53 protein-coding genes, 1 tRNA gene and 1 CRISPR repeat array (1 of these 55 only partly in view) are annotated in these 57501 nt (G+C 54.9%); of the genes, 14 read left to right on the plus strand and 40 right to left on the minus strand.

Annotated elements, in window-relative coordinates:
- From ACYQ3S_RS04010 to ACYQ3S_RS04060, 11 genes are all read right to left on the minus strand, one after another.
- On the minus strand, positions 1–516 hold a 516-nt coding region (locus ACYQ3S_RS04010; protein ID WP_459687440.1), incomplete at its 3' end, for a hypothetical protein.
- Positions 497–1882, minus strand: a complete 1386-nt coding sequence (locus ACYQ3S_RS04015; RefSeq protein WP_459687441.1) for an SIR2 family protein — start codon at positions 1880–1882, stop codon at positions 497–499. The genes ACYQ3S_RS04015 and ACYQ3S_RS04010, both read right to left, overlap by 20 nt.
- A 261-nt stretch (positions 1883–2143) precedes the next feature.
- Positions 2144–2219 (minus strand) — tRNA-Pro (locus ACYQ3S_RS04020).
- 893 nt (positions 2220–3112) lie between these two features.
- Positions 3113–5227: direct repeats of the CRISPR family, unit length 33 nt; unit sequence ATTTCAATCCACGCTCCCCACGGGGGGAGCGAC.
- A gap of 175 nt (positions 5228–5402) precedes the next feature.
- Positions 5403–5693: a CRISPR-associated endonuclease Cas2 gene (gene cas2, locus ACYQ3S_RS04025; protein WP_459687442.1), complete on the minus strand. Its 291-nt coding sequence runs from the start codon at positions 5691–5693 to the stop codon at positions 5403–5405.
- Between the two features lie 9 nt (positions 5694–5702).
- The gene (cas1c, locus tag ACYQ3S_RS04030) at positions 5703–6734 is read right to left on the minus strand and encodes a type I-C CRISPR-associated endonuclease Cas1c (protein ID WP_459687443.1); all 1032 of its coding nucleotides are present in this window, start codon (positions 6732–6734) and stop codon (positions 5703–5705) included.
- A complete protein-coding gene (gene cas4 / locus ACYQ3S_RS04035; RefSeq protein ID WP_459687444.1) occupies positions 6731–7393 on the minus strand; it encodes a CRISPR-associated protein Cas4 in 663 nt (220 codons plus the stop codon). Before cas4 ends, cas1c begins: the two co-directional genes overlap by 4 nt.
- Positions 7390–8286, minus strand: a complete 897-nt coding sequence (gene cas7c / locus ACYQ3S_RS04040) for a type I-C CRISPR-associated protein Cas7/Csd2 (RefSeq protein ID WP_459687445.1) — start codon at positions 8284–8286, stop codon at positions 7390–7392. The genes cas4 and cas7c overlap by 4 nt, the downstream gene beginning before the upstream one ends.
- Before the next feature lies 1 nt (position 8287).
- Positions 8288–10021: a type I-C CRISPR-associated protein Cas8c/Csd1 gene (gene cas8c, locus ACYQ3S_RS04045; RefSeq protein ID WP_459687446.1), complete on the minus strand. Its 1734-nt coding sequence runs from the start codon at positions 10019–10021 to the stop codon at positions 8288–8290.
- Entirely contained in the window at positions 10018–10680 is a 663-nt protein-coding gene (gene cas5c, locus ACYQ3S_RS04050; RefSeq protein WP_459687447.1) for a type I-C CRISPR-associated protein Cas5c, read from the minus strand. Before cas5c ends, cas8c begins: the two co-directional genes overlap by 4 nt.
- Positions 10681–10702: 22 nt before the next feature.
- Positions 10703–12844 (minus strand): CRISPR-associated helicase Cas3', encoded by a 2142-nt coding sequence (gene cas3 / locus ACYQ3S_RS04055; RefSeq protein ID WP_459687448.1) that lies wholly within the window; start codon positions 12842–12844, stop codon positions 10703–10705.
- A gap of 622 nt (positions 12845–13466) precedes the next feature.
- A complete protein-coding gene (locus tag ACYQ3S_RS04060; protein ID WP_107631850.1) occupies positions 13467–13691 on the minus strand; it encodes a helix-turn-helix domain-containing protein in 225 nt (74 codons plus the stop codon).
- Positions 13692–13782: 91 nt separating this feature from the next.
- On the opposite strand from ACYQ3S_RS04060, the gene ACYQ3S_RS04065 reads away from it, so the two are divergent.
- The 3 genes from ACYQ3S_RS04065 to ACYQ3S_RS04075 all read left to right on the plus strand — a co-directional run bounded on the left by ACYQ3S_RS04065 (position 13783) and on the right by ACYQ3S_RS04075 (position 16976).
- Positions 13783–14040 carry a hypothetical protein gene (locus ACYQ3S_RS04065; protein ID WP_054328521.1) on the plus strand — a complete coding sequence of 86 codons (258 nt, stop codon included), beginning with the start codon at positions 13783–13785 and terminating at the stop codon, positions 14038–14040.
- A gap of 80 nt (positions 14041–14120) precedes the next feature.
- Positions 14121–15203, plus strand: a complete 1083-nt coding sequence (locus ACYQ3S_RS04070; RefSeq protein WP_459687449.1) for a glycosyltransferase family 2 protein — start codon at positions 14121–14123, stop codon at positions 15201–15203.
- A gap of 75 nt (positions 15204–15278) precedes the next feature.
- Positions 15279–16976: a hypothetical protein gene (locus ACYQ3S_RS04075; protein ID WP_459687450.1), complete on the plus strand. Its 1698-nt coding sequence runs from the start codon at positions 15279–15281 to the stop codon at positions 16974–16976.
- A gap of 74 nt (positions 16977–17050) precedes the next feature.
- Here ACYQ3S_RS04075 and trxA read toward each other — a convergent pair whose 3' ends face one another.
- The 3 genes from trxA to ACYQ3S_RS04090 are packed head-to-tail and all read right to left on the minus strand — an operon-like array spanning position 17051 to position 18559.
- Positions 17051–17356, minus strand: coding sequence for a thioredoxin (trxA, locus tag ACYQ3S_RS04080; protein ID WP_459687451.1), 306 nt, complete (start codon positions 17354–17356; stop codon positions 17051–17053).
- A gap of 19 nt (positions 17357–17375) precedes the next feature.
- Positions 17376–18185 carry a DNA-3-methyladenine glycosylase family protein gene (locus ACYQ3S_RS04085; protein WP_459687452.1) on the minus strand — a complete coding sequence of 270 codons (810 nt, stop codon included), beginning with the start codon at positions 18183–18185 and terminating at the stop codon, positions 17376–17378.
- Positions 18182–18559 carry a DUF3783 domain-containing protein gene (locus tag ACYQ3S_RS04090; RefSeq protein ID WP_459687453.1) on the minus strand — a complete coding sequence of 126 codons (378 nt, stop codon included), beginning with the start codon at positions 18557–18559 and terminating at the stop codon, positions 18182–18184. Before ACYQ3S_RS04090 ends, ACYQ3S_RS04085 begins: the two co-directional genes overlap by 4 nt.
- 334 nt (positions 18560–18893) lie before the next feature.
- Here ACYQ3S_RS04090 and ACYQ3S_RS04095 point away from each other — a divergent pair, with 334 nt between their 5' ends.
- Together ACYQ3S_RS04095 and ACYQ3S_RS04100 are read left to right on the plus strand one after the other, a co-directional pair.
- A complete protein-coding gene (locus ACYQ3S_RS04095; protein WP_459687454.1) occupies positions 18894–19688 on the plus strand; it encodes a ZIP family metal transporter in 795 nt (264 codons plus the stop codon).
- Complete coding sequence (locus ACYQ3S_RS04100; protein ID WP_459687455.1) at positions 19669–20013, plus strand: hypothetical protein; 345 nt, start codon at positions 19669–19671, stop codon at positions 20011–20013. The genes ACYQ3S_RS04095 and ACYQ3S_RS04100 overlap by 20 nt, the downstream gene beginning before the upstream one ends.
- Before the next feature lie 45 nt (positions 20014–20058).
- Here ACYQ3S_RS04100 and ACYQ3S_RS04105 read toward each other — a convergent pair whose 3' ends face one another.
- Positions 20059–20262 (minus strand): hypothetical protein, encoded by a 204-nt coding sequence (locus tag ACYQ3S_RS04105; RefSeq protein ID WP_459687456.1) that lies wholly within the window; start codon positions 20260–20262, stop codon positions 20059–20061.
- A 73-nt stretch (positions 20263–20335) separates the two neighbouring features.
- On the opposite strand from ACYQ3S_RS04105, the gene ACYQ3S_RS04110 reads away from it, so the two are divergent.
- Complete coding sequence (locus tag ACYQ3S_RS04110; protein WP_459687457.1) at positions 20336–20755, plus strand: RNHCP domain-containing protein; 420 nt, start codon at positions 20336–20338, stop codon at positions 20753–20755.
- Positions 20756–20870: 115 nt separating this feature from the next.
- Here the strand turns inward: ACYQ3S_RS04110 and ACYQ3S_RS04115 are convergent, their stop codons facing one another.
- The 7 genes from ACYQ3S_RS04115 to ACYQ3S_RS04145 form a co-directional block, all read right to left on the minus strand.
- Positions 20871–22544 (minus strand): recombinase family protein, encoded by a 1674-nt coding sequence (locus ACYQ3S_RS04115; protein ID WP_459687458.1) that lies wholly within the window; start codon positions 22542–22544, stop codon positions 20871–20873.
- A gap of 47 nt (positions 22545–22591) precedes the next feature.
- Entirely contained in the window at positions 22592–23644 is a 1053-nt protein-coding gene (locus tag ACYQ3S_RS04120) for a virulence RhuM family protein (protein ID WP_243413579.1), read from the minus strand.
- A gap of 95 nt (positions 23645–23739) precedes the next feature.
- Complete coding sequence (locus ACYQ3S_RS04125) at positions 23740–23922, minus strand: hypothetical protein (protein WP_204873998.1); 183 nt, start codon at positions 23920–23922, stop codon at positions 23740–23742.
- Positions 23912–24892 (minus strand): MobV family relaxase, encoded by a 981-nt coding sequence (gene mobV / locus ACYQ3S_RS04130; RefSeq protein WP_459687459.1) that lies wholly within the window; start codon positions 24890–24892, stop codon positions 23912–23914. Before mobV ends, ACYQ3S_RS04125 begins: the two co-directional genes overlap by 11 nt.
- 2 nt (positions 24893–24894) lie before the next feature.
- A complete protein-coding gene (locus ACYQ3S_RS04135) occupies positions 24895–25113 on the minus strand; it encodes an LLM class flavin-dependent oxidoreductase (protein WP_459687461.1) in 219 nt (72 codons plus the stop codon).
- Positions 25114–25706: 593 nt separating this feature from the next.
- Positions 25707–27080: a DNA primase family protein gene (locus ACYQ3S_RS04140; RefSeq protein WP_279058991.1), complete on the minus strand. Its 1374-nt coding sequence runs from the start codon at positions 27078–27080 to the stop codon at positions 25707–25709.
- Positions 27055–27675, minus strand: a complete 621-nt coding sequence (locus ACYQ3S_RS04145; RefSeq protein WP_279058990.1) for a CHC2 zinc finger domain-containing protein — start codon at positions 27673–27675, stop codon at positions 27055–27057. Before ACYQ3S_RS04145 ends, ACYQ3S_RS04140 begins: the two co-directional genes overlap by 26 nt.
- Positions 27676–27910: 235 nt before the next feature.
- On the opposite strand from ACYQ3S_RS04145, the gene ACYQ3S_RS04150 reads away from it, so the two are divergent.
- The 7 genes from ACYQ3S_RS04150 (at position 27911) to ACYQ3S_RS04180 (ending at position 36448) form a co-directional block, all read left to right on the plus strand.
- Positions 27911–28750 carry a helix-turn-helix domain-containing protein gene (locus ACYQ3S_RS04150; protein WP_459687462.1) on the plus strand — a complete coding sequence of 280 codons (840 nt, stop codon included), beginning with the start codon at positions 27911–27913 and terminating at the stop codon, positions 28748–28750.
- Positions 28731–29393 (plus strand): sigma-70 family RNA polymerase sigma factor, encoded by a 663-nt coding sequence (locus tag ACYQ3S_RS04155; RefSeq protein ID WP_281844194.1) that lies wholly within the window; start codon positions 28731–28733, stop codon positions 29391–29393. Before ACYQ3S_RS04150 ends, ACYQ3S_RS04155 begins: the two co-directional genes overlap by 20 nt.
- Before the next feature lie 590 nt (positions 29394–29983).
- Positions 29984–30220: a helix-turn-helix domain-containing protein gene (locus ACYQ3S_RS04160; RefSeq protein ID WP_148317959.1), complete on the plus strand. Its 237-nt coding sequence runs from the start codon at positions 29984–29986 to the stop codon at positions 30218–30220.
- Complete coding sequence (locus ACYQ3S_RS04165; protein ID WP_148317961.1) at positions 30217–30765, plus strand: DUF6680 family protein; 549 nt, start codon at positions 30217–30219, stop codon at positions 30763–30765. Before ACYQ3S_RS04160 ends, ACYQ3S_RS04165 begins: the two co-directional genes overlap by 4 nt.
- Positions 30752–32509: a site-specific DNA-methyltransferase gene (locus ACYQ3S_RS04170; protein ID WP_459687463.1), complete on the plus strand. Its 1758-nt coding sequence runs from the start codon at positions 30752–30754 to the stop codon at positions 32507–32509. The genes ACYQ3S_RS04165 and ACYQ3S_RS04170 overlap by 14 nt, the downstream gene beginning before the upstream one ends.
- 14 nt (positions 32510–32523) lie before the next feature.
- Entirely contained in the window at positions 32524–35148 is a 2625-nt protein-coding gene (locus ACYQ3S_RS04175) for a DEAD/DEAH box helicase (protein WP_459687464.1), read from the plus strand.
- 85 nt (positions 35149–35233) lie between these two features.
- The gene (locus tag ACYQ3S_RS04180; protein WP_459687465.1) at positions 35234–36448 is read left to right on the plus strand and encodes an AlbA family DNA-binding domain-containing protein; all 1215 of its coding nucleotides are present in this window, start codon (positions 35234–35236) and stop codon (positions 36446–36448) included.
- Between the two features lie 164 nt (positions 36449–36612).
- On the opposite strand, the gene rlmD is transcribed toward ACYQ3S_RS04180, so the two are convergent.
- On the minus strand, positions 36613–38244 hold the full coding sequence (rlmD, locus tag ACYQ3S_RS04185; RefSeq protein WP_459687466.1) for a 23S rRNA (uracil(1939)-C(5))-methyltransferase RlmD: 1632 nt from the start codon (positions 38242–38244) through the stop codon (positions 36613–36615).
- An 82-nt stretch (positions 38245–38326) separates the two neighbouring features.
- On the opposite strand from rlmD, the gene ACYQ3S_RS04190 reads away from it, so the two are divergent.
- Positions 38327–38554, plus strand: a complete 228-nt coding sequence (locus ACYQ3S_RS04190) for a hypothetical protein (RefSeq protein WP_459687467.1) — start codon at positions 38327–38329, stop codon at positions 38552–38554.
- A 55-nt stretch (positions 38555–38609) separates the two neighbouring features.
- On the opposite strand, the gene ACYQ3S_RS04195 is transcribed toward ACYQ3S_RS04190, so the two are convergent.
- From ACYQ3S_RS04195 to ACYQ3S_RS04275, 17 genes are all read right to left on the minus strand, one after another.
- Entirely contained in the window at positions 38610–41939 is a 3330-nt protein-coding gene (locus ACYQ3S_RS04195) for an S-layer homology domain-containing protein (RefSeq protein WP_459687468.1), read from the minus strand.
- A gap of 101 nt (positions 41940–42040) precedes the next feature.
- On the minus strand, positions 42041–42823 hold the full coding sequence (locus ACYQ3S_RS04200) for a hypothetical protein (protein ID WP_459687469.1): 783 nt from the start codon (positions 42821–42823) through the stop codon (positions 42041–42043).
- Entirely contained in the window at positions 42816–43373 is a 558-nt protein-coding gene (locus ACYQ3S_RS04205) for an RNA polymerase sigma factor (RefSeq protein WP_459687470.1), read from the minus strand. Before ACYQ3S_RS04205 ends, ACYQ3S_RS04200 begins: the two co-directional genes overlap by 8 nt.
- Before the next feature lie 484 nt (positions 43374–43857).
- Positions 43858–44382 (minus strand): hypothetical protein, encoded by a 525-nt coding sequence (locus ACYQ3S_RS04210; protein WP_459687471.1) that lies wholly within the window; start codon positions 44380–44382, stop codon positions 43858–43860.
- Between the two features lie 58 nt (positions 44383–44440).
- Positions 44441–45691, minus strand: a complete 1251-nt coding sequence (gene purD, locus ACYQ3S_RS04215) for a phosphoribosylamine--glycine ligase (protein ID WP_459687472.1) — start codon at positions 45689–45691, stop codon at positions 44441–44443.
- The gene (locus tag ACYQ3S_RS04220) at positions 45688–46242 is read right to left on the minus strand and encodes a hypothetical protein (protein ID WP_459687473.1); all 555 of its coding nucleotides are present in this window, start codon (positions 46240–46242) and stop codon (positions 45688–45690) included. The genes purD and ACYQ3S_RS04220 overlap by 4 nt, the downstream gene beginning before the upstream one ends.
- Positions 46239–46823, minus strand: a complete 585-nt coding sequence (locus ACYQ3S_RS04225; protein WP_459687474.1) for a hypothetical protein — start codon at positions 46821–46823, stop codon at positions 46239–46241. Before ACYQ3S_RS04225 ends, ACYQ3S_RS04220 begins: the two co-directional genes overlap by 4 nt.
- Positions 46820–47995 (minus strand): phosphoribosylaminoimidazolecarboxamide formyltransferase, encoded by a 1176-nt coding sequence (locus tag ACYQ3S_RS04230; protein WP_054328058.1) that lies wholly within the window; start codon positions 47993–47995, stop codon positions 46820–46822. Before ACYQ3S_RS04230 ends, ACYQ3S_RS04225 begins: the two co-directional genes overlap by 4 nt.
- Before the next feature lie 10 nt (positions 47996–48005).
- Positions 48006–48719 carry an IMP cyclohydrolase gene (locus ACYQ3S_RS04235; RefSeq protein WP_459687475.1) on the minus strand — a complete coding sequence of 238 codons (714 nt, stop codon included), beginning with the start codon at positions 48717–48719 and terminating at the stop codon, positions 48006–48008.
- A 19-nt stretch (positions 48720–48738) separates the two neighbouring features.
- Positions 48739–49362, minus strand: coding sequence for a phosphoribosylglycinamide formyltransferase (gene purN / locus ACYQ3S_RS04240; RefSeq protein ID WP_459687476.1), 624 nt, complete (start codon positions 49360–49362; stop codon positions 48739–48741).
- Positions 49363–49426: 64 nt separating this feature from the next.
- Positions 49427–50464 (minus strand): phosphoribosylformylglycinamidine cyclo-ligase, encoded by a 1038-nt coding sequence (purM, locus tag ACYQ3S_RS04245; protein ID WP_459687477.1) that lies wholly within the window; start codon positions 50462–50464, stop codon positions 49427–49429.
- 36 nt (positions 50465–50500) lie between these two features.
- Positions 50501–51922, minus strand: coding sequence for an amidophosphoribosyltransferase (locus ACYQ3S_RS04250; protein WP_459687478.1), 1422 nt, complete (start codon positions 51920–51922; stop codon positions 50501–50503).
- Positions 51923–51983: 61 nt separating this feature from the next.
- Positions 51984–52694, minus strand: a complete 711-nt coding sequence (gene purC, locus ACYQ3S_RS04255; RefSeq protein ID WP_459687479.1) for a phosphoribosylaminoimidazolesuccinocarboxamide synthase — start codon at positions 52692–52694, stop codon at positions 51984–51986.
- A gap of 80 nt (positions 52695–52774) precedes the next feature.
- Complete coding sequence (purE, locus tag ACYQ3S_RS04260; protein ID WP_107631833.1) at positions 52775–53266, minus strand: 5-(carboxyamino)imidazole ribonucleotide mutase; 492 nt, start codon at positions 53264–53266, stop codon at positions 52775–52777.
- A gap of 309 nt (positions 53267–53575) precedes the next feature.
- Positions 53576–54754, minus strand: coding sequence for a glycosyltransferase family protein (locus tag ACYQ3S_RS04265; protein ID WP_459687480.1), 1179 nt, complete (start codon positions 54752–54754; stop codon positions 53576–53578).
- Positions 54751–56994: a polysaccharide pyruvyl transferase CsaB gene (gene csaB, locus ACYQ3S_RS04270; RefSeq protein WP_459687553.1), complete on the minus strand. Its 2244-nt coding sequence runs from the start codon at positions 56992–56994 to the stop codon at positions 54751–54753. Before csaB ends, ACYQ3S_RS04265 begins: the two co-directional genes overlap by 4 nt.
- Positions 56995–57114: 120 nt before the next feature.
- Positions 57115–57501 carry the 3' portion of a hypothetical protein gene (locus ACYQ3S_RS04275; protein WP_459687481.1) on the minus strand. 105 nt of this gene lie beyond the right edge of the window, so only the last 387 of its 492 coding nucleotides appear in the window; the start codon falls outside the window, past its right edge; its stop codon occupies positions 57115–57117.

Genomic DNA, 57501 nt, shown 5'->3' on the forward strand with positions numbered 1-57501 from the left:
GTCTGGATCTACTGATACCTGAGCATTCCCCGCTAATGGACTGACACCAATATTTATTCTTCTATTTTCGCCAGACTCAACTATTGATTTTAGTTGGAGTGGTGTCGGCAACAGAACCGGATCACCAACTGTAGGGAAATATTCGATTCCTCTGGAAAACTCATATTGATTATCCGAACTACCGCAATTCGATTTTTCTTTAAGAATTCCTAATGGGTTAAGACTCATCTTCCTAAGTGGATACGGAAGATCAACAATACCAAAATCCTGTATTCCACGTCTTTTGGGGTACTGAGATCTTTCTATAGTAATCCATTCAACCTGAGAAACAAGGAATCCACTCTCATTTGGTATAAGAGTGTAACTGTTGATGCGAGGAAAAGGCCTTGGTACCCCAGTATTTAAGGCTACATTGTTAGGCGCTTCAATATCAAGCAAAACTTTAATTTCATCAGGAGAAACAAAATCAACACTGCCAATTCGCAATGAGTCCAGATTAGACAAAGGTGTTGTCATCTACTGAAACCTCGCCCTCTTCTTTCTTCAATATTTTAGGTTGTTCATATCTTTGCCGAAGCAATTCTGCCATACGGATAGTAGCTCGATCAATTGCTGGTTTGGGAAGATAATAATTAACCAGCGAGTCGATATTAGCGACATCTGATCCTATAATTAATGAAATCTGATTTGACCTTCCCCATTCATAGTAGCTTTTCATAATCCTTCCCATGGAATCACCATAAGCAATCACTATTAAATGTGTTGAGGGAATTGTAAGCATATCTTTAATTACCCTGTTTATATGTTCATCTCCAAAGCTATATCCATATGTAACGAGTGTGCTATTGGGACGGCACAATGCTGCAGCAAAATCACGAAATAATTCTACGTATGGATATTCAGTCGTTTCTCTATCCTTTGAGGAATTTGGATAGATCATAATCTTGGAGGAATCTGCATTGAGTCCAGGTGCATCGAGATACGGACGGATATCCTGGGCACCAAATGGTAGCCCAATCTTTTTGATACTACTATCTGTATTGATCCAATCTATTGAGCCGTGTAATTTAGTAAAATGTACAACACCTTCAAGATATCTCGGTTCTCCTCTAATTCCGGGAGGGTTATAATGCATATCAACATCTAATCTTGAAGATCTAAAAACAGGAGACAACGCTCCGACAAACCTATCAAGCAAGTGGATACCTGCAATATCCGCACCTGCTTCAATTAATCTATCATAATTAGTCGTGAATATGTTTAACCTATCACGTGTACCTGTGCGGCTTGCAAAACTCATTAAGAATAGTACAAGTTTATTGAAAGCATCGGTTCTTTTCGGTTCTGGTGCTGTAGCAATTTGGTTTTCTATAACGGAGATATTCTTTGTAAAATCATTAATTGCGTTAACAATTTCACCCTTTAATTCAGTTGCATCATCATCTTCTCCGAGAATTTCTAATCCGCGCAACAATTCACACATTACTCGAATATAGTCCTCGAAATTCGGATTTTCTCCTCGATTAGCAGCGGAAGCACTTGCAGCAGCGTTCATATTGATTTTGTTGGCATATTTTGATTTCGGTTCAAATTTTCCCATGCCGTTATCACTGGTTCCACAAGATACTAACTGAATTGCTGTTGTTAATCCACTACCAACCAGGAGAGATAAATGCTCAGATTGGAAAAGGGATGTAAGCCATGGTTCAATCCTATTTCTCAAATCAATAACGGAGAAAGTACCATCGGGACACCATTGAGCGCTCTCGTTTTCTTTTACTCTAAATAACTGATTACCATCAATAGTTTCTCGTGCAAACTCTATCGGCTGGTTATCATCTCTTACTTTGATAATATTGTAGTTATATTCTCCTGCACTCATTTTATCATCTCTTCTGTTCTTACTCTTGGAGCTTTTTCACATATCTACTTAAATGGAAAGAAATATAAATTTGCTTTTAGTGTACCACAAATTGTTCCGTTTCACAAGAAAAGTGCAAGCGCTGAAAATATTGATAATGTTTAAATTTCTTATATTCCCAAGTGATTCGAAATATAAGAACAGATCGATGTCAAACACAATTTTTCAAAATTTGCGCCGCAGTAAACAAAACCCTCTGGAGATTTCACTCCAGAGGGTTTTTGGTCCGAGTGGAGCGATTCGAACGCTCGGCCCCGTGAACCCAAATCACGTGCGCTACCAACTGCGCTACACCCGGATATTCGTTTTTTCTGCATGATACCATGCGGAGAAGGAAAAAGCAAGTTTTACGTGTCTGTGGGCAGTGCTGTGGTCACGCCCGATTTTGCGGGAGTTTTTCAACCGGGGAATTTCCGCCGCAAGCTACTGTCCCAAAGACTCCCGGGATCTCACTTTTGGGGGGAATGGATGAGTCGTCTATCCACCCAAATCACGTGCGCTACCAACTGGGCTACACCCTGTTATGAAATTTTCCAACTGTGGTCAAATATGGGTCAACGCCGGTTTTGACCAGTTCCCAGCGAGTGATAAAACTCCGTTAGCTCTGGCGTTTCAAATCTCTCCGGAATTTTGGAGAATCTCGGCTCAACGCCGATCTCACACCTCCAAAACAATCATGCTACCAACCACGCCCGTCTATCATCTATTAAGCAATATCCTCCTGCATCTTTATTGCTATGACAGACATTGTTCCCTCCAATGCAGCCTCACACCTCGATGCCTCTCCATTATCGAAAACATTAATTTTGTGCACTTTTCCTCCTCGCCCCAGGTAGATTTTCCGGTAGATTTCACCCGTCAAAACCTGTCACGGGTAGATACCAACCGGTAAGAAAAAGTTCTGAAAAAGTACGGAAAAGCAGGTAATAATGCACAATAAAACCACATGATTTGTTCAAACAGCGAGTTCAACTCCCCTCGGCTCCACCACAACGCGCAGATACGAACCATACACATTGTTAGGAACGTATTTGCGGTAACAATTAACAACGGCAGCAAGCAGTGATGCTTGCTGCCGTTGTTATTATGCGCGGATAAAATTTCAACTACTGGAAACAACGAGATTTTGCTTGCGCTCCCCACGGGGGGAGCCACATGGCAGGTATTGGCGAACAGGTGACGTTCAAGCTCATTTCAATCCACGCTCCCCGCGGGGGGAGCGACCATGCTTGATTTTAACCCTAACCGTGTGATGCACGATTTCAATCCACGCTCCCCGCGGAGGGAGCGATACGAGGACGGCAAACTCACCGTTCCCGCCATCACGATTTCAATCCACGCTCCCCACGGGGGGAGCGACCAGCGTTCCGTTTCTAAATCCGCTTGTGCAACGATTTCAATCCACGCTCCCCACGGGGGGAGCGACCGCGAACCCCGTGATGGCTGGCAGATACCCAGCATTTCAATCCACGCTCCCCACGGGGGGGAGCGACGTTGACCGCGCTGGGCATCCGCAGCCGGTTCGGATTTCAATCCACGCTCCCCACGGGGGGAGCGACGCTCAGCGCTTCATACACGTTCAGGCCGCGCTCAATTTCAATCCACGCTCCCCACGGGGGGAGCGACCGCGCCCGCGGACGACCGCAAGCTGCGCGTCCTATTTCAATCCACGCTCCCCACGGGGGGAGCGACATAATGTTCTTGTATGTCGGGATTTGTTGAAAGATTTCAATCCACGCTCCCCACGGGGGGAGCGACAACAGTCTGTAGCAATAAAGCCAAAATATGCAGATTTCAATCCACGCTCCCCACGGGGGGGAGCGACTTACCAAGGAGCGGCGTGAGGCCAGCCTTAACGGATTTCAATCCACGCTCCCCACGGGGGGAGCGACTCAGTGTGGCGGTTGTATGTGATTTCGAGCTTGCATTTCAATCCACGCTCCCCACGGGGGGAGCGACCGCTGTCCGGTCGGTTCGAGCGCGGTCAGATTCTCATTTCAATCCACGCTCCCCACGGGGGGAGCGACGCAGCCGCCCGCGCAAAACCCTGTGCTGGACGCCGATTTCAATCCACGCTCCCCACGGGGGGAGCGACGGAGCGCGTGAGCGGCAAACATCGGAGAAAGGGATTTCAATCCACGCTCCCCACGGGGGGAGCGACCGCCACGATCAACCCCGCGCTGATCTCGCGCAGAATTTCAATCCACGCTCCCCACGGGGGGAGCGACTTTGTAGTGTCCGAGGTGGTAATGCACACCGCGATTTCAATCCACGCTCCCCACGGGGGGAGCGACGTTTTGTCATATTTTAGCCTGTTTTCTCCAAAAATATTTCAATCCACGCTCCCCACGGGGGGAGCGACGGCAGCGAGTAATTGGCTTGCTGAAATTTTTCCATTAATTTCAATCCACGCTCCCCACGGGGGGAGCGACCTCGGGCGGAGGGAGGTGAGGCGAATGTGGAGAATTTCAATCCACGCTCCCCACGGGGGGAGCGACGCGTAATTTTAAGCCGGACGAATATTTATTGCTATTTCAATCCACGCTCCCCACGGGGGGAGCGACGAAGATGCATGCGAAGAATGGAGGAAAAAAGATTATTTCAATCCACGCTCCCCACGGGGGGAGCGACTTTCTGGCAACAGTTCTCCGCATTCGTCACAAAAATTTCAATCCACGCTCCCCACGGGGGGAGCGACAGCTAAATTCGAGGAGGCGTTGAAAGATGGCATGTATTTCAATCCACGCTCCCCACGGGGGGAGCGACGAGGGGAGAAGAGCTTGACAGAGTATGTACGGAAATTTCAATCCACGCTCCCCACGGGGGGAGCGACATCCAGCGTCATAGTGGGTAATTCTTGGAAGAGAACATTTCAATCCACGCTCCCCACGGGGGGAGCGACTGCCGACTTCACGGAGCCGGAAGATGCATGCGAAATTTCAATCCACGCTCCCCACGGGGGGAGCGACGGAAATGGTTGACCGGATGGCGATGCGCCGCAATATTTCAATCCACGCTCCCCACGGGGGGAGCGACTGACACATCGGGTGTGTTCTCTATCGAGATCGGTATTTCAATCCACGCTCCCCACGGGGGGAGCGACTCAATGCGGTGTTCAGGTTGGACTTTTTCATATTATTTCAATCCACGCTCCCCACGGGGGGAGCGACCCCCGCCCGGCTCATGCACCCACAGCGGGACATAACATTTCAATCCACGCTCCCCACGGGGGGAGCGACCGTTCCCTTTGGCATTCCATCAGAGGGAGCCGAGATTTCAATCCACGCTCCCCACGGGGGGAGCGACGGCAAATATAAATAAAATTATATTTGCAAAAATAGAACCTTTGCATAAAAGCTTGTTATTGAGAGGTATTTGTTGGGCTTGGGAAATGGATGAACGATTCAATTGATAAAAAATGCGTAGCTTTTTGAGTGCGAAGCTGCTTGCCGTTTCATGTGTGCTTATACTTCGCATGGTATTAGATCATCAACACACCTTCTGGGGCATAGGAGGTGCTACAGCCAAAATGTTCGATTTTGCTTTCATAGCGATTCCCTAAGTAGTAGAAACGCAAACTGTCTTTTTCCATATCCATGATGGAAAGCAATTTGGCCTGCAATTTTTTGCATTGTGCAGGGTCCAGTAAACACTCGAACACAGAACACTGAACTCTTTGTCCGAAATTAACACATTGCTTTGCAATTTGGCGAAGACGTTTTTTACCGGATGCATCTTCCGTATTTACGTCATATGTAATTAATACAAGCATTCTGCACCTTCATTTCCACAAAAAAGGCGGATATTCATCCAAGTCGTCTCGAAGGAATCGGGATAATAGCAGCGCCTGCAAATATGGAACCAATCCCCATGGTATTTTTTCACCTAAGAACGGATGGGTTATATTTTCTTTTTTGCGCTCTTGCCATCGTTGCAGAAAGGTTCGTCGTGCATCTTCTTGGAAATATACGCCGCCGCTTTCCCGATAAATAAAATCGGCAGCTTTGAATATGCGGTTGTTGATGCAGGTTAAAACAAACCGATCAGCAATACAGGGACGCAGTTCTTCCATGCAATCGAATGCTAAGGAACTGCGACCAGGCCGGTCTCGATGCAGAAATCCTACATAGGAATCCAAACCCACACTTTCCAAAGCAGAAGCGCAATCATGTGCCAATAAGCTATAAGCAAAAGAAAGCATGGCATTGACGGGATCACGGGGAGGTCTTTTGCTTCGAGATTGAAACGAAAATGTATCTTTGTCACCTAAGATCATCTGGTCAAATACGCTGAAATATGCAGACGCCCCAACGCCTTCTAAGCCGCGCAGGCTTTCAAGGGAAGTTTCAGATAAGATTTGAGGCAATAGCGTTTTCAGCTGTACGGAAACTTGATTCAGCCGCTTCGTATCTATACGCATACTGTGATCACGTTTGGTTCGCTCAATGGACCAGCGGGCATTATACAGTTTACCGAAAACCATGGAACGCGCAATGCGGCAGCTTTGCACAGGGTCATCGGCAATCCGGTATTGCATCCGCCGAAGCAGCACGTTGCCGTTGGACTCTCCGGTGACGCGGGCAAGGAATTTGCCGCGGGGTGTGCAAAAAGAAAGGGCTATCCCTCGTGTGGCACAAGCACCCATCAGCGCTGGAGAAGCGCCTGCATACGAAAAGGTTAGAATTGCACAAAGCGTATGGAGAGGATAGCGTGCGATAGCCTCTTTTCCCCGATTTGCGATAACATTTTCACCGTCAAGCGACAGATAAATATCCTCGGAGGTGACGAACAAGGTGTTGAGCAAATGTCTCATGGGCGGTCCTCCATAGCCTGATGCAAATATGCTTTGACAGTTTGTTTTCTCATCAGAACAGGCAGGCATATTCCTTTCAGGGAGCAGGCGTTGCAGCTTGTGGTCGGTTTTACCCTTGGCGTATGTCCGCGGCTATGTAACTGGTGCATTTCGTCCAGCATTGTGCGCACCGTTTGCCGAAGGTCCTCTGTAAAAGAAACGGCGCAGCGGCGACGGGTTTCCCCGTAGAAGAGCGCGCCTTCCGCAATAGGGCAGCAAAGCATTTCTTCCAGACATAGGGCTTGCGCACATAACTGCAGTTCGTCTGCCTGATGCGCTTTGGGCGCGCCTTTTTTATATTCTATGGGAAACGGTCGCCAACGTCCCTCCTCTCCGGACAATGCGATGCCGGTGGGAGCGGCGTGAAACTCCACCACATCACATTTCCCTGAAATTCCGAGCGATGCAGAACAGATCGGGAGCTCACGCAGAATCAGAATATTCCCGCGGCGTTCCCGCTGCTTACTGTCATGCGCACGGTGATGGAACAAATTGCCCTCAACCGTGCGCAGGTTGTCCTTCCATTGGTTTTCCAGATGAATGAGCGCCCATTGTCGCCGGCAGAATGCAAAATGCTGTAATCCAGAAAGCTGGAGGTAGTCCTCCTCCTGATAGATCACCCCATGCGCGTACATGTAACGCCGTCGGGCAAGGCTGTCTCATCCACAACGATTTCATAGTCCTGATAGCTGCGGGCTGGGGCGCCGGCAATCTGGTCTTTTCGGTTTACTTGAACCGCTTCAAAGAGTTTCCAGGCCGGCGCACAGCCTAGTTCGCTGTTGTGCTTGAATACGATCAGGTCACGAACTGCCATTTTGCCGCGTGCGGCGGAATGGTCGTGTTCGAACATATTGAGGATCGCTTGCCAAAGCAGGGCGAGATCCTCCTCGGAAAAGCCGGTCGTTTTGCGGGCTAAGTTTGCGGAAATATAGCCCTCGCAGCGATAAAGCCCATAGGGAACAATATATTTGCGGCCCATTTCTGTGCCTTTTTTCTCGGCATCGGCTTCGGTGGTGATGGCCACACGGGTGATTGTGACCTCTTGCGGAACAATTGGCTCCACACTGCGGGCAAAACCAAGCTGCACGGGGCCGCGCACCTGTCCGCAGTTGAGCGCGGACTTGACAAATGTGGTCATGACCGCACCAAAAGTTCGGATGTCATAGAAGTTTGCGCACATCCAATCACGGATTTTGCGATCCAGATCGGGATCGTTTTTCTTTTTGTCTTTAATCGTCTTATCCGTCACATCGAGCGCCGCATAGGCCTCTGCGTCGCTGCGGTTGAGCGGCACGCCATCCTTGACATAAATGCGATAGCCGGCAGCGTCCTCTTTGACCGTTTCGATATAATTTCGGATTTTGCGCTTGAGGCACACGTCGGTAACAAGACCCAAACCGGTTTCTGCGTCAACGCGCGGCATATTGCCCGCGTCTGGGTCGCCGTTGGGATTGCCGTTTTCTACGTCAAACAGGATGACAAATTCGTAACGGTTTTTAATGGGATCACTCATTTTATTTTTCCTCCTTCTTTGCGTAGCGCATTTGTGTCTGATGATAATAACCCAGCTGGAACGAACCCTGCTGGTGCAGGTTCAGGCGAACAGGATACGATTCTCCCAACTTGGAAAGCAGCTCGGTGATCTGCTTATCGTAGTAGGTGCGCAGGCCTCTGTCCAGCTTTTTCAGATGGCTCTGTACAAGTTTGAGCAAGACCGGAAATACATGACCGGGCGTTGCGGATGCCGAACTAAAATATTTATCTTTAATTGTTGCATTGATTCCGGGATTCGCAGCCTCTTGTGCGGCTTCCAGTACAGAAAACAATCTGCCCAGATTATAGGCTGTATTGGTGCTGTCAGGATTAAGAGACACAGTTAAAACCTCCTTTGGTACATCGGGATGCGTATTTTTCAGGTAATACGCCTTGAGAATTGCCGCGCGGCCTCGGGTAACTTCCCGTTCGGCACGGATGCGCAGCGCGACGCCGTTTCGCAGGGTGGCGGGATACGGTGTGTCGTTCATCACAGCGCGCAGCACCTCGCCTGCGAGATTTGGCGCCGGAGTCTTGTCGCGGGCATTCTGATTGACCGTTTCGTCGAGCAGTTTCCACAGTGGAAGCGTATCGAATTTATCGTAAGCAGGTTTGACAATTTCCAGCCTTGCCTGATGTGCCTGCGCATTGCGTAGAAGCGTGCTGAAGGTATTCCGCAGGAAAAAGCGAACCGACAAACGGGCGGCGTTGGGCGACAGGCCAAGGATATAAAATTCCATATCGGGGTTCAGCCGTTCTTCGTCCAGCAGAACAGTTTTTCCGGCGCACAGGTTTTGCAGCGCACTTTGCAAATCGGTGAGAGAGTAGGATGGCGGTTGCCCCATACATGCCCAGCCAAAGATATTTTGATAAATGTTGCCGCCACCTTTAGCCCAGCAGACCACAGTGGTATCGCCCATGCGGTAAACGTGCTCTCGGTCGGCAAGCAAATGGTTCAAAGCGGTGGTATAAGCAAAAGCGGCATATTTGCTTGTCGGGGCATTGAAGTTTTGCTCTTTGCCGTAAGAGCAGAACGCAGGCGCGTTGAACGAAACCAGCGCTGCGCCGCTGGACTGCGCGCCGGATACGTTCTTGATTGCCGGATGGATGTTTTCCACCGGCCCCTTTTCTCCCGTAACCAGACAGATCATTTCAGGACCGTCTCCGGCGGTTTGGTAATACGCATCCCAAGCGCGGCGGATCAATGGATCTTCGTGGATAAAGCGGCCGTCGTATTGAAATATCAAATTGGCGCCTGCGAGGATTTCTTCCATCTTTTCGGCGAGTACAGGATATGCGGCGGCCTGCTCGGGCTGCCATGTATGAAAAAAAGCGAGAACTGCTTTTGCTGCCGGACTGCCTATACCGTCCAGCAGCGTTTCGTGAAGGTCTTTACAGGCTGCAAAGCATGCTACACTACGTTGCGGCTTTCCTTTGTTGTCGATTCCCAACATATAGCTGGAATTGTCGCAAAGAAAGTTCGCGGCAACGCCGCTGGCGCGCTTGACAGGAGCAGGGAGCGTGAACAACCGCGGGGCGAGTACGGTCTTTTTTCCTTTGGGCTGCTCGGTAAGCAGGGGGATGACCTGTTCCAGCACACCGTCATCCGTAATGCACAACGCGTAAGAAACTTTGACCTTACTCCAGCCGGGCAGCACAATTTCACCACGGTCAGCAAGCGTCTGATAATAGCCGGTCAGTGCTTGCAGGATCATCGGAACACCCCCTCGCCGTCCGTTCGGGGAACCTCCAGCACACCGTCGTGCAGCACCGCGCGGAAGAACATGGGCTGGATATTGTTCGGGTCTGAGTAGTCCATATCCAGCAGCATTAGTCCGAGATCACGCTCCCCCTGCAGCTCGTTGGAGGCGGATAGCTGGGATTCGCAGAGTCGGAAGTGTGCTGGGAACTCGCGGCACCCAAAATAGGGCTGATGATAAAACTGCCCTTTTCGGATTCGGCGCTTGACAATGTCCTGAAACTTGCCGGGGTTATCGCCAGAGGCTGCGTTTGCAGTCATGTCAAAATGTGCTTCGATCACATAATGGACGTCCCGCAGCACCAGTGCCGCCCGCTGCTGGATATTCTCCGAAGCAGATAGAAACAGTTTGCCGGTGCCGTGTTCCATTACTGTGCGGGCAGCACGGGCGGATACGGTTGCTTTGACTTCGTTGCGCCGTATGTTGGTGAACCGGATGGGACTACACACAACAATGCGGTCGATATTCCATTTGATGCCCGGATGCCAATAGATTGCTTCGATCAGTCCGCGCGCGGCCGCCGGGGTTATTACATCATAACTGACGCGCTCAGTTTTCAGCTCCGGTCTGGAGAAACAGGCATATTCCCCCCAGACCTCCAAGCGGATGGACATGTACGTCACTCCTTTCTATAAATTAAATAAACAGCGCTTTACCGCTGTCCGCGTCAAGGGACAATCCGGTTTGCTCCGAATAGCTTGACGGATTGCATAAGATCGCTGTGCCGTCGTCCAGAATTTCTATATCTCCGGCCTGCTGCAGTGCCGCAAAGTGCTGCTCATAAACCGAAACGCCATACCGTCCAAGCTGTCGGTACAGACTTTTGCTGCGTTCGCCGGAGCGAAGCAGTTCGAGCAGCGGCTTGCCATCTTGATAGGGAACGTAGATTGTACATGTGGGGCTGTCGATCAGATGAAACCGGTCCGCGATCGTGCGGAAAGGGAAAAATTCGGTTCGTATGGTGGGCAGAATGCGTTGCATATCCTGTGCTTCTGAACCCTTCAGGTCAAACAGTTGCCGGAAGTATGCTTCGATGGCATCTGGTGCCATAAAGTCCGGATAATGCCGCAGGACGGATTGGCCTGCTCCGGCGGCCGCCGCGAGGAGCGGCGGCGTCCGTTCCTCGCTCTGAAAGATGGTGACAATGCTCTCGGAAACAGGACGTTTGCCTTCCCGATTGCATCGCCCAGCAGCCTGCAATATGGAATCCAGTCCGGTGAGTTCCCGATAGACAATGGGAAAATCAATGTCTACACCTGCTTCAATCAGAGAGGTGGAAACCACGCGGCAGGGCAGGCCATCGGCAAGCCGACGGCGGATTTCCGCAATCTGTTTTTGACGGTGGGCCGGACACATCAGGGTAGAAAGGTGGAAAACACCGTCGCCATTCAGCTGCCGGAACAACGCCTGCGCGCCTTTGCGGGTGTTTACGATACAGAGAACTTGCTTTTGCGCGTTGAGCTGTTCGGCTAACATGCTCCATGTTAGCCGCCCTTGCTGTCGGAAAGTGACGCGGCGGAAGATATTTGCCCCAAAGGTGCCGGATGGGCAAAGCTCAGTGATGGGATACTGGGGCAAAAATTCCCGAAAGACCGAAGCAAGGGCAGGCTGCGTTGCCGTACACAGGACAGCGGAAACATGATAACGTGCAACCAGTTGGGAAATGGCATAGATACAAGGCTGTAAGTAAGGGAGCGGCAGCATTTGCGCTTCATCGAAAATGATGACGCTGTTGGCAAGGTTGTGCAGCTTGCGGCATTGGGAAGGGCGGCAGGCAAACAGGGATTCAAAGAACTGTACAGCCGTCGTCACGATGACCGGCATATCCCAATTTTCGGTAGCCTGCGCCAACTGGATAGTATGCGCGTCCGTTTCGTTTGCAGAATCATACAGGACGTTGGAATGATGCTCCAACACATTCGTATCGCCCAGTATGGTTCGGAATATGTCTGCGGTCTGTTCAATGATGGATGTATATGGGATCACATAGATGATTCGTTTCATACCGTTCGCCTTGGCATGAGCGAAAGCAAACGCGAGCGATGCCACCGTTTTCCCGCCGCCGGTGGGAACGGTCAAGGAAAACAATCCAGGCGGCTGCATGGCCTGTGCGATGCAGCGTTCCAGAATGGCACAGCGCTGCCGGTTCAGCTCGCCTTGCGGCGGAAACCAGCCGGAGATATACTGCTGTAATTTCTCCCACAGGCAATCGATGGAGTCCTGATGCTGCGCGCGCGGATGGCCGGCCATAAATGCTTCGGTATCCAGATAGTCAGCGTCCACCAGGCAGGAATACAGCATACGGGTGAAAAACATGACTTCTTCCGGCAAGCTGTTTGTCAGGTCTGCGCGGGGAAGCAAAGGCGGGGCAACTTCTTCTTTCCAATGGTCGTACGGTTCGAGTTTGCCTTGCTCGGCCCGCCGTATTCGTCCGAGGAACGTGGCGGCATCGGCGCTGTCGGTCATGCTGCCGCCGTCCGGCAGTCCTCCATGATGCCCGGCGACGGCAAACGCTGACAAGGGTTGTCCCATGCGCCAGCATTCGTATGCACCAGCGGTGGAATGGTCGACCTGAGCCGTATCGCCGCGCACTCTTTGCTGGAATGCGGCGGAGAATTTGCCGATATCATGGAGCAATCCGGCAGCTTCGGCCTGTGCCTGTGCGTCAAAAGACTGCGCAAAGGCTTTAGCCAGTGTTGCCGTGCCAGCGAGATGAGAAAGGAGGGTTTGCGTTCGGCCATCGCGGGAAATATGCGCAAGAAAAGTGTCAGGGTTCAAGGGGAATCTTCCTTTCCTTTTTTATGATATCAATATGGCACAAAAGCTTTCTGCGCAGGCATTATCATACGGAAACTCAATTGTAGACACAGAAAGAGTAATCCTATATCAGAAGCGATAAGACTTGTTTGACTCCATTAAACAAATATGCAGACATTTCAAAAGACCTTAATGCTGTGGTGACTGCTGCCATAACGCCGGTATACAGCAGGCCCATTGGGATGCGTTTGACACCTTTTCTGTTTTTGTAAGTGTATTATAACATGATGTATGGCAATATGACAGAATTCTGTAAAAATTCTCCATAAATTATCAAGCCAAAAAATAGAGCGCCCCGCAAGGACGCTCTATAATATGTTTATAAAATAAGTCTTGAGTATGCTTGCTGAGAAACTTTTCTTCTATCAAACTACGAACGGACGGGAGCGGATAAAGTCATAACACCGACAATCCATTTTCAGCAGACAGGCAGAACGGCAAGGAACGCACCGCCGGACAGTCCTTACAACTGGGCGGGCGATACCATAGCGGATATTTTAGAGCGACCAGAATATCAAGGGCATACGGTAAACTTCAAAACCTACAAGCAACCTTATGAGTGCCGCCCTAATGCCGTTTCCTTTTATTCTTTCCTGCGCGGATAGGGTTTCCGCTCATCTGTAAAATCCAGCAGGTAGTCAATACTGGTATCATAAAATTCAGCAAGACGTTTTAATTGTTGTGCTGGAATGCTGATATTGCCTAACTCATAGTCTGAATATGTTGTTTGATGCACCTGTAGCAAATCAGCTACCTGTTTCTGACTCATATCCTTGTCGTTTCGCATCCCTCTCATATGCTCATACATGCTGTTCACCTCAAAGCAAGTATGGCTCAAGGATATATTCCTTATTGATTTTCAAGGGTATTTCCCTTATAATGGTCTTGAGGTGATTGCTTTGGAGAAAAACGAATTATTTCTGGAGGTATTCCGCGAGGTCCTTTCCAAGCAGGATATCCGCGTGGAATTCCCGTCCCTTATCGGAGTGGACGTCAATAAGCTGATGGATTCCATCTATTACCGCGCGCTCAACCGGATCAAGGGCTATATCCGCGACGACAGCCTTTCCGATCCGGAATGCTTTCAACAGATCGAGCTTGTCATTTCCACTTTGGAGCATCTGGGCAGCAGCGGCGGCTTCCGCCACGATTTCTGACCGCCGCGCTTCCCCTTTTCCGCTCCGTGCGCTGTCCCCCGCCTCCCGCGCAGCATAGACTGCGCGGGAGGGTTTTTTTTATGGTTTCCATTAGTCTTTGCATGATCGTAAAGGATGAAGAGACGGTGCTGGCGCGCTGTCTGGACAGCGTGCAGGGGATCGCGGACGAGATCATTATTGTCGATACCGGTTCTTCTGACCAGACCAGGGCCATCGCGTCGCAATATGGCCGAGTGCTGGACTTTGCCTGGTGCGATGATTTTTCCGCGGCGCGCAACTATTCGTTCGCGCAAGCGGGCTGCGATTATATCCTGTGGCTGGACGCGGACGACGTGATACCGCCGGAGAGCCGCGCGGGCTTTGCCGCGCTCAAGCAGCAGCTTGCGGAAGCAGCCGCCGACGTCGTCATGCTTCCCTATCATGTGGCGTTCGACCCGCAGGGCAAGCCGACGTTCGTTTATTTTCGGGAGCGCCTGCTCCGGCGGACGGCCGGATTTACCTGGCAGGGCGCGGTGCATGAATGCATCACCCCGCAGGGGCGCATTTTGTACGCGGACGCGGCTGTCGAACACCGTAAGGAGCGGCAGACGGACAGCCGCCGCAATCTTGATATTTATGAAAAGCAGCGCGCCGAAAAAGGAACGCTGACCGCGCGCGAGCAGTTTTATTATGCGCGCGAGCTGATGGCGCATCAGCAATGGGACGCGGCCGCGGCTGCGTTCCGTGATTTCCTGTCCCGTCCGGACGGTTGGGTCGAAAACCGGATAGAGGCCTGCCGCAACCTGTCCGACTGTCTCTGCGCGCTCGGGCAGCGGGACGAGGCGAAAGCCGCCCTGCTTCTGTCCTTTTCCATGGATGAACCGCGTGGGGAAACCTGCTGTGCGCTCGCCGCGCTTGAATTGCAGGAGGAGCACTACGCCCTGGCCAGGTTCTGGTACGAAACCGCCCTGCGCGCGCCGCGCAGGACCGAACGGGGCGGTTTTGTGCAAGTTTCCTGCTATGGGTATATCCCCTGTCTGGGGCTGTGCGTGTGCTGCGACCACTTGGGGCAGCATGACGAAGCCGCCGCGTGGAACGAGCATGCCGCGGCTTTCTGGCCGGATTCCCCCGCAGTCGCCTACAACCGCCGGTATTTTGCGCAGCGCGCCTCCGGTGCGGAGTGACCGGAGACCGCCCCCGCGCATAGAATGCAGTGCCGGATGATATCATCCGGCAAATTTCCCGAAAGGAAGAAAGACATGTACGATCGCTCACAATTTGTTGGACGGGACGGTTCCGGCTGCTCCTCCGACAAGTGGATGGATAAGATCTGCGGCGGCACATGCGGCGGCCAGCAATGCCCGCCCGGCCCCACAGGCCCGACAGGGCCTGAAGGCCCGCGCGGGTATCGCGGCGAGCGCGGTCCGATGGGGCCGCGCGGCTTTACGGGTGCGACCGGTCCCCAGGGACCGAGAGGCTTCCCGGGCGCTACGGGTGCGACAGGCGCCACCGGCGCGACGGGCGCGACAGGACCAGCCGGCGGCCCGACCGGTCCCACCGGCGCGACAGGACCGACCGGTCCCACGGGGGCAACCGGACCGACGGGTCCCACGGGTGCTACCGGCTTCGGCGCAATCGGACCTACGGGGCCGACCGGCGCGACCGGACCTACGGGCGTAACGGGTCCCACGGGGCCGACTGGCGCAACGGGTACCGGCGCGACTGGCCCCACGGGCGCAACGGGTCCTACCGGCGCAACTGGCCCCACCGGCCCGACCGGCGCTACGGGTACCGGTGCAACTGGCCCCACCGGCGCAACAGGTCCTACTGGCCCCACGGGGCCGACTGGCGCAACCGGTCCTACTGGTCCCACTGGCCCAACTGGCGCTACGGGTACCGGCGCAACAGGTCCTACTGGTCCCACTGGTCCGACCGGTGCTACGGGTACCGGCGCGACTGGTCCCACGGGCGCTACTGGTCCTACCGGCGCAACAGGTCCCACCGGCCCGACTGGTGCGACTGGTACCGGTGCGACTGGCCCCACCGGCGCAACCGGTCCTACTGGCCCCACGGGGCCGACTGGCGCAACCGGTCCTACTGGTCCCACTGGCCCAACTGGCGCTACGGGTACCGGCGCAACAGGTCCTACTGGTCCCACTGGTCCGACCGGTGCTACGGGTGCCGGTGCGACTGGGCCTACCGGTCCGACAGGTCCCACAGGCGCAACTGGACCTACCGGCGCAACAGGTCCCACCGGCCCGACCGGCGCTACGGGTACCGGCGCGACTGGCCCCACGGGCGCAACCGGACCTACCGGTCCCACCGGCCCGACCGGCGCTACTGGTCCTACGGGTCCCACGGGTGCAACCGGCCCAGCCGGTGAAGATGGCGATGCCGCCACGGTCCGTGTCGGCACGGTTACCACCGGAGATCCCGGCACCGAAGCCAGCGTCGTCAACTCGGGTACGGAAAAAGACGCTGTACTCGATTTTACAATCCCCAGAGGGCAGGATGGCCAGGGCGGTGCGACAATCGACCTGTTATCCGCTTATTCCACCCCCTCGCACCCCGGCGGCACAGGAAATAACGCCCTGATTTTTGACCGGAACGCACTTTCCTACGGCACCTCCATCTCGCACGCGCTCAACAGCGCAACTTTCACCATCAACCAGCCCGGCGTTTACGCCGTGGCCTTTAACGGCGGCATGGCGCCTGGAAATGGTGTGACATTCCCCTATAATATCAGCTTTACGCTTGAGTTAAACGGGTCCTCTGTCGCCGGCGCCTCCGCATCGCATAACTTCCACACTTCGACCGAAACCGTGAATATTGCGTTCACATCGCCGGTAGCGGTTTCCTCCGCCCCAGCCACGCTGCGGGTCATTGGCAGCGGAAGCACGTATTTCTACAGCGACATTTCCCTGACAATCTACCGGCTCGGCGATATCCCCACTTAACGCTGTTTCTGGCGCGCGTCCGGACGGCTGATAAAAAAACGGAAACGGGAACTTTCCCGTTTCCGTTTTCTTATTTACAGCAGCGCAAGGATATTGGCTTTAGGCATCGCGCCGACCGCTTTATTCGCGATCTGGCCGTCCTTGATTACGACCAGTGTCGGAATGCTCATTACGCCGAACTCCTGCGCGAGCGCGCCCTGCTCGTCCACATTGATCTTGCCGACTTTGATGTCCGCGCGCTCCTCCGCGATCTCGTCTACAATCGGGGAGACCATGCGGCACGGGCCGCACCAGCTCGCCCAGAAATCGAGCAGAACCGGCTTGTCCGACTGCAGTACCTCCTGTTCAAAATTATCCTTTGTAATGGTTAAAACCGCCATATTCCTACACTCCTTTGCTTCAGTTTGTCACAAGTTCATAATAAAATGCATACTGCTGCATAACGCCCGCAAATCCCCGATAGCGCTTTAACGGGAACCCCTTGGGATAGTGGGTATCCAATACCTGCCGGATATGCGTATCGATCGGGAACGCATCGATATGATGCAGCGCAAACAGACAGATACATTCCGCTACCTTGCGCCCCACGCCGGACAGCCGCATCAGCTCAGTGCGGGCGTGGGCATAGTCCATATGCCGGACAGCCTCCAGGTCTACTTCGCCCGATACAACCTGCCGCGCGGCGGACAGTATGTATTTCGCCCGATAGCCCAGACGGATGGGCGCAAACTCCTCCAGCGTGCAGGCGGCAAGGCGTTCGGCCGTCGGGAACGCATTGTATACCTGTCCACTCCCATTATAGCAGATTTCCCCAAAAAGGGAACACAAATTTTCGACGCATTTCGTGATGCGTCCGATATTGTTTTGCTGGGAAATGATAAAGCACACGATGGTCTCCCACAGCTCCTGCCGGAGGATGCGCAGCCCGCCTCCCGCCGCAACCGCACACTGCAGGTATTGGTCCCGCTTGGCGACCGCCCGCTTATACCGGCCATAGTCCGCATCCAGGTCAAAATAGCCGCGCCAGACCGACTCGAACGTTTCCTCCGGACAATCGAACCGCACCAGCCGCCCTTCCTGGCAGACTTCAATATACTTCCCTCCCGCAACGACCGCATACCGCTTTTCCCCCAGTTCCCGAAAGCGGAAGCATTGTCCCGACCGAGCGATCTGCTCCAAATCAAAATCTGGTATCTCGCGTTCGATCATTTGCTCATCGCCTCATGCTCCGCCGCCAGCTCGTCATACAGTTGGTGGAACAGCCAACCCAGATTTGTCTCTGTTACGACCGCTTTATACGGGATGGATACGCCGTTCTTTTTCATTTCACGCAGCAGGATTTCCAGACGCTTATCGGTAAAGCCATCCAGCACCAGCACAGGCTCAGCCAGCGCCGGCGCCTCCGGCGCTTCACGCGCATCAAATCCTTTGCGGCCAAGCAGACAGCCAATCGTCTGTCCTACCGCCTCCGGCGCGACATTTCGAATACGCACCCCCATCCGTACCAGAATGGATTTCAAAACAGCGGCCTGTTCCCCGCCGTTAGGATCAAAATATAAAACGCTTTCCCGTGACACCGACATATTCGGTTCCTCCTTATGGCATTTGTTTTTATTATACCACAGCGGTCGGCAAACCAGCAAGGGAAAGGCGCCTGCCGCACGGCCCTGCAGCCGCGACGCCTTTCCGCCAAGATACCCGCCGTTCCCTGTATCTCCCTCTTGCGGCAGGTCTGCGGAGCGTGTATAATGAAATATACCTATTCGCTCCATATTCAGACGGCAGGCATTTGTCTTGACAGTCTCGGCATGGATATCTATAATGGTGGTTAGGTTTCGCTAACTTCAATTGTTAATAAACTTTCTGTTATCAGAACGGACTTTTTATCATACTTCCATCCAGAAAGGAGGCCTTTTTATGATACAGGCATTGATTTGGGCGGCGGCCGGCACTGGTTTTACTTTTGCGATGACCTCGCTGGGGGCCGCTATGGTATTTTTCCTGCGCCGCAAATCGAGCGCGCTGCTGCAGCGCATTTTCCTCGGCTTTGCGGCAGGCGTCATGATCGCGGCTTCGGTTTGGAGCCTGCTGATCCCCGCTATTGAGGAGGCTGAGGCGGCTGGCGGGATCGGCTGGATCCCCGCCGCCGGCGGCTTTATCCTCGGCATTCTGCTCATGCTCGCGCTGGACGGCCTGCTCCCGCATCTGCACAGCGGCGCCGCCAAGGCCGAGGGGCTGCCCTCCTCTTTCCGGCGCACCACGCTGCTCGTGCTCGCTGTAACGCTGCATAACATACCGGAGGGTATGGCGGTTGGCCTGTCGTTCGCCCGCGCGGCACAGCACAACGGAGAGGCCGGTCTGATCGCGGCCGCCGGCGCGTTGGCGCTTGGCATTGGCATCCAAAACTTTCCCGAGGGTGCGGCGGTGTCTCTGCCGCTGCAGCAGGAGGGACTGTCGCGCCCGCGCGCTTTTCTCTACGGCGCGCTGTCCGGTGTGGTGGAACCGATTTTCGGCGTGCTGGTGGTTTTGGCCGCGGCGCAGCTTACGCCTTTCATGCCCTGGCTGCTCTCCGCAGCCGCGGGCGCGATGCTGTACGTTGTGGTCGAGGAGCTGATCCCAGAAGCGCACCTTGGGGAGCACTCCCACCCGGGAACGCTTGGCGTAATGGCCGGCTTTCTGGTAATGATGATCCTTGACGTTGCGCTCGGTTGACCGCATCGCCCCCCCAATCGCGTTTCGCATGGTAACGCCCGGCGTGGATAAGCCCATTTTCGTCACTCTTGCGCGGGCCAGCGTCACTGTGGCATGGATGTGTCCCATCATGAGCTTCTGGGCCGCACTGCTCTTCAAGCATCCAGGGATCGAATTGATTCCGGTCTGGCTGCAGACCTTGGCCTGCAATTTCCCTATGGCTTTTTTCTGGCAGATATTCTTCTGCGGCCCGCTTGTGCGGTTCCTGTTCCGCACGATCTTCCGGCCGGAGCGCGGGACGCTCTCTGCGCCGCAGCCTGCACCGGAACCGGCACATAAGCCATAAAAAGGCTTGCCTGCCAGCGCTGTTTGTGCTATACTGAACAGGAAATCAGACGAAAGGCGGTGGCTTGATGTCGGCCATCCGTAAATAACAGGATGACAAAAATTCCTCATCGCAAAACGATGGGCCTTTTTGCTGTGCTGATTTTACGGATACCGGATCGGGCTTGCCTTTTCGCAGGGCCGTATTTGTGCTGCCGCCGTTTTGTGCGGCTGTATACCGCCCGTTTTCCTCCAGCAGCGCAGTTTTCATGGCCCGTCATGCGGGCCATTTTTTGTTGTCCTGACCCCGAAGCATTTTATTCATAGGAAAGGACAAACAAACCATGAACCGAGAAAACAAACGGAAATTGTATGAAAAAGGCTATTATAAAACGCATGCCTGTACGGAAAGCTTTACCTGCCGCGTATGCGGACGGCCGGTTGTCTCCGCCGGCGCGGGCAGCAGCCACCGCAACCATTGCCCGAACTGCCTGTCCAGCCTGCATCTGGATAACGAGCCGGGCGACCGTGCCGCGAACTGCGGCGGGATCATGGAACCCATCGCTGTATGGGTGCGCAAAAACAGGGAGTGGGCGGTCATCCACCGCTGCCGTCGCTGCGGCGCGCTGCATTCCAATCGGGTGGCCGCGGACGACAATCCGATGAAGCTGATGTCGATCGCTATGAAACCATTATGCGAACCGCCGTTCCCACTCGAACGGATCGAGGAAATGACCGCCCTCATGGGCGGCAGCGGCTGCTGAAACGGATAACGGAAAAGGCATGGCGAAGCCATGCCTTTCTATATTGCCGTGTGTTTCCGAACTTTCCCCGTCAAGACGCAGGCTTCCCGCGGTATCGGGAAACATCCTTCCGTTTTCATCGTTGCAGCAGGCATACCGTCTCGACTTGTTCTTCATTGTCCAAACTAATACTCATGTCTTCCTCGATAATCGGCAGCTTAAATTTGATGGATTTTAACCACTGTCCATTGGCTTGGCGTTCCGGGTAAATCTGAATCTCAGAGATCAATGCCTCGATCAACTGCCGCCGCTCCGCTTCGTTCATCACGCCGTACAGTTTTTCAAAATAGATCAGCACTTTATAGATATTGTCACCGGTCAGTTTTTCCGCTTCAATGGCCTGCTTTTTGGCTCTGGCCGCAATCAGCAGAGATTCGGTATCCTCAATCTTATCATACATCTTGTAGAGCCGGTCATCAAGGTCTGCCTTGCGCCGCACATAGTGCCGGTCGTCCGGGTCGAGAGAATCGATCTCCTCCGACAGTTTTGCCTTGACGGAATAATGCTGGCGCAGCTGCTTCTCGTAATTGGCAATCTCCTGGTCAATGGCGGCGGTATCCACTTTCATGTTGATCTTTTCCTGCATCATAGCCGCAAACTTTGGATTGCTCACCAGCTTTACAATGACTTCTGCCACGGCATCGTCCAGCAGTTCTTCCCGAAGCTGCTTTTTGTAATCGCACTTATGCCCACGAATCATGGAGCGATGCTTACAGCCGTAATAATAAAAGTCCTTGTACTTGCTGCCGTCCGCCTTGTGCTTGATGCTTTTGTTCCCGTACATTCCGGCTCCGCAGACAGGACACTTTACAATGCCGGAGAGTAGATGTACGTGTTCATCCTTCCCACGGTTGACGTGTTCGTATTTCTTGGCCTGTGCCAGCAGCTTCACCTGCGCCGCTTGCCAGACTTCTTCCGAAACAATAGGCTCATGCAATCCTTCTGCCAGCAGGTAGTTGTTCTGCTCCACCAGCTTATACTCGTTCCTTGTGCCGCGCACTTTTTCCATCTTGCGGCGGCCATAGGCAATCTTGCCGCAGTACACCGGATTTTTCAAAATCAAGCGAATCAAATGTGCGTCAAACAGGGGATTCTTCCCATTCTGCCGGGGAATCTTGCGGATACCGTGGTTTTCCAGATACTTTGCAATGCCGTTTGCGCCAATGTCCGTGTGAACATACTGGTCATAGATGACACGAATCGCCTCTGCTTCTTCCTCGTTGATCATCAGTTTTCCATCTACCAGCTGATACCCATAGGGGGCAAAGCCACCGTTCCAGCGGCCCTCCCTTGCTTTTTGGATACGGCCCTCCATGGTTTGGACACGGATATTTTCGCGCTCAATCTCCGCCACAGCAGACAGGACGGAGATCATCAATTTGCCCGCGTCTTTGGAAGAATCAATGCCATCCTCCACACATACCAGATTGACGCCAAAATCCTGCATGACCTGAAGGGAAGAAAGCACGTCCGCCGCATTTCTGCCGAAGCGGGACAATTTGAATACCAGAACATAGGACACGCCATCTTTTCCGGATTTGATGTCCTCCATCATCTGGCTGAATTGCGCCCGGCCTTCAATGGATTTTCCAGACTTTCCCGCGTCCTCATATTCACCGACGATCTCATAATCGTTATAGTCTGCGTAGGCTTTCATTTTGGCTTTCTGTGCATCCAGCGAATAGCCATCCACCTGCATAGCGGTGGAGACTCTGGTATAGGTGTAAACTTTTATCTTCTCTTTCTGCATCTTAATCTTCCTCATGTGGTGCCAATCGAAAAATTGGATTGGCTATTTTAACTTGGATTAGAAGTATCATCCTGCTTTTCCGCTTCCGTCTTGGCCGTTTTCCCCAACTGTTTGATGGTCTTCAGATATTCTTCCTCGACAGGGGAAAGGGTTTGTGCTTGATAACGTTTATATTCTGCTTTCGCTTTTTCCATCGCCTGTGCATGACTGATTTTCCCTGCATGGGTCAATACTTCTTCCCCAGTCGCCCGAAGAATGTTATCCAGCTGCTCCACATAATCACTCATATACATGGGCCGGTGACGAATGGCCTGCACCTCGGCAAAGTCGAAATAACCGGATACCATTTGATTCAGAACCCGCAGTTCTTCCTCCGTCAGATAATTCTTGGCAATCCCAATATCTTTTGCCGTGGGAAAATCCCCGGAAAAGGTGGTAAGCCCCATAAATGGCTTATCCGCATCGGCCCGCTCATAGATCACTTCCGCAGCCGTATGTCCATGCGCTGCATAATGAAGCTTGTTCTGCACCATTTTGAAAAACGCAACAGATTCCGCACTTCTGGGGTTATAGTCCACGCTGGTGGCGTACAAGTCCAACACTTGACGATACATGACTTTTTCCGAAGAACGAATGTCCCGAATCCGTTCCAGCAGTTCGCGCCAATAGTTGCCACCGCCCAAATTTTTTAGGCGCTCATCGTCCATCGTGAAGCCCTTGATCATATATTCTTTTAGGCGCTCAGTGGCCCACCGGCGAAACTGGGTGGCAATCAAAGATTTTACTCTGTACCCCAAAGAAATGATCATGTCCAGATTATAGAAAGGCAGCTCTCTGGTTACTTGCCGGTTGCCCTCCATTCGAACCTGTCGGAATTTCCGACAGGTTGAAGTCTCATCCAGTTCGCCTTCTTCATAGATGTGGCCGATATGCTCCACAATGTTGCTTCTGGACGTATGGAACAGTTCCGCCATCTGCTGCTGTGTCAGCCAAACGGTTTCGTCCACAAACCGGCATTCTACCTTTGTAAGTCCATCTTCCGCCTGATAAATTACAATCTCACCCTGGCCCTGATTTGGTCTCATTTTATCTTCCGCCATTTGTTCACGCTCCCATCTGATTCCGTTTTTATGTTCCAAGAGGACAGGGAGTAGACCCATCCTCTTGTTTGGACGCTTATATCACGTTTATTATATCATGCAGCAATTTTGCTTTCAACTGCTTCCGCATTGAACTCAGAGTCTTTTTTATTTGCTGCGCTATCCTGATTATCAAACGATACTGCCGGTGCGGGCAAGTTCTCAACATCCAATTCCGAAACATACTTTTCAATCAGGTTGGCCAGCAGGTCTGCAAAACCGCTCCATTCATCTATCATAGGCATTTTCCCTTTCTTTTCTATGAGGCTGTTTGTAAAATTCCAATACTTCTGCCGGTATCTGCTCCAAAATAGCCACAGCACTGTCATAGTCGCGCCGCAGCTTGAGGTCTTCGATCTGCTTTAGGGTGCTGACCTTCTGCGCCGATGCAAGGGATTCTTCCAATTCAGCATTTTTTGTTTTCAACTTTTTATTTTCGGATGCTGTTTTCGTAAAAGCCACACCATATTTCCGCAGCAGTGTGTCCATCTTCTCTACGCTGGGAATATAGGTATCCAGAATTTTGCAGATTTCCTCCGCCCGGCTTTTGGCGTCGAAAGGATTGATTCCGGTAAGCAACTGCCCCAGTTTTTCCTTCTGTTTGGTCAACCTGGTCATCTCCTTGAACACGCGGGGCGGAATGTGGTCGCGCCCGGTCAGGCTGGCGCTCTCACCGCGTTCCAAATCTGGAAACTTCTTGACCATGTGTTTCCAAAACTCATCCTGCCACCATGTCAGCTTCTTTTTGTTGCCCATAATGTCTTTGGCGCTAAGCCTGCCGTCCTCAGTCAGGGGGACAAAACAAAGGTGCATATGAGGCGTTTTCTCGTCCATATGCACCACAGCAGATATGATTGTCTCTTTGGATTGATGCTGTTCCAGAAAGTGCAGGGCTTCCTCGAAAAACACGCGAATCTCTGCCCGTTTCTTCCCCTTGAAGAACTCCGGGCTGGCAGTGAATAACGTCTCGATCATACGGATACTGTCTTTCCGGGTACGGCATCCGGCAGCAGCAATCTGCCTCTCTGACTCCGCCCGGTACTTGCCGGGCGGTTTGACCAGATGGAAGTTGTACTTGCTTCGGCTGGTATCCACATCGGGATTGCTGGCGTACTTTTCCTTTGTGCGCTCGTTATGGGCCTCGATATTGCCGATTTCAGGCCCCTTGTATTTTGCAAATCGCATAATCGCGTACTGTGCTTTTTCCATGCTCAATCCCTCCGTTTCTGCCAGACAATGTCATATCCCAGCACGTCAGCCAGTTCTACGGCCTCCCGATACCGCAGCGATTCCCGCTGCAATTTCCCGGAAAGATTGGATACGCTGTCGCTCCAGCTATATTCATCGTGCAGCTGGTCAACGACTTCCTGCATGGTGTAACCGGCGCGGATGATCTGCGCCTTGATTTCGTTTCGGATACTTGACTTCATAAAATATTCCTCCATTTTCGCAAGTGACACTCTTTGTCACTTGACAGCTAAAACATGATTTTCGGTTGCGTCATAAAAAGAACCGGCTGCGCTGGGGAGCGCACCGGCTTTGGTCAATGGTGAAATTTGCGTAAGTGCTGTTTTGCGATAGAAATGATTCCTCGCGTATCGGTGGTCAACGGCGGAATATTCGACTTCGCAGAAATGTGGGGCTTTTCACTGTTCGGGCTGTATTGTCACAAAATGCTGCAATCTGTACGTCGTTCCGTGAGCCGCCATCCGGCGAACTGTATACGGATAAAAGAGAAACATTTCGCCGTTTTGAGATTGCTCTAAAATATGCCTGCAAAATCACCGCTTTCCCTTGACTGTTTTAGACACGGACAAAAATGTCCATGACTACTTTGCTTCGCTAAAGTGGTCGGGTTCAAAATGACACCGACCACTTCACATCACAAAACCGAGAATATTTGCATTGTTCTGGTCGTACCCAAAATGGGCACGACCACTTTATCCAAATGAAGCACCTCTACAATATATAGGGTAATAGGGTTAATCGCTGCGTACATACGTACCGGCGACCAGAGCGGAAATCAATCCCGCCAGTCTTCCGGTACGTACGTACACTGTGAAGCGTCCGTAAACTCGTTTATATGCGGTCTTGCCACTGCCTCGATCCCCATAAAGCCCCACACCCGGCGTCCTGCCGAATTGGTGATCGTGTTGCAGTGTTCCAGATTGTACTTGCCACAGGCTGCCACCAGCGCATCGCTGAAACTGCGGCGTTTGAGTGCAGTCAGACTGTTTTCCTCGCACCACATCCGGTAAATGTCATAGCAATCCTTTGAGCTGATGGAAGCATCGGCTTTCAGCCGGATATAGCCCTCGGATTCCAGAAAGTCGAACACATTGTTGTTATCCCGCTTGACGGCCTCCCGGTTCTCTCTGGTGCGTTGGCTCTCGGTGAACTTGAAGTTGTTCGCTATCAGCCGCTGCAATCCCTCAAAAGCCCACAGCAGAATGCCCTCCACATCGGCCTTCATCTTCTCAGCCAGGTCGGGATCATCCACACGGTCGGCAGGTTTCTCTTTGGTGGTCAGCACCAGCTGCCGCCGGTAAAAACCATCGCTCCGGTCAAAGAGTGCCTGCAAGTCGCCGTTGCTGAACGCCAGCAGACGGGCGCACATCCACCCCTGATAACTCTGCTTGCCCTTACGCTCCAAATCCATCTTGCCCTGGGCGGTGACGATGGATTTGACATAGTTGGTCTGACGCAGTGCCTCCATCCGCATATCGTCATCGACACACAGCAGAATGTGTTCCAGGTCGGCGCGGGCAAAGCGGTTCTCGGAAATCTTGCCGATGCTGCCGTCCTTCATATTGTTGCCGAATAGGGCAGCCAGCACCACGCCAATTTGACTTTTACCCTCGCCGCCGTTGCCCTTAATGACCATCATACGCTGGCCCTTGTTGCTGGGGATCAGGCAATAGCCGATAAACTCCTGCAAGGTAGGGATGTCTTCCGGGTACAACAGCCCATCCAGAAAGGCCAACCAGCGGGTCGGCGCGGGTGCTTCGGGATTATAGGACACTGGCAGACGGCAGCGCACAATGTCCTGTTTTCCCTCCGTAAAGGTGTCATCCAGAAATAACGTGCCGTTTGCCAGATGGATGCGGTCAGTTTCCGGTGGGAAATCCTCTACCAGCGCCGCCAGCTTCATCAGTTCCACAATGTTGCTGATTTTGCGGGGGATGTTACTGACCGCGCAGCATTTCAGTTCCTCAAAAATTTCTCCACGCAGCGGCAGCTCATCGGTGACGCGGCCATCAGGCGTAAAAAAAGCCCCGTTTGTGTAGATGATTTTGTGTCTGCCGAGAAAATCATCACAAAACAGGGCTTCATTGATACTCTTGCCGTCAAACCAGACAGGCTGGTTGACCTCACGCGATTGCTCGTTCTTCGCCACGGTGCTGCACCTCCTTTTCCAGACGTTGGAGTCGCTGCTCCAGCGCGGCGATGGTTCCGTCCTTCAGCAGCATATCCACCGCCTTCACACGCTGCTCCAGTTCCGCAAACATGAGAACATCCAACAAATGATCTACATACTCGATCATGTGACACGCCTCTACAAAACGGTCGTCCAGTTCGTCCTCCGGCGACTTCGGCGCATACTCGGCTTTCCATCCTTCCAGCAGATGCAGATAATCGCACAGCACCCGCAGGCAATGCATCTCATCGTTACGGAAAGCCCGCGCCAGCGGATAGGGCTTTTTCAGCGCCACAGCTGCCGGGGGCTTGTCCGGATCGATGCCGAAGTCATAGGCCAGCTTCTTTGCGGCCTCATAGCTGCTCAGGCCGAACAGCCGCGCCACAAAGTCGATCACATCCCCGGTAGCCCCGCAGCCAAAGCAATAGAAATAATCCCTGTTCAGCTTCATGCTGGGATGCAGGTCATCGTGGAAGGGGCAGCAGATCATGTCCCCCCGGTTGACCTTGCAGCCGTAGTGCTCGGCGGCCTGCTTCACAGTGACAGCAGATTTTACAGTTTCAAACAAATTCATAGGCTTTGCCCTCCATCATTTATTGACGGTATCTGCCCGTCTGCCTGAATATACGGGGAAAAAGCCTATAGGCCGAAAAATCCGTTAAAAGTGCAAGAAATGAAAAATCGCCACCCTGAAATCTTGCAAAAATGCAAGACATCAGAGCGGCGAGACCAGCGGAAAGCATTTGCCCACGCTGGTTTTATAAGGTATAATGAAAGCAGAGAGTTTACAGGAAAGAGGTGTGTGTCACATGGAGGGAGCCTATCTGCCCGGCAATATCCGGCAGCGGATGCAGGAGCTTATGAAGGAACATAAAATCACCCAGGCACAACTGGCGACCCGCATCGGCAGCACCGAGAGCGCCATCAGCCGGTTTGTGAGCGGTAAGACCGATAAAATCAGCACAGAACATTTGCTCCGCATTGCAAAAGTGTTTGAAGTCTCCACAGATTTCCTTCTGGGGGAAGTCAACACACCCGACCGGACAAATTTTGATATTGAAGAACTGGGCCTGTCAGTGCAGGCGGCGCGGAATCTGTACACCGGGAAAGCCAATGCTGAAATTGTCAACCGCCTGTTGGAAAGCCCGCGCTTTGCAGAAGTAACCTACATGATCGAGCAATATTTTGACGATACGCTGACCGCCGGTTTCGCCGGGCAGAACCAGATGCTTACCACCCTCAGCGCCATGCTGCGCCGGAATGTGAAAACGGATGCCGCTGTGCAGGCTGCCAGAACTGTCAACCGGCAGAAAGTTCCTGTCTATCAGGCAGACCTCACGATGATACAGAATACTTTTATGGCGGCATTGCGGGAAGTAAAAAAAGAGATCGGTAACGATTTTACGGCGGCACAAACCTTGACCAAGGGCATCACCCAGCAGATGTTCTCCGAGTTGACAAAAGGCCAGGATGTCCAGGCACCGACCATCACGCCAGAAATGATTTCCGCCGCTGTCACCCAGAGCGCGGCAGGGATGGACGGTGTGCAAAAGGAAGCGTTGGACAAGTTTGGTCAGGCGTTGACGGAATTTCTCCAATCCACCTTAGACCACGCGCAGGAGAAACAAAATGCCGGCCCTGAGCAATGAGCGGCTGTGCAAGCTGGCGCAGGCAGGGGATACGGCTGCCCGTGATATTTTGCTGGAAAACAATCTGGGATTCATCCGAAAAATCGCGTTGGAGCAATACCGGAGCATGGGTCTGGATGAAAATGATATTGGAATGGATTTAGATGATTTAGTGCAGGAGGGAAGTATCGGCCTGCTGAACGCGATTCCTTTATTTGACGCCGGACGGGGTATGAAATTCCTGACCTATGCGGCACCGGCGATCCGCAATGCCATGACGGACTGCATTCGCGCAGCCCTCGCTCAGTTTGAACAACGGATGGTGGATAAGAAAGACGGCCCCGGCTTCCAGAGAGTATATCTGGATGACGTTCTCTCAGATGATGAACGGATGCTGCGAATCGAAGCCATAGCCGACCCTTACACTCAAACGCCAGAGCAAATCTATATCCAAAAAGAACAGCTAATGGAATTGTATGCGGCGATGGACAAGCTGACTGCCAGAGAGCAGACTTATCTGCTGTATCGCTATGGATTTACCGATGGTATTGAGCACCCGCTGATCGGCACAGCACTCCATTTCCATCTCAGCGAGAGCCGGACGAAGAAGGTTGAGGGCGAGGCGATGGACAGTCTGCGCGGGAAGCTGCCGTGGTGGTTCTGATACGATGGTAAGCAGCTGCTGACGGGGCTTTGATATACCTTTGTTCCGCAGATGACAAGGATGGCAGACAGTGCATATTCGCACCGCCTGCCATCCTTTTTCTGTCGCTCATGCCGCCCCGTAAGGGGCAACCTTTCCCGCCAGAACGCCGCAACTGTAGCCACACTTTCCGGGGCGTGCTACAATTCCGGCTGCCATCTGCTCCACAAAGGTATAACACACTAGACTTTCCTACGGAAAATCGTGTGCCAACAGGGATGCTGCTCGCCCCTATTGGAAACCCAGAGCCAAAGAGGCTGCGCCCCTCTGGACACCCCGCCTGTCCGTGCAGTGACTATCCATCCTGTTCCCACACAATGGATGCTCCTCTGCCCGAACAGGCAAAACAGGCACAGAGATTTGCCCGTATAGCGGGCAGATTTCTGTGCCTGTATTTGTTCAGCGGTGGCTGGACAGAGCCTACGAAGAAGCCTTGCAGAACCCTCGGCCTTGGTTGACTATTTTCGCATGGGGGTGCGAAAACCAATTGTCCCAAGCGTCAATATCTGATATAATAAAAAAGTCGAATTCTCTGACCGGAGGGCACCAATATGGTCATCTCTTACAATAAACTCTGGAAACTGCTCATTGACCGAAAAATGAGCAAGGCTGATCTGCGGCGAGCAGCGGGGATCGCCCCCAACACCATGACAAAACTGAACCGAGATGAAGAAGTGACATTGGAAACGCTGGGGAAAATTTGCGGCGTACTCGGAGTCAATATTGGAGATGTTGTGGATATTTTCCCGAAATGTCAAGAGGAAAAGAAAGGGAGAAAAACGCAATGACTATATTTGAAATAATCATGACAATTCTAAACTTAATCGCGGTATTGCTTATTCCTGTGGTTGCTGTATTTGTTGGCCAATATCTTCAAGAGCGGGCTCAAAGACGGAAAGATAAAATGGATATATTTAAGACGTTGATGATAAATCGAGTAGGATGGTCTGTAGAAAGTACACGAGCCATGAACATTATTGATATTGTTTTTTCGGATGATAAAAATGTTCGACAGGCTTGGAGTGAATATTATCATGCTCTTTGTGTCAAGGACCCAGATGAAATACAGTTAAAGCAAATGCAGCAAGCACAAGATAAATTACTTGAGAAAATGGCTATTTCTCTTGGATATAAGGATAAAATCACATGGGAAACCATTCAGAATCCTTATGTTCCGAAAGGGATGATGGAGGCAATGGATCAGCAACAGATCATCCAAAAAGGACAGACAGAGCTTGCAAAGGTAGCTGGTGCGTTTGCTCAAATGATCAATACTAACGCAGCCAATCAAGCGCCAAACCGACAGGAGGATAATCCCCATGCCAACACTTGAATGGATTGGAAAAGATAAAGTGGTAAACCACCACCAGGAGGTGCCTTATCGGGTGCTGGAGCGCCAGTACAGCTATGATGGAGCTGGGCAGCACGCCGAGGACAACGGCAGCGAAAACATGATTATCCATGGCGACAATCTGGAGGCGCTGAAAGCCCTGCTGCCCCAGTACGAGGGCAAGGTGAAGTGCATCTATATCGATCCGCCTTACAACACTGGCAACGAAGGCTGGGTGTACAACGATAACGTCAATGACCCCAAAATCAAAAAGTGGTTGGGTGAAGTGGTTGGCAAAGAGGGCGAGGACCTTTCCCGGCACGATAAGTGGCTGTGCATGATGTACCCCCGCTTGAAGCTGTTGCAGCGACTGTTAGCGGATGATGGAGTTATTTTTATCAGTATTGATGATACCGAGTATGCCAATCTGAAACTAATTTGCGATGAGATTTTTGGAAGCAGCTGCTTTGTATCAAATATTTCATGGCAGCGGACATATTCTACCCGAAACGACTCCAAAGGAATTGTGAACGAAGTGGAGCACCTGATTGTTTACAGTAAACAGCCAGGCTGGAGTCCTAACAAACTTCCAAGAACAGCCGAAATGAATGCTAAATATAAGAATCCAGATAACGATTATGCCCCATGGAGATCTGACAATGCCTTTGCAGCAGATGCTTCAACCCATCAAGGAATGGTTTACGCTATCCAACACCCTATGACCGGAGAATTACTTTATCCAAGTAATGGAGCGCACTGGAGATATTCACAAGATGTTATGTTAGAGACAATGCGCGGCTGGTGCGATTATGAACTACGGGACCTGAATGACGCAAAGGAACGTGCTGCTGTATGCGGTGTTCCAGAATCTGAAGTGCGCAAAGGGGTTCAGGCTATCGTTTTGTCAAAATCTTTGGAAGAATCTGCTGTACGAGCAAAAGAGGTATACAAGCGCGGTCAGTGGCCTCGTTTCTTTTTTACTAAAGGCGGAAAAGGCGGTATTGCCCGAAAAACATACCTTGAAAATGTAGGTGGAAAACTTCCTACTAATTTTTGGCCGTTTTCTGAGACAGGACATACGGACGAAGCCAAAAAAGAGATGCTGGCAATTTTCAATGGGAAAGCAACTTTTGACACACCTAAGCCCCGCCGATTGTTGGAATATGTACTCACGATTGCAGGTAATCAAGATACTCTGATTCTCGACTCCTTTGCAGGTTCAGGCACTACTGCCCATGCTGTGCTGAATATGAACAAGGCCGACGGCGGCAACCGTAAATTCATCCTTGTTGAAATGATGGACTACGCCGACAGCATCACCGCCGAGCGTGTTAAACGGGTGATTGACGGCTACGGCGAGGGCAAAAAAGCCGTGGAAGGCACCGGCGGCAATTTCAGCTACTATGAGCTGGGGCCTGTGCTTCTGCTGCCGGACGGCAACCTCAACGAAGAAGTAGGCCCGCAAAAAATCCGGGAATACGTCTACTACATGGAGACCAAAGAGCCCCTGCCCGCCGAACAGCCCACGGACGAGCCCTACTTCATGGGTCTGTGCCGCAACACCGCCTATTACTTCTACTATGAGCGGGAACATGTCACCACGCTGGACTATGCCTTTTTGGCTACCGTCCAGACTAAATCCGAGGGCTACACCATCTATGCCGACCTGTGCGCCATCCCGCAGGAAACACTGCGCAAGCATAACATCACATTTAAGAAAATCCCCCGGGATATTGCCCGGCTGTAAAGGAGCGTGAAGAAATGGAACTGAAATCTTATCAGAAAGAAGTTATTGCCGATCTTGCACGCTACCTGGAGCTGGTGGTGGAACTGCAAAGCCCGGCAAAGGCGTATCAGGCCCTCTGGAACGAAAAGAATGTTCTGGTGGGCTTCGGCGGTATGCCGAATTATGTGAATGTACTCCCCGGCGTGCCCCATGTGTGTGCCAAGGTGCCCACCGGCGGCGGCAAGACCTATATTGCTGCCAGTTCTCTGCGGACGATTTTTGACGCCATGCCCCAGCGCCGGGCCAAGGCCGTAGTGTGGTTGGTGCCCTCCGAGGCCATTCTGACCCAGACCCGCAAGGCGCTGGAAAATCCCGACCATCCCTATCGCCAGCGGCTGGATGTGGATTTTGGCGGGCGGGTACAGGTGTACTCCAAGGAACAGGCTCTCATGGGGCAGAACTTTACCCCCTCTGCGGTGACAGAACAGATTTCTTTATTTGTACTCAGCTATGATTCTTTCCGCACAAGTAAAAAGGAAGGCCGCAAAGCCTATCAGGAGAACGGCTATCTGGCCGAGTTTGCCAAGTGGATGGATGATCCGTCGGTTCTTCTGGCCGACACTGATGAGACGGCATTGATCCAGGTGATCCGCTATCTGAATCCGGTAGTCATCGTGGACGAGAGCCACCATGCCACCTCAGATTTGAGCGTGGAAATGCTGCAAAACTTCAATCCCAGCTTTGTGTTTGACCTGACCGCCACCCCCAAAAAGAAAAGCAACATCATCTCTTTTGTGGACGCTGCACGTCTGAAAAAGGCCAACATGGTCAAGCTGCCGGTCATCGTCTATAACCGCAAGTCTCAGGCCGATGTATATGGGGATGCTATCGCCATTCGTGCTAAGCTGGAGGCGCAGGCTAAGCGGGAGCAGGAAACCAGCGGACGCTATATTCGCCCCATCGTTCTGTTCCAGGCCCAGCCCCGCAACAATGCAGACAGCACCACATACGAAAAAATTAAGAAAACACTGGTGGATGGCGGCATTTCCGAAAAGGAAATTGCCATCAAAACCGGCGATAAGGACGAGCTGAAAAATGTGGACTTGCTGTCCCCAGACTGCCCCATCCGGTACATCATCACTGTCAATGCTCTGAAAGAGGGCTGGGACTGCCCCTTTGCCTATGTGCTGGCCACGGTGGCAAACCGCACTTCTACCGTGGATGTGGAACAGATTTTGGGGCGCGTGCTTCGGCTGCCCTACACACAGAAGAACATCAGTGAAGTGCTGAATCTTTCCTATGTCATCACATCTTCCGCAGACTTCCACCAGACGCTGGAGAAGGTCGTGGCCGGGCTGAACAGCGCCGGTTTCAGCAGCCGCGACTACCGGGCACAGGATGTGGACGTGCCCATTACGGCTACACCCACCCAGGAGCCGGAGCAACTTCCTATTGTCCCGCCTCCCGCTGACGAACCAGATCTGCCGGAAGTAGACGGCTCGGATTTGAAGGCGCGTTTTGAAGCGGCAACGCATGAGGCGGAGCAATCCGTGCAGGATGGAACGATGCAGTCCGACCCCATGCTGTCACAGGCTCTGCAACAGAACAAAACCTATGAGGACGAGATCAATCAGGCTGACAATACCGCTTTGAGCCAGGCTCCATCGGAGGTGCGCGACAAAATGAATCAGTTCCGAATGAATGAGGAATTTGCAGACGAAGCCTCTGCCTTGCGCTTCCCCCAGTTTATGCTGGAGACTGGCCCCAGTCTGTTTTCGGAAGCCCACGAAACCCTGGAACTGGAGCACTTGGAGGGTGGCTTCTCTCTGCGGGACAAAGATGCTCATGTAGATTTCACTACGGTCAACGCTGAGATGGCACGGGTGGATGTAGACGACAGCAAAGACAGCACCGCAAAGGCGTGGCGTCTGTCCGGTGGCGACAGCGCCTTTTTCCGAGAGTGGTTCAACACCCAGCCCTCGGAAAAACGGCTTTCTCTGTGTAAGGGCATTATCAAGCAAAAGCTGTCCAAGATGAACTGCGTTAACGACCGGGAGCTGGATGAGTACATCGACCGGGTGATCGGCACCATGAGCGAAGATCAGCTCTCCGAACTGGAGCAGTCGCCGTATCCTTATGTCGTGAAGATTCAGGGGAAAGTGAAGGAATTGATTGCCCAGCATCGCTCCGGCGTCTTTGATACCTGGCTGGAGCAGGACAAGATTTCCTGCCTGCCCAACTATGCGCTGCCAGCGGTGATCTCCCCAACGGCATTTACCTCGATGGTGCCAAAATCGCTCTATACCGCCGAAGAAGATATGAACGAGTACGAGTTCAAGGTGGTGTGGGCACTGTCAGAACTGGGTAACGTCAAGTGGTGGCACCGCAATATCTCCAGACTGGGCTTCCAGATTAACGGCCCCGTTCATGCTTACCCTGATATCATCGTGATGCTCCACAGTGGAAAGGTACTGATGGTGGAGACCAAGGGCGATCACCTGGATAATGATGAGTCCAAGGAGAAAGCCAAAATCGGTGACCAGTGGGCGAAGCTGGCTGGAAAACAGTACAAGTATTACATGGTGTTTGAGACCAAGCAGCCGGACTATCCGGGCGCGTATTCTCTGGAGCGGTTTATGGAGATTGTGAAAGAATTGTAATGCAACTAGGCTTCTTTCAAGGAGAAACTTGTGTTATGTGTTCATTTGGAACAGGCATCTAAGATAGAAGGTGATTAATAGTCTAATGGTTAATATAAACGGAAAAGAATGGATGAATTTAACTCCAGCAGATATCCAGTCTGCTATTTCTGAAATAGATTTCGATGAATCATTCTATTTTGAACTCAAAGATGATAGAGTTTCCCCTAAAAAAATGATGGAAGAAGTATCTGCTTTTTCAAATACGTTTGGCGGCTATATTTTCCTTGGCGTTTCTGATGACAAACAGATTGAAGGTTGTGCCGAATGGAACGAGCAGAGAATTCATACAGCAATTCACGACTCTATAACGCCTACTCCTTCTTTTGATGTGAAAAAGTTTACCTTTGACACCAGCGTTGTATATGTAATTAAAATTGACGAGGGTTCCGAACCGCCATACATAACTAGTAGTGGTAAGATTTATGAACGACTTTCATCTGGTTCGTTTGCCATCAAGGATTCTTCAAAGCTTTCGCAAATCTACAATAAAAGAGAACAGCTGCTGGCCAAAATGGAGAAGAAAGTATCAATACCACCAGTGTATGAAAACTCCAATAACATATACGGATATGTTGATATTGGTTTCACCTTGGTAGCATCTGATATTCAAGTTGCTATTGATACCTTTAATGGAGTAGACTTGAAGGCAATCGCTGAAGGATTAGCAACTGAGATGCCATCATTTAATCTATCATACGTTGGGAATTCCATCGTTTATACCCCAGGAGGAGTGTCCACTCAAAACGGGCACCTACCCGCGCACACAAATAATTTTCTTGAGATAATGGCTGATGGTAGCTCAAGAATGAGGATCTTGCTGATAAATAATGATCCAGAAGATTCGAGTGTAAACATGACACTCCCAATGGTTATACTAAGCTCATATAAAAAAGCATATACCAATATAATGGGGATGTTATTCCCACATAAGGTGGCATATGCAAAAAAATATGAATCACTAACTGTGAGAAAACAATTCCAACCTGTTATGTATTATGACGATTTCGTCCTTGAAGTACATCCAGATTGGCAAAAAGATAACATCAAAATGTGGGAAGCAATTCAAAACCATCGCAAAATTTTTGGAACCACTACTATTGTGACTGATGATCGTATTCCTAAGACTGGCCTTTATACGATTGATAAACGCCATCTTGAGCTTTGGGGGAAAGAGTATAACGCGGAGTCCATCATTGATGAATTGTTTTTCTCACGATATACCACATTAGGAGCTGTTTCAATTTCAGAAAATGACTGAAGTCCGAGAGCTAGGACACCACCATATGTTAATTAAATAAAACAACACCGGCGGAGCTACAATTTCTCCGCCGGTGCTACTATGTGATTAAGTTAATCCGTCAGATAAACCAACTCTGAACTCTGATACATGCTTAGTGATTGTGTCAGAAAAGCAACGACTCCTCAAATCATTCTAAAATGCTTCAGTGCCGCCATAATAGCCGCTTCCTTTTCCGGCGGGCACTGCGGCACTTTGGCATCTTCTTTCTTTGACAGATTATAATTCTGCCCCACATCTAGCCCGCACTTCCGCTTAACCTGGGAGATATACAGGCTGGACACCTTCAGGCCGTGCTTTTCCAGCACATAGGCTTTGATCTCATCATAGGTGGCTTTACTCTCCGCCGATGTCAAATCCAGCTCGTCCAGATTCAACTCCACCTCGATATGCTGCTTGGTATTGAGTTTGGACAAAAGTACAACCGTCTCCACATGGCTCGTCCTCGGGAACAGGTCAAACGCCTGCGCCTTTTCCAGGCGGTAGCCCGCGCCGCACAGCTCCGCAACGTCGCGGGCGAGCGTGGCCGGATCGCAGGATACATACACCACACGCGGCGGCAGCATCTTCAGGATCGCGTCGCGCGCGGCTTCGTCCAAGCCCTTTCGCGGCGGATCGACAACCAGTACATCGATGCCGCGTCCGGCAAGCTGCCGCGCCGCCTGCCCTGCGTCTGCGCACAGGAATTCCACGTTTTCCATTCCGTTCCGCACCGCGTTCCTTTTGGCATTCTCCACTGCTTCCGGCACGATCTCCACACCGATCACGGTTTTCGCCCGTTCCGCCAGCGTCAGCGTGATCGTCCCTGCGCCACAGTACAGGTCCAGCCCGGTCTCCTCTCCCGTCAGCCCCGCAAAGTCCGCCGCACACGCGTACAGTCGCTCGGCCTGGGCATGGTTGACCTGATAAAACGCTTCGGGCGAAAGCAGGAACGAGTGTCCGCAAAGCCGGTCCTCCAGCATGGCCTCCCCCCACAGCACGTCGGTCCGGTCGCCGAGTATTACGTTATCGCCGCGCTGGTTGTGGTTGAGCAAAATACCGATCAGCGCCGACTCGCTTTCACGCAGGCGGCTCACGAGCACCTCCAGCGCGGGCATCTTGCGTGTCGCCGTAATCAGCGTCAACTGGCTCTCGCCGCTCTTTTCACCCACACGGACATAAATATGCCGCACCGCGCCGCGCTTTGCACTGTAATCATACGGCGGCACGTCAAACTCCTGCATCCAGGAGCGTACAACCGCGGCAATGCGGTCGGCTGTTTCCGACTGGATCAGGCAGCGCTCGACCGGCACGATCTCGTGGCTGCGCGGCCGGTAAAAGCCGGTGACGATGCCGCCCTCCTTATCCCGCCCGACCGGATACTGCGCCTTGTTCCGGTAATGCACGGTAGCGGGCGCGCCGGTAATGCCAAGCAGCCTGCCGCCGTCCTGCCCGCCGATACGGGTCAGCGCGTCGCGCACCTTTTTCTCTTTCGCACGCAGCTCCTCCTCGTAGGTGATGTGCTGGTAACAGCAGCCCCCGCACCGTCCTGCCGCCGGACAGGCAGGTTCTATGCGCGCGCCGGAAGGCACAACCAGCTTTTCCACACGGCCAAACGCGACGTTTTTCGTCACCTTGACAAGCCGTACGTCGCACTGGTCGCCCACGGCGGTGCGCGGGACAAACACCGCGCGTCCCCCGATTTTGGCGAACCCCGTGCCATCCGCAGTATAATCGCTGATCTGGCAGCGATAAATTTTATTTTTGATAAGCTCCATTCCTCACGGCGCTCCTTTTCCGGTTTGTATCCGTATTATATCATGCTTCCGGCACATACTGCAATCGAAAGGAGCGGTACGAATGGAACGAAACGAAAAGAAAAAGCGCGTCTCCGCGGATATCCCCTTTTCTTTCCTCAATGAGATGGGACACAACACCCGCGCGATGGAGCGGTTCTTCGATCTGCCGCGGGAGACGCAGGAGACGCTGACCGACGCGGTTTCCATTGCGGACGACCCGAGCGAGCGGTCCGAGCAGGCGCTCAAGTCCTTGGCCAACGGCGGCGAGGGCTACTGCGAGCGGTTTTAAAAAGCAGAAAAGCGTCCATACGGACGCTTTTCTGCTTTTTGTTCTATTTTTCCTCTTATTCCCCCTGATTCACCGCAGAAAGGCGCTGCAAAATCAAGGTGATCTCCTGCGCGGTGATCGGCTCCTCCGGCCGGAAACGGCCGTTCCCGTCCCCTCGGAGGATGTTTTGCGCCGCCATTTTTTCAATCTCCGCCTGCGCCCAATAGCCTTGATATACATCGGTAAACACGGGCGCCCCCGCTGCGGAACCGCTGTCGGACAGCGCGGAAGCAATCACGCAGAATTCCGCGCGGGTAAGGGGCGCGTCCGGCTGATAGCTGCCATCCGCATAGCCGTTCAGCAGGCCGCGGTCATGCAGCCGCGCCAGCGCAGCCGCGTGCGCACTGTCTGGGCTTACATCTGCAAACCGCGCCCGCTCGGGCTGCTCCACCGCAGTCTGATCGACCAGGCTGTCCGCCAGCAGCACCGCCGCCTCCCCTCGTGTGACCGGCGCCGTATCATCTGACCCTGGGATATTCGTCTTGAGCAGCGGCGTGACCTTGCCCGTGGCCGCATCCACCCGCGCGGCAAACGGAAACTGTACGTTTTTTCCCGCCGCCTTGGTCGTCTGCGCAAATACGTGGTTCTGTGCGACCATGGCTTCCAGCTCATCCGCGCAGGCCTTCAGGTCGTCCTCGGTCAGAGAAAGGATCGCCGCGCGTTCCGCCGCATAATCCGCCTGGGTACGTCCGGACCGCGCCAGGCCCAGACCGCTTGCCCGCGACCATTCCGCGTCCATGTCAAAGGCGTTGACCGCATTTACCTGAAAGCCCGCCAGCTCGCTCGGCGCAAGCTGCATCGACCGCAGGTAATCCGCCGCCCCGCGGAACACTTCCACCGCCTCGTCCACGCTCACGCCGCCTGACGAAACCATGGTAACGCCGTTTGCATCGAACCGCAGGCTTGCGCCATAGGCGCCGCGCTTGTCGCGCAGCTCCGGCAGCATATATTTCGCGGTCAGCAGCGGCCCCAGCACATCGTAAACCGCCATATTTTCCGGCGGCGTGCGGAACTGGCCGGTCAGCATGACATGGTTGGCGTCCTGCGTGTTTGAGGATACCACGAGCGCGCTCGGCCAGCCGCCGGAAATCCATTCGCAGGAGGATACGCCCGTTCCCGCGGGCAGCGCCGCGACAAATGCCGCGGCCGCGCGCCGGAACGCTTCAAAATCCGTGCGGCTTCCGGTAAACTCCGCTTCCACCCCTGTGCGCTGAAGCACACGCTCCAGCAGGGTGCGCATCTGTTCGAGCAGGGCGGCGTCCCCGCCCGCGTCTGCCGCCGCTTCCTCAATAAACGCCTTATAGGACATAGACGAGATGACAAAGCCCACCGGAACGCGGTCCATGAAGCGGTTTGCCTGGGTGCTGGATTGCAGCATCATGCTGTATTCATAGTAATACGGGTCCCGATATTGTGCGCGCAGGCTGTCTCTCCGTTCGGTCAGAAAGGTGCGGAACGCCGCCGCATCCGCCAACGGCTGTCCGCGCAGCAGCTCTGCCGCTGCCTGTACCGCATCCGCGGCCTTTCCGGTTTCCACTCCGCCGCCGAGGACGAATGCAGGCTGAAGCGTATCCGGCGCGTCATACCGTTCACCCGAGGACATTCCGGTATAAAGGGACAGCCCTGCCTTCTCGAACCGATCGTTCAGATATTCGCACAGCAGGCACCATACGGCGGCGTCCTCCTGCCGAAGCTCGATCGGGAAATAAAGAGAACATACCGGCGCTTCCGTATCCGCCGCCTCATTGAAATACCAGGTCACACCCTCCGTGGTCTGGCTCGTCTGTTTCATGGAGAATGGGTCCTCTGAAAAGGCGTCCAGGTCGAGTGTGGGAAGTTTGGCGAGCACCGCCGGATCGTCCGGCTGGTCCAGCCAGGCGTTAAACGCCTCGGTGTCCCGCTTCACCTGCTCCAATCCGGCCGCGTCCAGCCGCAGTTCGGGGACGGACTGCTTGGCCGCGCCATTGCCGGAGATCACGATTGTTTGGAACTTACTGTCCTTCCATTCCACCGCAAGCGACTTAAAATACGCCATATCCTGTCGCAAATCATCAAAAACGTCCGACCGGTCGATGCAGGCGAACGGGTCCTCCGCATAGGTGAAGCCCATAAATACCTCTTCCCGCGCAAACTGCTGCGCTTCCTGCTGCTGGTCGAGTGCTTCGTCCAGTAACGCGGCTGGGAAGCCGTTTTGCGCCGCCTCTTCCAGCAGCCTTTGGAATACCGCAACCACCTCGTCCTTTTGCTCCACCGGCACCTCGGACAGGATCACGCCGACATTGTAGATACCGCCCGCATTGCCGCCCACCGTATAGGGCAGCGCCTCGGGGAACGCCTCGCCAAGCTGCCGCTGCAGACAGGTCAGCATCGCGCCCCAGGCCTCCATCTTCCTGGTATCCAGGATGCTCGGCCCATGCGCCATAAAGCCGATGTCCACCGTCTGCGTGGAACCGGTCACATTATACTCCTGTACGATCTGCGTTTGTGCGAGCGGCTGTGCCTGGATGGTCACAGCCGGCGTTTCGCCTTTGTCTGTTTTGTCCAAATATCCATCCAGCATTTTGAGCGTTTTACCGATATCCTGCTTTCCCGCCGTATATACCAGCATATTGGAGGGGCGGTAATAGGTGTCGTATACCCGTATGACGTCCTCATAGGTCAGGTCGAGCAGCTCCGGTATCGCGCCGCCGGAATCAAAGGTTGCCGGGGAGTCGCCATAGAGGTTTTCATACAGCTTATCGGATACAAAATCCAGCGAATTCTGGTCCGTATCCAGGCTTTTCAGCCGCAGCTCGCTGTACACAATACCGTTATACTGCGCTTTTCCGTCCGCATATTCGATGCGGATGCCCTGCTGCTTGAAAATATTCGGCTCGCTGCGCAGCAGCGGGAACAGCACGCACGTCGTATAAATATCCGCGAGGTTATAAAAGTCCTGCTCCGCCTCGGTGCGGAAAACATAGGTGGTATAATCCTCGCTCGTATACGCGTTCAATTCCTGCGCGACCGAGCTGTTGCGCAGAATATGCATCAGGTCATTGAGCGGATATTGCTCGCTTCCGTTGAGCAGGGCATGCTCCAGCACATGATTCGCGCCCTTGCTGTCCTGCGGCGGGGTCCGGAAGCCGATCGCAAACTCACGCGTTTCGCTGCCGTTTTCCAGCCATACGACCTGTGCGCCCGTATCCGTATGCCGCAGCAGATGGTATGTTCCGTCGCCTGTACCCTGCGTTTTTACCTCGGTAAACCCGTACTGCCCGTACCCGCCCGCTGCAGCCGCCTCCGCCGGCACGAGCGGCAGCAGAAGCGCAAGCGCTGTTGCGAATGCCGCCAACCGTTTTTTCATGGGATACACCTCACCTTTGTGTATTATCTGTACTGTATGTAATAGTACAGTTATATATTAGCAAACCGCTGCCGACTTGTCAACAGCGGTTTGCCTGTTTTTTACGCCTCAATGACCTCCTGCGCCATCTGGAAGAAATCATCCATCGTCAGGCTGCCCGGGTCAAAGGTATGGATCGAATAAGCGATGCCACCGTCGATCCACGATACGCGGTAAAACACCTCTTCCTCACGCTCATCCGAACCGTAAGCAATGTTGATCTCGCCGCGGTCGAACGCCGCCTGTTCCTCCGCCGTGGGCTGGCTGCTGCCATCAGCCGGCAGATAAATACCCTCCATCTCGCGGTAGTGTACCTCTGTACCCGCCACCGTACGCACCGTATCGTAGGGAGAGGTATACTCGCCTTCCTCCTGCACCGGATCAAAAGTCAATGTCAGTTTCACGCCATCCTGCTCATAATTGAGCTGAATACCGGTAAACGAACCCAGAGTATGGTTGTTTTCGTCCCGCTTATCGGTCGTGTTCTCGTAGCCCTTTTCAAAGGCGAAGCCGTTCGAGAACGACTCAACATATTTCGCCCCCGCTACGTTTTCCTGCACATAAGCGGCTGTTTTTTCAAAATCCGTCCAGTTCTTATCCAAGCGGGTACTCGATCCCCAGCTTACAACGCCGCTGCCCGCGACCGCGCCGGTCACGGCAACCGCCGCCACCAGGCATACCGCGGCCAGACGCTTGCCCCATTTGGGCCGGCGGCGCAGCTCTGCGGGCGCTCCGCTCTTCAGCGCAAAATCAATCCGTGTCTTCAGCTTGTCGGGCGCTTCCAGCCCCTCTGCACACTGCTTCATCGTTTCCCTGATCGTGCGGTCCATCTTCATTTCATCCATTTGTTGCAGCCTCCTTTGGCTTTCCCTCTTTTGCGGTCAGCGCCTGCCGCAGATGGCGGCGGGCGGAAAACAGGCGGGATTTTACCGTACCCTCGGTCACGCCCAGCGTGCGCGCGATCTCCTTAACCGGAAGGTCGTCAAAGTAATACAGAATCGTCACGATGCGCCGCTTTTCATCCAGCGCATACAGCGCTTCATACAGCCGCCGCTGCTCGTCGGTGCGGAGCACGGTGGACAGCGCGCTTTCCGCCTCTCCGGTTTCAAAGAATTCCGCGACCGGCGTCTCGCGTTTGGTTTTCCGGCAGTACTTCCACGCCGCCCGTGACAGCGTTTTCAGCAGCCACGGCCGGAATTTCGCACCGTCTTTCAGCGATCCGATCGACCGCGCGCAGATGACGAACGCCTCCTGCGTCAAATCCTCACCGTCCGCACGGTTTCCCGTAATCAGGCATGCCACGCGGTAGGCGTCGTTTTTATAGCGCGCATACAGCTCGTCAAACGCCTGCATATCGCCCCGCTGCATCCGGCGGACCAGTTCTTCATCGGTCATGCTTGCAATGTCCTTTCTCCGTTTTCGGTGTACCTGATAATAAGAGCACCGGAAACGGCAATCGGTTCAAAAAATTTTTTCGGTTTATGCGCCGCCTGTTTTGGTACACCTGTCAATAAGAGCCGGCCTCCCGCCGATTGGTTCAAAAAAACGCGAGCCGGGCCGCCGGCCGTGCGGCGCAGACTCTTTCCCTGATATGACTATACTATACCCGAAATCAGGCGCGGAGGAAAGTCTCCGCCGCCCGCTGCGCGGATATTTTTCACGGCTCCCGCTTTCTATCATGCGTCATATCGGCGCTCTAAAAAGACCATTTATTCATTTTTATGAAAATACAACCAATATTTACAAAAAAATCCCCTATTCTATGTTTTCAACGTTAATCCGTGCGCAAATAAAAAGCAGCCTTTCCGGCTGCTTTTGTTTTGTGTTTCTCTTTTCGCGCGGTTCCTCCGCGCTTATCCGATGTTTTGCGGCAGCCGTTTCAGCCCAGCTTGGGGAACAGCTCCTGATCGATCACCGCGTCAAGCGTCATACCCGCGTAAGCGATCTGGGCCAGCCCATCGATGAACCGCGCGACCGCTGCCAGCAGCACGGAGATATTATCCGCAACAAACGGGATGATCTTTTCCAGCTCCAGCGAGCCATCCACCAAGGTATTGTGCTTCAGGTAGATCTGCCCTGCCTGCTCAAAAAAGCCGAACGCACCCAGCGCGCAGAAATCATTGCAGTAGGCGCACGCCTTGCGAAGCTGCGTCTCATGCGTATCCGGCGCGCCCTGGAACAGTGTGACGAAAAACTGCAGCAGCCCCATATCCTCCGCCGGAAGCTGCATCGGGATAAAGCAGCATTCGATCACAACGTCCTTGGCCACTTTGCCCTGGCGCATGGCCTCGCACCGCAGCAGCGTCGGCGCCCCCTCCTGCCGCATTACCTCCGCGCGGAATCCATTCTGATTCAGCACATCGGACATACAGCCCAATATCTGTTCCTGTTGCTCTATTTTCATATTCTGGTATCTCTCCTTATGGAACACGGCGCGGATTCCCTGCCGCGCCGTGCATCGCTTATTTAACGCCGATGTCCCTGCGGTAATGCGCCGCCTCAAAATGGATTTTTTCCACATCCGCATACGCTTTGCGGATTGCTTCCTCCAGCGTGGGGGCGACCGCGGTCACGCCCAGCACACGCCCGCCGCTGGTGACGAATGCACCGTCCCTGACCGCCGTACCCGCGTGGAACACGAACGAATCCTTCACATCCGCAAGGCCGGTGATCTCCTTGCCCTTTTCATACGCCTTGGGGTAGCCGCCGGACGCCATGCAAACGCAGCACGCAGCGTTGTCGGCCCAACGGATCTCGATTTCATCCAGCTTTTCGTCGATCACTGCATTGAAAATATCGAACAGATCGGTTTCCAGCCGCGAAAGCACGGCCTGCGTTTCCGGATCGCCAAACCGCGCGTTATACTCGATCACCTTCGGTCCCTTGGGCGTCAGCATCAGACCGAAATACAGCACGCCCTTGAACGGCCGCCCCTCCTTGGCCATCGCCGCGACCGTCGGCTGGAAAATCGTTTCCATACAAGCGGCCGCGATCTCCTCCGTATAGAAACGGGAGGGGGAAAACGCCCCCATGCCGCCGGTATTCGGTCCCTCGTCACCGTCGTAGGCGCGCTTATGGTCCTGCGCGGACGGCATGGTTTTCAGGTGCTTCCCGTCCACAAACGCCAGCACGCTAACCTCGGGACCGGTCAGGTATTCCTCGATCACCACGCGCGCGCCCGCGCCGCCGAACGCATGCCCGTCGATCGCGTCCCTGACCGCGGCAACCGCTTCTTCCTCGGTCATTGCCACCGTCACGCCTTTGCCCAGCGCCAGGCCGTCCGCCTTGACCACAATCGGCGCACCGTTCCGCCTGATGTAGTCGATCGCGGCGGCGGAATCCTCAAATACCGCATAGGACGCGGTGGGGATGCCGTATTTCTTCATCAATTCCTTGGCGAATGATTTGCTCCCCTCAATAACTGCCGCGTTTTTCCGCGGGCCGAACGCGCGGATGCCCGCTTGTTCGAGCGCATCCACCATGCCCAGCGCCAGCGGATCATCCGGCGCGACCATCACCAGGTCCGGCCGCTGTGCCTTTGCAAACGCAACGACACCGTCGATATCGGTCGCCTTGATCTCCACGCATTCCGCTTCCTGCGCGATGCCGCCGTTGCCCGGCGCGCACCAGATATGATCTACCTTAGGGCTTTTTTTCAAGGCGTGGACGATCGCGTGCTCACGGCCGCCGCCGCCGATTACCAAAACTTTCATGATTTATCTACCTCCATACGGATGTATTGCTGTTGGGCGCGGAACATATCCACCAGCAGAGCGACATGGGCCAGCGGCAGCAGCATGCCGGCGATCCGGAGCCCCTGCGCGACGACCGGCTCCTCCAGCCAGCCGAACGCCATGACGAGCCACAGAATATACCCTGTGCTCCATACAGCCACCAGCACCCATTCCAGAATGACCTGCCGCCCCGCCGCGCGCATCTGGTCCGCCGCCGCAAGCAGCAGCATGCAGCCGAGCAGAATAAGCGGCACAAGCGAAGCATACTCCAGGATATCTCCCCAATACGGCGGCAGGACCGCCGGCCCGCAGACCACCGTAAAGCCGATCAGCACATCCGCTGTGATACTCGCCCGCCGGAACCACGGAGACGCCTGTTGTTGGGAAAGCGCGCCCGCCGAGATCACGGCATACGCCACCAGCTCCAGCATCCAGTTGCCCGCCAGCGCCGTGCTGCCCAGCATCGCCAGCTTAATCACAATGCCGGCCGCGATCCCCAGATAGGCGTAGTAGCTTTTGAGAACGTTCATACTTTACCCTCCGCAAGCAGCGTTTTCGCGCGCCACAGATACCGCACCATCCAAACATAGGAAACCACCGCCGCAAGCAGCGCCACAACCTCCAGCCCCATCTGCACACAGAACAGCGCGGTATACACGCCCTGCTGGACCGAAAGCTCGGCCTGCCCCTCAAAATACGGCAGAAAGCCCATCATGGACGCACCGCGCTGCACAAGCGTCGCCATCGCCCAGGTGCGGCCCAGGCGCAGCGTCTGCGCGGAGGCGTCGGCCGCGCGCAGCCGGCGGTCAAAATCACGCTCCATCGGCAGGTAGAACAGCAGGAACAGCAGGTTGACCGCCATATTGCCGACCCAGGCGGGTTCCGTGCCGTTCGGTACCGCCACCGTGAGCAGGGCGCCCACCGCTGACGCGCCCAAAGCGACCCAGCAGCGCAGCCGGAATGCCGCAAATGCGTTCATCAGATAGCACAGCGCCATCAGCAGCATACCGGCCGGCCGAAGCGTCCCATTGAGGAACAGGGACGCCGCTATCTGCGCGGCAAAGGCCGCCAGCGTCCAGACCGCCGCGCCGGAAGCGTTGCTCCGGCTCAATGATGGAACAGGCGCATTCCGGTGAACGCCATCACAATGCCATATTTGTTCGCTGTCTCGATCACGTTATCATCGCGGATCGAGCCGCCCGGCTGGACGATATACTGCACGCCCGACTTGCGCGCGCGCTCCACATTATCCCCAAACGGGAAAAATGCGTCGGAACCGACCGTGACGCCGGCATTACCCTTGATCCATGCCAGGCGCTCCTCACGGGTGAGCGGTTCCGGCCTGACCGCGAATGTATTCTGCCAAACGCCCTCCGCCAGCACATCCTCGTATTCGTCCGAAATATATACGTCGATCGCGTTGTCGCGGTCCGGACGGCGGATGCCTTCCTTGAACTGCAGGCCCAGCACCTTGGGATGCTGACGCAGGAACCAGTTATCCGCCTTATTGCCCGCAAGGCGCGTACAGTGGATGCGGCTCTGCTGGCCCGCGCCCACGCCGATGGTCATACCATCCTTCACATAGCACACGGAATTGGACTGCGTATACTTGAGCGTGATCAGCGCGAGGATCATATCATGTCTGGCGCTTTCCGGCAGCTCTTTCTGCTCGGTCACGATATTGGTGAGCAGGCTTTCGTTGATCTCATAATCGTTGTAGCCCTGCTCAAAGCGGATGCCGAAGATATCGCGCTGCTCAACCGGCTTCGGCGCATAGTCCGGATCGATCTTAACCACGTTGTAGCCGCCCTTGCGCTTGGTCTTGAGGATCTCGAGCGCCTCGGCAGTGTAGTCCGGCGCGATAATACCGTCCGACACCTCCCGCGCGAGATACGCTGCGGTATCCGCGTCGCAGGTATCCGACAGCGCCGCCCAGTCGCCGTAGGAGCACAGGCGGTCCGCGCCGCGCGCGCGGATGTAGGCGCATGCGATCGGCGACAGCTCGTGGTCGGCCTCCACGAAATAGATCTGCTTTTCCACGTCGGTCAGCGGCTTACCCAGCGCCGCGCCCGCGGGCGACACATGCTTGAAGGACGCCGCGGCCGGCAGGCCGGTCGCCTTTTTCAGCGCCTTGACCAGCTGCCACGCGTTGAACGCGTCGCAAAAATTGATATACCCCGGCTTGCCGTTCAGAACCTCGATCGGCAGCTCGCCCTCGGTCATGAAAATGCGCGCAGGCTTCTGGTTGGGGTTGCAGCCGTATTTCAGTGCCAGTTCTTTCATTCGTTTCACCTCATTTCACATGCTTGTTTTTGATGACCTGCTCGTATTTGCCCGTTTCCAGATCGATATACCGCACGAAGAGCGAAATCTTGTTCTGTTCGTTCAGGCTGTCCCACATCATATCCGCGAACTCCTGCAGCGGCAGCTCGATGCGGACGCATTTCGGCTCGCCGCGGAACGGGAGCAGCGGGTCGCCGTCGCACAGGTAGGTATGGATAAAATGGCCCAGCCCAGGCACCGGCTTGTCATATTCATAGAAAAAGCGCTTGTTCGATGTCCGGTCGGAGGTGAAGTTCTTGAGAATGGACAGGCTGTACGAGCCGTCCTCGTTGATTACGCCGGAAATGCGGGAGGTATAGTTGGGCGCGTCCGGCTCAAACTGGCGGGTGCGCAGGGCGTCGATATAGCTTTTGCCCTGGCGCAGATAGTCGCAGATCGTATCCGTCTGGTCGCCGTTGGTCACGACCGTCCTGCCCGCGCAGACACGGACCGGATGATAAATAATCAGGGAGGGGTCGGTCATTCGGGACGGGTCAAACGCTTCCGTGCGGATCCCATCCTCGGTCTCCACGAACACACGGTTCCGGCTGTTCCCCGACCGGCCCATGATGAAATAGGCAATAACGTCTTTTTTGTTATCCTTTGTGCGTCCGAAAATGATGCCGCGCCCCGGATAGGTGTTGGACACCAGCTCATCCGCGATATTGAACACATTTTTGCTCATAACGCAAACACACTCCTTTTTACTTTCTCTTGACGGCCGCGCCGTCGACGGTCAGCCTGCCCGCGCAGAAATCGGACACGGCCTGCGGAAGCAGCTGCCATTCCGCCTGGACCATCACGCGCTTCTGCAGCGTCTCCGGCGTGTCATCGTCCTCCACTTCAACCGCTTTCTGCGAGATAATCGCGCCGCCGTCCACCACTTCAGATACAAAATGCACGGTTGCGCCGGTCACCTTCACCCCTTTTGCCAAAGCCGCTTCATGCACGCGCAGCCCGTAGAAGCCCTCTCCGCAGAACGCGGGGATCAGCGAGGGATGGATATTGATGATGCGGTTCTCATACCGGCGGCAGAAATCCGCGCTGAGCACGGTCATAAAGCCCGCGAGCACAACCAGACCGATCTCCCGTTCGCGCAGCAGCGCGTCCAGCGCAGCGCCGTATGCGTCGGGGGAAGCAAACTCCCTGCGCCGCAGCACCGCGGAGGGGATGCCGGCCTTCGCCGCCCGTTCCAGCGCAAACGCGTCCGGATTGGAGGAGACGACAAGCGCGATGCGCCCGTTTTCGATCTTGCCCGCCTGCTGCGCATCGATGAGCGCCTGCAGGTTTGTACCGCCGCCAGAAACCAAAACTGCGATGTTTATCATATTGGATCTCCATTTTCCGCGCCGCAGCGCGCATTGAATCAAACTCTGCGTAGCCGCGCCGGCGTCAGACGAGCTCCACGCCCTTCTCGCCGCTCACGCACTCGCCGATGATATATGCCTTTTCGCCCGCAGCCGAGATCGCGGCGACCGCGCGCGACGCGTCCTCCGCGGCGACCGAAAGCACCAGCCCCGCGCCCATATTGAACGTGTTGTACATATCGCGCTCCGGTATGCCGCCCGTTTTGGCGATCAGGCCGAACACCGGCGGCACCGGCATGGCGCTTTTTTCGATCTTCGCGCAAATGCCTTCGGGCAGCATGCGCGGCACGTTTTCGTAGAAGCCGCCGCCGGTGATATGGCTGATGCCCTTGACATCCACCTTGCCCATCAGGGATTGGATCGCCTTGACATAGATTTTGGTCGGGGTGAGCAGCTCCTCGCCCAGGGTTTTGCCGAACTCGTCGATATAGCGGCGCACGGACTTTTCATTGATGCCGAGCGTCTTGCGCACGAGCGAATAGCCGTTCGAGTGTACGCCCGAGGAGGCCACGCCGATCAGCGCGTCGCCCGGCCGGATCGTCGTCCCGTCGATCATTTTCTCCTTGTCCACCATGCCGACAGAGAACCCTGCCATGTCGTATTCGTCCTCCGGATAAAAGCCGGGCATCTCCGCGGTTTCGCCGCCGATCAGCGCGCAGCCCGCCTGGCGGCAGCCCTCCGCGATGCCGGAAACCATCTGCGCGATCTTGGCCGGATGGTTTTTGCCGACCGCGATATAGTCCAGGAAAAACAACGGCTGTGCGCCGCAGCACGCGATGTCGTTGACGCACATGGCCACGCAGTCGATGCCGACCGTGTCGTGCTTATCCATCAGGAAGGCCAGCTTGAGCTTGGTACCCACACCGTCCGTACCGGAAACCAGGATGGGGTCGGCCATGCCCTTGAAATCCGGACGGAACAGACCGCCAAAACCGCCCAGCGTACCCATCACGCCCTTGGTAAAGGTCGATTCGACCATCGGCTTCATCAGCTTGACCGCTTCATAGCCCGCGGTCACGTCAACGCCGGCAGCCTTGTAGCTTTCAGAACGGCTTTCACTCATAGTAATACTCCTTCGTCGTTTAGTATGGGGAGCGGCTTATTCTTTGCCGCTCCAGCAGTAGGTGCAGACCTTGTCGCGGTCCAGGCCGATGGCCTCCAGCAGTCCGTCAAGCGACTGGTAGCCGAGCGAACTGAAGCCGAATTTTTCGCAGATCGTCTTGAGCATGCACTGGCCGCGCTCGGTATTCGCATCCGCATATTCCTCCAGGTGCTTCTGCCCCTCGTCGCCCTCCAGCTCCTGCACGGTGCGGCGGGCCAGCAGCTCCATCTCAGAATTGCTGGAGGAGAAATTCAGGTATTTGCAGCCGTACATGATCGGCGGGCAGGCCGACCGCATATGGACCTCTTTCGCGCCGGATTCGTACAGGAACTCCACGGTTTCGCGCAGTTGGGTGCCGCGCACGATCGAATCGTCCACGAACAGCAGCTTTTTCCCCTCGATCAGCTCGGGTACTGGGATCTGCTTCATCTTGGCGACCTGGTTGCGAATCTTCTGGTTGGCCGGCATGAACGAGCGCGGCCAGGTCGGGGTATATTTGACAAACGGACGCGCAAACGGTTTGCCGCATTCGTTGGCGTAGCCGATCGCGTGCGGCACGCCGGAATCCGGCACGCCGGCGATAAAATCCACATTTTCCGCCAGGCCGCGCTTTTTATCGTCGCGCGCCATGATCTCACCGTTGCGGTAGCGCATCACCTCGACGTTGACGCCCTCATAATTGGAATTGGGGTAGCCGTAATACGTCCAGAGGAACGCGCATATTTTCATTTCCTTTCCGGCCGGCGACAGCGTTTCAAATCCGTCCGCCGTGACCTTGACGATCTCGCGCGGCCCAAGCTCATAGGCGTCCTCGTAGCCGAGCTTGTGGTACGCGAACGACTCGAACGAAACGCAATGCCCGTCCTCGCTTTTGCCGATCAGCACCGGCAGGCGGCCCAGCCTGTCGCGCGCGGCGATGATCCCCTCCCGCGTCAGCGCGAGCAGGGTGAGCGAGCCGTCGATCAGCTCCTGCGCGTGCAGGATGCCGGATACCAGGTCGTCCTTCTGGTTGATGAGCGCCGCGACCAGCTCGGTGGAGTTGACCTTGCCCGAGCTCATGGCCATGAACTGATGGCCATGGTCGGAAAAATAGCGGGAAACCAACTCCTCCGCGTTGTTGATAATGCCGACCGTGGTCAGCGCGTATAGGCCAAGGTGGGACCGCACGAGCAGCGGCTGCGGGTCGGTATCGCTGATGCAGCCGATGCCGCTGCAGCCCTGAAAATCCTGCAGATCCTTTTCAAACTTGGTCCGGAACGGGGTGTTTTCAATATTGTGGATCTGGCGCTGAAAGCCGACCTCCTTGTCGTAGACGATCATGCCGCCCCGCCGTGTACCCAGATGCGAATGATAGTCCACGCCGAAAAATATATCCAGTACGCAGTCCTGCTTGCAGACCGCGCCAAAAAATCCTCCCATAGTTGCTCCTTATCTTCTTCCGGTTTTGGGTTTGCCCGATCAGGCGCGTTCCCGCAGGCGGTTACTTGCCCATCACGCGCTTCATGATCTCCTGGTACGCTTCCTCGACGCCGCCCAGGTCGCGGCGGAACCGGTCCTTATCCAGCTTCTCCTTGGTGGTCTTGTCCCACAGGCGGCAGGTGTCCGGACTGATCTCGTCGGCCAGCACGATTTTACCGTCCGCGGTCTTGCCGAACTCCAGCTTGAAATCGACCAGAATCACGTTCAGCGTATCGAAATACTGCTTCATGACCTCGTTGACCTTGAACGCCATGCCCTTGATCTGCTCGATCTCCTCGCGGGTGGCGAGTTTCAACGCGATCGCATGGTAGGCATTCATGAGCGGGTCGCCCAGGTCGTCGTTCTTATAGGAGAATTCGACGGTCGGCTCGTCGAACACGATGCCCTCCTCCACGCCGTAGCGCTTGGCAAAGGAGCCGGCCGAAATGTTGCGGATAATGACCTCGAGCGGTACGATAGAAACCTTTTTCACAACCGTTTCGCGGTCAGAGAGCTGCTCGACGAAATGGGTCGGCACCCCCTGCTGCTCCAGAAGCTGAAACATGTGGTTGGACATGACGTTGTTGATCGCGCCCTTGCCGACGATCGTCCCCTTTTTCTCCCCGTTGAACGCGGTCGCGTCATCCTTGTAATCGACGATGACCAGGTTCGGGTCGTCGGTTGCAAACACTTTTTTTGCCTTTCCTTCGTACATCTGCTCTTTCTTTTGCATGTCCAATTCCTCCATTTATATGTGTAATTTAAAAACAAACAAACTTTTGTTTTTGGGTTTTACCCAGTCTGCGCGGGTGGTTATGCAAACTGCGCCTTTACCTTTTCATCCTTGGCCATGACCTCGTCGGCCATTTCCTGCTTAAACTGCCGCAGTTTTCCGGCAAGCGCTTCGTCCGACAGGGCGAGCATCTGCGCCGCGAGGATAGCCGCGTTGTCCGCGCCGTCGATCGCCACGCACGCGACCGGAATGCCCTTGGGCATCTGCACCATGGACAGCAGGCTGTCCATGCCGCCCATCACGCTGGTTCCCATCGGCACGCCGATAACCGGCAGCGTGGTGTAGGCTGCCAGCACACCGCCCAGATGCGCGGCCTTGCCCGCCGCCGCGATGATCACGCCGAAGCCCTCTGCCGCCGCGTTTTTCGCAAGCTGCTCCGCCGCCGCGGGCGTGCGGTGCGCGGAACAGATCCGCACCTCGGCCGGTATGGCAAACGATTTCAGCCGGTCCACACATTTTTCCATAACCTTCAGGTCGCTGTCCGACCCCATGACGACGAGCACCTTTTTCATCGCATATTCCTCCTCAAAAACAAATGAGGACACGGATAGACCCGTGTCCTATATACGCGCTCAATTAGCTGCACCGATGCCCGAAAGCATGCACGAATGCCCGGTACCCAGATTGAAGAACTGCATGCGGATAGACTGCGCCGCCTTATCCAGAAACACGCTTCCGATCATGTGTACACCTCTTTCGCTGCTTGTCCCGCTATCGGTGGAGATACACTAATATTTTATCCAAAGCGCCTGTTTATTGCAAGCGTTTTACGCCGTTTTTTCTCGTTTTGTGCAAATGCCCAAAGATGGGGGCCGCGGCTCTCAGCTTTCGTGCAGAACGCCCTTTTCGTACAGCGCCGCCTCGATCTGGCGCACGCGCTCGCTCCAGGAGCACTGCGCGCCGTAGGCCAGCCGTTTGGCCGCTTTTTCCGGATCATTTTCCGCCGCTGCCGCGTCGCACAGGGCGATAAACTCGTCCGCGTCGCGCGCGATATACACCACGTCCGCGAAGTCCTCGACCTGCAGCGGCTCGCGTGTGGAAACCACCGGCTTGCCGGTCGCAAGGTACTCGTAAAACTTGAGCGGGGATACGTCGCGGCTCAGCGCGCCCGCGCGGAACACATTCAGGCACACCTCCATCTGCGCCAGATACGCAGGCAGCTCGGGCTGCGGCACCAGGCCGTGGAATACGATATTGGGGTACTGCCGCAGATGCGACAGGTCCACGCCCGGCAGCGTCCGGCCGATCAGGAACACGGTCGCGTCCGGCCGCTCCTTTGCCAGCTTTTCGATCAGCGCGTAATCGATGCACTCCTGCAGCATGCCCACAAACCCGAACACCGGATGCTTCAGGCCCTTCATATCCTCCGGACAGGGCAGGCTGCCTTTTTCGGTCTGCACGCGCGAAAAAATCTCATACGCCGCGCCATTCGGAATCATTTTTGTCGTGGGGTTCACCTTTTCCAGCGTTTCGGCCAGCCCGACCGCAGTTGCGAACACCTGATCCGCCGCCCCCGCGAGGTCGCGCTCCATCCGGTCCACCACCGCCGGATCGATATGGCCCTTATAGGCCGAATGGCGGTCCACGCAGTCATAAACCAGCGCGCGGTGCGGCACATGCGCCGTGATATCGCACGAGGACGGCGAGTAGCACCAGAGCACCGTTTCCTCCCCGAAGCCGTGCTCGCGCATCTTCCGGCGCACGAACGCGGCCTGGCGCTTCTGGTTGAGGCGGTTGACCCACCGGAACTTGTTGAAAAACGGCAGGACGGGCGGCAGGGCGTAGACCGTGATGTTTTCATGCCCCTCCACCTTTTCCCCCGGCCGCTTGTATTTCGAGAGGTACGCGGACGCTTTTTTGTCCTTGAGCGGCGCGATCACCGACACCGGCGGGTCAAAATACAGCACCTCCGCGTTCCGCAGGCGGCTCATCACGTTCTGCTTGCGGGTCGGCAGCGGGTGGTAGTTGGTCGTCGACAGACAGACGATATGGTTTTTCATGCGTTTTCCCCGTCCTTTTTTTCATACTCCAGGCCCAGCAGCAGCGCCGCGCCGCGCACGTTTTCCTGCTCGCGCTCGCGCAGCATTCCGGCGGTGCGGCGCACCTCCCCGTCCAGCGCGCCGGACACGCACTCGTCGATCAGGCGGCACAGCGGCTCCGCGCGCACGGTCTGCAGCTGCAGGCAAGTGCGGCTGCCGATATATTTGAGGAAACCGTCCACCTTGATGTCGTAGCTCATGCCCACGACTGGCACGCCCTGTCCGGCGGAGAACATCAGCGAGTGCAGGCGGATGCCGACCACGGTTTTCATGCGCGCCAGGATGCCGATGGTCACCTCGATCGGCTGGCGGGTGCGCACCGCGTGCCACGGGCAGCGGAGCAGCGCCCCCACCCGCTCGGCGGGCATCAGGTCGTTCGGGAATTCGATGGGGACGAACACCGGCGTCAGCCCATGCTTTTCATAGGCGTAATTGGCCGCCGCCGCGATCTCGGGCAGCGCCGCGTCCAGCCCTTTCCAGTTGCGCAGGCCGAAGCCGATATAGCGCCCTTCCGGATCGATGCCGCTCTGCTCCATGGCGAGCGACACGACCTCGCGCGGCGCGGGGTCCAGAATGATCGTCGGGTCGGCGGACACGCGGATGTCCGGACGGGTCACGCCCATCTCGGCCAGAAGCGAACGGGAGTTATCGTCGCGCAGCGTAATGCGGTCGACCGACCGGTCGATCGTCTTGGCCGCCATGACGCGGTTGCCCGCGCGGTTGATCGGACCGATGCCGCAGCCGTACATCATCACCTTGCAGCCGCGCTTTTTCGCCGCGCGCAGGGTATAGCAGTAATACCAGATCGACCGCGTCGAGGTGACGTCCTGCATCAGCGAGCCGCCGCCGTTGATATACAGCGCCGCGCGCCGGAACCGCCGCAGCACGGCGAACACGTTGAACGTATAAATCGCGTTCGTCCGGTAAACCAGGCGGGTCTCTTTCGGGCGGCGGGACATGACGCAGATCGTGCGCTCCGGATCGAGCGCGCGCATCTCCTGCACGATCGCCTCCAGAATCGCGTCGTCACCCGCATTGCCGCGCCCGTACGCGCCGCAGATCACGATGCTCTCGCGCTCGTGTTTGGGCCGGTGGAAACGGGCGAGCAGATGGCGGTAGTTCGCCTCCTGCCGCGCGCACATGTTCTCGCGGGAAAACTCGCGGGAGGCCTTGTCGTACAGCGCCTCGGAAAAGGCGCTGCGCAGCGCGGGGTCTTTTGCCAGGCGCACCATGTATCTGGCAAGCTGGCGGTCGTCCCCAACGGGGAAAATATAGCCGTTTTCGCCCGTGTCGATCAGTTCGGGCATGCCGCCCACATCCGAGCAGATGGTCGCACAGCCCGCGCAGATGCCCTCGAGAATGGAGTACGGGAAAGTTTCGGACACCGAGGACAAAAGGTTGATGTCCATTGCGCGGAAAAACGGCTCGACCGGGGAAACCCAGCCGCAGAACGTCACGCGCTCCGCCACGCCGAGCTGGGCGCACAGCCTGCGGAGCATCTCCTCATCCTCGCCGTCGCCCGCGATGAACAGGCGCAGCTGCGGCGCTTCCGCAAGCGCCGCGGCAAAGCCGCGCACGGTCGTCGCGATATCCTTGACCGCGGTCAGGCGCGCGGCGATTCCGCACAGCACGTCGCCCGCCTCCACCTCCACGCCGTAGGCATCCCGCAGATAGGCCGCGCGGTCAAATTCGCCCTCCGGCCGTTTGAAATCCATGCCGTTGTAAATCTTCACAATCCGTTCGGGATCGAAGCCGCGCTCGATCAGCGTGCGCGCCATCCGGTCCGCGACCGGCTGGTAGAAATCCAGAAAACGCAGCGCGACCGCGTTCGCCGCGCCGAATGTATGCTGCTTGAACGGGTTGCCGAGATAGTCCAGCTTATAATCCGAATGCACGGTCGTCACAATCGGCACCTGGCGCGAACGGCGCACCATCGCCCCCATCAGGTTGGCGCGGCCGCCGTGGCAGTGGATAATGTCCGGCCGGAACTCGTCCACCAGGTCGCGCATCGCGCGCGCCGCGCGGAACGGGTTATGCCGCTCGATCACACGGACGTCGATGCCGCGCTCGCGCGCCTCATCCGCAAACGGGCCGGCGCGGAACGAAAGCAGCATGACCTCGTTCCGCCGGCTCAGGCCGGTGACCATATTCATAATGTGGGTTTTGGCGCCGCCCACGTCGCCGCCGCCCATAACATGCATGACTCGCAAGGGACAACTCCTCCTGATAAGGCTGGTAATACTCGCGTGAGTATACCATAGTATACCACGGAACACCGGCAAATGCAAAAGAAAGCCGCCCGTCAGGGGCGGCTCTCCCGCTCACGGGAGATAGGCAAGAACGGTCACGCCGTTTTCCGTGCTTTTGGAGAACACGGCGTTGTCCTCATAGCGCAGCACGCCGTATCCCTCGTCCCCGTGGTTGAAAGGGATGCGGATATCGTAGCCAAGGTTATCCGGATACGCGCAAACGCTCGCCACGACCCTTTCCTTTCCCCACTCGACAAACACAAGCTGCACCATCCCCTCGCTGACGCTCTCCTCAACCGCGCCGCTGTCCAGCCGGATGATGCGTTTGATCTCCTCCTCCGAGGTATAGGGGTCGAACGTATATACCTCGTCCCACTCGAACGGGACCAGCTCGTTCAGGGATACCTGGGTCGTCTCCTCCGGTATTGCCTCCACCGCGTGTGCAAGCGCGCGGGCGTT

The organism is Agathobaculum sp. TL06, assembly GCF_054658635.1.

What these genes read in the sequence shown, in the direction of transcription:
- purD (WP_459687472.1), bottom strand. Translation starts at nt 45,691, where the DNA reads ATGAAAGTTTTGGTAATCGGCGGCGGCGGCCGTGAGCACGCGATCGTC.
- ACYQ3S_RS04220 (WP_459687473.1), bottom strand. Translation starts at nt 46,242, where the DNA reads ATGAACGTTCTCAAAAGCTACTACGCCTATCTGGGGATCGCGGCCGGC.
- purC (WP_459687479.1), bottom strand. Translation starts at nt 52,694, where the DNA reads ATGCAAAAGAAAGAGCAGATGTACGAAGGAAAGGCAAAAAAAGTGTTT.
- ACYQ3S_RS04135 (WP_459687461.1), bottom strand. Translation starts at nt 25,113, where the DNA reads ATGAAGTCAAGTATCCGAAACGAAATCAAGGCGCAGATCATCCGCGCC.
- ACYQ3S_RS04105 (WP_459687456.1), bottom strand. Translation starts at nt 20,262, where the DNA reads ATGAAAACTGCGCTGCTGGAGGAAAACGGGCGGTATACAGCCGCACAA.
- purE (WP_107631833.1), bottom strand. Translation starts at nt 53,266, where the DNA reads ATGAAAAAGGTGCTCGTCGTCATGGGGTCGGACAGCGACCTGAAGGTT.
- cas8c (WP_459687446.1), bottom strand. Translation starts at nt 10,021, where the DNA reads ATGATCCTGCAAGCACTGACCGGCTATTATCAGACGCTTGCTGACCGT.
- ACYQ3S_RS04175 (WP_459687464.1), top strand. Translation starts at nt 32,524, where the DNA reads ATGGAACTGAAATCTTATCAGAAAGAAGTTATTGCCGATCTTGCACGC.
- ACYQ3S_RS04155 (WP_281844194.1), top strand. Translation starts at nt 28,731, where the DNA reads ATGCCGGCCCTGAGCAATGAGCGGCTGTGCAAGCTGGCGCAGGCAGGG.
- ACYQ3S_RS04205 (WP_459687470.1), bottom strand. Translation starts at nt 43,373, where the DNA reads ATGACCGATGAAGAACTGGTCCGCCGGATGCAGCGGGGCGATATGCAG.
- cas2 (WP_459687442.1), bottom strand. Translation starts at nt 5,693, where the DNA reads ATGCTTGTATTAATTACATATGACGTAAATACGGAAGATGCATCCGGT.
- ACYQ3S_RS04015 (WP_459687441.1), bottom strand. Translation starts at nt 1,882, where the DNA reads ATGAGTGCAGGAGAATATAACTACAATATTATCAAAGTAAGAGATGAT.
- ACYQ3S_RS04190 (WP_459687467.1), top strand. Translation starts at nt 38,327, where the DNA reads ATGGAACGAAACGAAAAGAAAAAGCGCGTCTCCGCGGATATCCCCTTT.
- ACYQ3S_RS04120 (WP_243413579.1), bottom strand. Translation starts at nt 23,644, where the DNA reads ATGGCGGAAGATAAAATGAGACCAAATCAGGGCCAGGGTGAGATTGTA.
- ACYQ3S_RS04060 (WP_107631850.1), bottom strand. Translation starts at nt 13,691, where the DNA reads ATGTATGAGCATATGAGAGGGATGCGAAACGACAAGGATATGAGTCAG.
- ACYQ3S_RS04165 (WP_148317961.1), top strand. Translation starts at nt 30,217, where the DNA reads ATGACTATATTTGAAATAATCATGACAATTCTAAACTTAATCGCGGTA.
- ACYQ3S_RS04250 (WP_459687478.1), bottom strand. Translation starts at nt 51,922, where the DNA reads ATGGGAGGATTTTTTGGCGCGGTCTGCAAGCAGGACTGCGTACTGGAT.
- ACYQ3S_RS04115 (WP_459687458.1), bottom strand. Translation starts at nt 22,544, where the DNA reads ATGCAGAAAGAGAAGATAAAAGTTTACACCTATACCAGAGTCTCCACC.
- ACYQ3S_RS04195 (WP_459687468.1), bottom strand. Translation starts at nt 41,939, where the DNA reads ATGAAAAAACGGTTGGCGGCATTCGCAACAGCGCTTGCGCTTCTGCTG.
- ACYQ3S_RS04070 (WP_459687449.1), top strand. Translation starts at nt 14,121, where the DNA reads ATGGTTTCCATTAGTCTTTGCATGATCGTAAAGGATGAAGAGACGGTG.
- purN (WP_459687476.1), bottom strand. Translation starts at nt 49,362, where the DNA reads ATGATAAACATCGCAGTTTTGGTTTCTGGCGGCGGTACAAACCTGCAG.
- ACYQ3S_RS04200 (WP_459687469.1), bottom strand. Translation starts at nt 42,823, where the DNA reads ATGGATGAAATGAAGATGGACCGCACGATCAGGGAAACGATGAAGCAG.
- mobV (WP_459687459.1), bottom strand. Translation starts at nt 24,892, where the DNA reads ATGGAAAAAGCACAGTACGCGATTATGCGATTTGCAAAATACAAGGGG.
- ACYQ3S_RS04210 (WP_459687471.1), bottom strand. Translation starts at nt 44,382, where the DNA reads ATGAAAATAGAGCAACAGGAACAGATATTGGGCTGTATGTCCGATGTG.
- ACYQ3S_RS04180 (WP_459687465.1), top strand. Translation starts at nt 35,234, where the DNA reads ATGGTTAATATAAACGGAAAAGAATGGATGAATTTAACTCCAGCAGAT.
- csaB (WP_459687553.1), bottom strand. Translation starts at nt 56,994, where the DNA reads ATGCATGTTATGGGCGGCGGCGACGTGGGCGGCGCCAAAACCCACATT.
- ACYQ3S_RS04075 (WP_459687450.1), top strand. Translation starts at nt 15,279, where the DNA reads ATGTACGATCGCTCACAATTTGTTGGACGGGACGGTTCCGGCTGCTCC.
- cas1c (WP_459687443.1), bottom strand. Translation starts at nt 6,734, where the DNA reads ATGAGACATTTGCTCAACACCTTGTTCGTCACCTCCGAGGATATTTAT.
- rlmD (WP_459687466.1), bottom strand. Translation starts at nt 38,244, where the DNA reads ATGGAGCTTATCAAAAATAAAATTTATCGCTGCCAGATCAGCGATTAT.
- ACYQ3S_RS04170 (WP_459687463.1), top strand. Translation starts at nt 30,752, where the DNA reads ATGCCAACACTTGAATGGATTGGAAAAGATAAAGTGGTAAACCACCAC.
- ACYQ3S_RS04125 (WP_204873998.1), bottom strand. Translation starts at nt 23,922, where the DNA reads ATGATAGATGAATGGAGCGGTTTTGCAGACCTGCTGGCCAACCTGATT.
- ACYQ3S_RS04085 (WP_459687452.1), bottom strand. Translation starts at nt 18,185, where the DNA reads ATGATCGAACGCGAGATACCAGATTTTGATTTGGAGCAGATCGCTCGG.
- ACYQ3S_RS04265 (WP_459687480.1), bottom strand. Translation starts at nt 54,754, where the DNA reads ATGAAAAACCATATCGTCTGTCTGTCGACGACCAACTACCACCCGCTG.
- ACYQ3S_RS04235 (WP_459687475.1), bottom strand. Translation starts at nt 48,719, where the DNA reads ATGAGCAAAAATGTGTTCAATATCGCGGATGAGCTGGTGTCCAACACC.
- purM (WP_459687477.1), bottom strand. Translation starts at nt 50,464, where the DNA reads ATGAGTGAAAGCCGTTCTGAAAGCTACAAGGCTGCCGGCGTTGACGTG.
- ACYQ3S_RS04230 (WP_054328058.1), bottom strand. Translation starts at nt 47,995, where the DNA reads ATGAAAGAACTGGCACTGAAATACGGCTGCAACCCCAACCAGAAGCCT.
- ACYQ3S_RS04090 (WP_459687453.1), bottom strand. Translation starts at nt 18,559, where the DNA reads ATGTCGGTGTCACGGGAAAGCGTTTTATATTTTGATCCTAACGGCGGG.
- ACYQ3S_RS04160 (WP_148317959.1), top strand. Translation starts at nt 29,984, where the DNA reads ATGGTCATCTCTTACAATAAACTCTGGAAACTGCTCATTGACCGAAAA.
- cas7c (WP_459687445.1), bottom strand. Translation starts at nt 8,286, where the DNA reads ATGAGTGATCCCATTAAAAACCGTTACGAATTTGTCATCCTGTTTGAC.
- ACYQ3S_RS04095 (WP_459687454.1), top strand. Translation starts at nt 18,894, where the DNA reads ATGATACAGGCATTGATTTGGGCGGCGGCCGGCACTGGTTTTACTTTT.
- ACYQ3S_RS04145 (WP_279058990.1), bottom strand. Translation starts at nt 27,675, where the DNA reads ATGAATTTGTTTGAAACTGTAAAATCTGCTGTCACTGTGAAGCAGGCC.
- ACYQ3S_RS04150 (WP_459687462.1), top strand. Translation starts at nt 27,911, where the DNA reads ATGGAGGGAGCCTATCTGCCCGGCAATATCCGGCAGCGGATGCAGGAG.
- trxA (WP_459687451.1), bottom strand. Translation starts at nt 17,356, where the DNA reads ATGGCGGTTTTAACCATTACAAAGGATAATTTTGAACAGGAGGTACTG.
- ACYQ3S_RS04110 (WP_459687457.1), top strand. Translation starts at nt 20,336, where the DNA reads ATGAACCGAGAAAACAAACGGAAATTGTATGAAAAAGGCTATTATAAA.
- cas5c (WP_459687447.1), bottom strand. Translation starts at nt 10,680, where the DNA reads ATGTCCATCCGCTTGGAGGTCTGGGGGGAATATGCCTGTTTCTCCAGA.